The following is a 47095-nucleotide window of genomic DNA, read 5'->3' as shown; positions in this document are numbered from 1 at the left end:
ATAAAAGGCTCAATGTTGAGGTTAAAAGGCTCAACGTCGAGGATAAAAGGCTCAACGTTGAGGATAAAAGGCTCAACGTTGAGGATAAAAGGCTCAAAGGCTCAAGTTACGGGCGATACTTTCAGCCCACCTGCGATTCAAATCGCAGGCTAACAGCATAAGTCAGTTAAAACTGACTCAAATTAACTAAAATTTAGTCCGTTTGAACGGACTTAGGCTATTAGCCTCGGAATTGATTCCAAGGCGGGATAGCAACGAAGCGAAGAATTTCCCTTTGCCAGTACTCTTACTTTGTTTTTTCGCTTGTCGGGCGTACTAAAGTTTTAACTAAACCCGTAATCGCCACAATCACAGAGGCAATTCCCCCAATTGACAATGATGTTAAAATTGCCACCGCGAGGATGATTTCAGTAGGACTGTCCCCGTTTCGCATCCAGGTAGATGGATTTTCTACCGATGTTGGCGACGCGGGGATTAATTGCGAAGTTTGGGTGGTTTGATTGGAGTTGACTGGAGTTGTTAAGGCAGTTTTCATGGCTAAACCTCTTCTAAACGTTTCTATGCAAATGGTATTTCTGCCAGAAGAAGAGGAGATTCCCTAAAAATGGAGACAAAGTAGAGAGAAAGTAGAAATTAAGTAGAATTGAGAAGAAATCTCACAAGCTGTCTATGCAATGGGCTGATTTTCTAGCCAATGAAGCTGCTACTAATAGCTTATCCCCAGAGCAAACGGCAGCTTTTGTAGAGCGTTTGAAGGCTGAAAACTCAGGGAAGAGTGAGGCAAAACTAGCCAGTGAATTAAACATTGGTGCGGCTGCTTTCAAAAAGCGGATGGCTGAGGTGTATGACAAATTCGCCAAGAGTTATCCTGAATTAGCCACTTCTAATAGTCGGGGTAAGCTGGAAAAGTTACGGGCTTGTTTGACAAACAAATATAATGGCAGGCAAGATGCCCACCCCACAATTAAAGAAATTCATCAAAATATTCCCCCTGCTGTCCCATTTGAAAAATTTGTGGGACGTGAGGCGGAACTACAAAAACTGCACCAGCAATTACAAACATCTAGGCAAGTTGCCATTGTAGCTGTGGCGGGTATGGGTGGAGTCGGCAAAACAGAACTCGCTACCCAATACGCCAAACAGCATTTGCAGAAATATCAAGGTGGGGTTTGCTGGTTATCAGCACAGGGTATTGATGTGGGAATTCAGATTCTCAGATTTACTGAATTAGAATTTAAACTCATTGCACCAGATGATTGGGAATTACCAGATAGGCTGAGATACTGCTGGCAGAATTGGCAACAAGGTGAAATATTGCTAGTGTTTGATGATGTCACTGACTACAAAACACAGGTTCAGCCTTATCTACCCCCAGAATCACCCCGGTTTAAAGTATTGCTGACAACACGCCTGGGATTTGATAGAACTCTGCCGCAATTACCTTTGGGTGTTCTCAAACCATTGGCAGCGATGAAATTATTAAAGTCGCTGGTTGATAGAGAACGACTAAAAAGCGAACCTTGGGTTGCGAGAAAAATTTGTACATTCTTGGGATATTTACCTTTGGCGTTAGAGTTAGTGGGGCGATATCTGGATACAATGCCAGATTTGTCTTTGGATAAACTGCTGAAGCGGTTAGAGAAAAAGCGACTGGAACACGAAGCAATAGCCAAGGCTAACCCATTGATGCTTTATGAATACGGCGTTGCTGAAGCTTTTGTATTGAGTTGGGAACAATTGGATGAAAATGCACAACGCTTAGGCTGTTGGCTGAGTTTGTTTGCTTTGGCTGATATTCCTTTTTCTGTTGAAGGGATAGAAGATGACGAAGAACAAGAACTCTGGGAGAAAGCTATAGCTGAGTTGCGGAAACTGCATTTAATACAATGGCAAAGTAAAGGAATTTATCGTCTACATCCACTGATTCGGCAATTTTTTCAAATGAAGTTGGATGAGTCAAGTAATGCAGATGAGGTGAAAACTGCTTTTGTAGCGCAGATGGTAGAGGTGGCAAAGCGAATTCCTCAACAGCCTAACCGTGAAGATATTTTCAATTTCACTCCACATATCCCTCACCTTACAGAAGTTGCAACCCACCTATCCCGATATATAAGCGAGGAGGATTTAATCGAGCCTTTTACTAGATTAGGCTACTTCTTTCAAGGTCAAGGATTTTATGAACAGGCACAACCTTGGTTGCAGCAGTGTGAAGTAGTCATTAAAAATCGCCTTGGTTTAGAACATCCCTATGTCGCCGCTAACCTAAACAATCTTGCAAGACTCTACCGCTATCAAGGACGTTACAACGAAGCTAAACCGCTGATAAAGCAAGCTTTAGAACTGACACAAAGCTTGGTGGGAGACAACCATCCTGCTATCGCCATTAGTCTGAATAATCTCGCAGGACTCTACGAATCTACAGGATGCTATAACCAAGCTGAACCTCTGTATCAGCAAGCTTTGGAACTTACACAAAGCCTATTAGGAGATAACCATCCTCTTATAGCTGCTAGTCTAAATGATCTGGCTGGACTCTATTGTTTTACAGGACGCTATAACAAAGCTGAACCATTGTTTCAGCAAGCTTTAGAACTGAGAAAACGCCTGCTGGGAAATAACCATCCTGATGTCGCTACTAGCTTGAACAATCTTGCACAACTCTACTGTTATCAAGGACGCTACAGTGAAGCTGAACCCCTGATGCAGCAAGCTTTAGAATTGAGAAAGCGTCTGCTGGGAGACAACCATCCTGATGTTGCTACCAGTCTGAACAATCTTGCAGCGCTTTATGAATCTACAGGACGCTACAATAAAGCTGAACCCTTGATGCAGCAAGCTTTAGAACTGAGAAAACGCTTCTTGGGAGATAATCATCCCAATGTCGCTAATAGCTTGAACAATCTTGCAGGACTCTATGAATCTACAAGACGCTACAGGGAAGCGGAACCTCTGTATCAGCAAGCTTTAGAACTTAGAAAACGTCTTCTGGGAGACAACCATCCTGATGTAGCTACCAGCCTGAACGATTTAGCAGGACTCTATGAATCTACAGGATGCTACAGGGAAGCTGAACCTCTGTATCAGCAAGCTTTAGAACTGAGAAAACGCCTTCTGGGAGACAACCATCCTGATATCGCCACTAGCTTGAACAATTTAGCATTCCTCTATGAATCTACAGGACGCTACAGCCAAGCCGAACCTCTGTATCAGCAGGCTTTGGCGATTTTTGAGCAGACTTTAGGTGTAGGTCATTCTCATACAATGAGGGTTCGGGGAAATTATGCAAGGTTTTTGAGAGAAAGTTATCGCTAACGATTGCCTCCGGCACGCTACACGATCGCACCCTTTCCCAAAATCACACCAAATTGATGCCACACAACAGTTGTAGTTCAAATTTTAGCAGCGATCTTCCCCTCATAACCAAAGTACAGTAAAGAATAGAGCGTAGACGTAGCCCGTCGTAGACATCGCTTTGCGGTTTCAAATTCCAAACGCCAAATTTGAGGATAAAATTATGCGAACAGTACCAATCCAATTACCAGAAACAGTATTTTCAGCACTTCGTAAAAACCCTGAAGAATTTATCCAAGAAATGCGAATTGCAGCCGCAGTTAAATGGTATGAATTAGGTGACATCTCACAAGCCAAAGCAGCAGAGATTGCTGGGCTAACTCGTGCTGAATTTATTAATGCCTTATCACGCTACAAAGTAGATTTTATGCAATATACTGCCCAAGAGTTAGCCCAGGAACTGGCAAATGTCGATTAATCGTGTAATTATTAACTCTTCACCTTTGATTGTTCTATTAAAAAGTCAACAAGCAGAATTACTTCCACAATTATTCACAGAAGTTTTAGTTCCATTAGGTGTTTTTGAAGAAGTCACAACAAAAGATGATATCGCATCAACACAATTACCCAATATTTCTTGGATACAAACAGTAGAAGTTAATGCTATTGCTCCTGAAGTAGCAGCTTGGGATTTAGGAAAGGGAGAATCACAAGTATTGAGTTTGGCACTAAAAAATTCCAACTGTGCCGCTATTGTTGACGATAGGGCAGCACGGCGTTGTGGTCAAGCTTTAGGTATTATTACTATCGGAACCGGAGGCTTGCTGATATTAGCAAAAAGACGTGGACTAATCCCAAGCATATCTCCTGGAATTCAAGCTTTGCGTGACGCTGGTTTGTGGTTATCCGATAGTTTGGTCAGTTTACTCAAACAACAAGCAGGAGAATAGCGATCGCCATCAATTGTAACTTCAAACTAGCGATCGCTCCTTCTTCTCTCTTTATAGGCGGTTTGATTCTTATATTAATGCTTTTAAATGCTTTTATGCGAATAGGATTTCTATCCCAAAGAGAGGAGATTTCCCAATGGAGACAAAGCTAGAATAAAAGTAAATTTCACAAGCTGTTTATGCAATGGGCTAATTTTCTAGCGAAAGAAGCTGCTACTAACGGCTTATCTCTAGAGCAAACGGCAGCTTTTGCAAAGTATTTTAAGACAGAAAACTTAGGAAAAAGTGAAGCTAAACTTGCCAGCGAATTAAACGTTGACATTGCTGCTTTCAGAAAGTGGATTGGTGAGGTATATGACAAGTTTGCCCAGAATTATCCTGAGTTAGCGATTTCCAACAGTCGAAACAAACTACAAAAGTTACAAGCTTTCCTGAGCGCAAAATATAATAGCGAATTGGATATCCTCAAACCATTGGCGGCGATGAAATTATTAAAAACGCTGGTGGTTCGGGAACGACTGCAACAAAAAGCTTGGTTTGCGAGAAGAATTTGTAAATTTTTAGGATATTTACCTTTAGCGTTAGAGTTAGTGGGGCGATATTTGGATAAGATACCAGATTTGTCTCTGGAAACACTGCTGAAGCGGCTAGAGAAGAAACGAGTGGAACATGAACCAGTGGTCAATGCTAACTCATTGATGTCTTATGAATACGGTGTAGCTGAAGCTTTTGAATTAAATTGGGAACAATTGGATGAAAATGCACAAAGCTTTGGCTGTTTGCTAAGTTTGTGTGCCTTAGCTGACATTCCCTTATCTGTTGAGACGATAGAAGATGACCAAAAACAACAACTCAATAAGAAAGCCATAGACGATTTACTAGAATTACATTTACTACAACAGAAAAGTAAAGGAATTTATCGTCTAAATCCACTGATTCGGCAACTTTTTCAAATGAAGTTGGATCAATCAAGTGAGGCGGATGAAGCAAAAACTAAATTTGCAGCGATGATGTTAGAGGTAGCAAAGCTAATTCCGCAACAGCCTAACCCTGAAGATATTCTCAACCTCACTCCACATATCCCACATATTACAGAAGTTGCAGCCAATTTATCCCAATATCTGGGCGATGAAAATCTAATCACTCTGTTTACCAAACTAGCCTGGTTTTATCAAAGTCAAGGACTTTATCAGCAAGCAGAAACTTGGTTGCAACAGTGTCTAGAATTGACTCAAAATCGTCTCGGTTTAGAACATGCGGATGTCGCCACTAGCCTGAGCAATTTAGCATTACTCTACGAATCTACAGGACGCTACAGCGAAGCCGAACCCTTGCTTGAGCAAGCTTTAGAACTGAGAAAACGCCTGCTGGGAGAAGAAAATACCGATGTCGCTACTAACCTGAGCTATTTAGCATTAATCTACGAATCTACAGGACGCTATAGCGAAGCCGAACCGCTGTATCAGCAAGCTTTAGAACTGTGGAAACGCCTAGTGGGAGAAGAACATCCCAATGTTGCCACGAGTCTGAACAATTTAGCAGCATTGTACTGTTATACAAGACGCTACAGCGAAGCCGAACCTTTACTTAAGCAAGCTTTAAAACTGAGAAAACGCCTGCTGGGAGAAGAACATATCGATGTTGGCACTAGCTTGAACAATTTAGCACAACTCTACGAATCTACGGGACGCTACAGCGAAGCCGAACCACTGTATCAGCAAGCTTTAGAACTGAGTAAACGCTTACTGGGAGATAACCATCCTGATGTCGCTATCAGTCTGAACAATCTCGCAGCACTCTACCGTTATAGAGGACGCTATAGGAAAGCCAAACCCTTATTTGAGCAAGCTTTGAAAATTTGTGAACGGACTTTAGGTATAAGTCATCCTACTACTATGACGGTTCGGACAAACTATACAAGCTTTTTAAGAGAAGTATATAATTAGCGATCGCACCTCTGAAGGAACTTCCAAAGAATAAATATGCGTTTTTGGATGTTGGGGTTTTTGGTAGCCTCTGCGATCGCTTTTGCAATATGTTCGGCAGTTTGCGTCTTCATTTTGGTATTTTGAGCAAGCAAACAGGCATATTACTTTTTTAATTTGCCTGTTTGCTTGTTTATGTGATTAATTTATGCACTCTGTGTGATAACGCAACCTCGTTTATTGAAAAATTGAACCATCAGGCATAATTGCCCCTGCTAAGTTAGTACCAATTAGTTTAACGAGAAGACGCTCACCAGAGCGAATCCGCGCTCCCGTCAAGTCGGCTCCTCGCAAGTCGGCGCCACTGAGATCCGCACCAATCAAATTAGCAGCACGTAAATTTGCCTCCCTGAGATCCGCTAAAAGTAGGTTTGCCCGAAATAAATTTGCTTCAGATAAATTCGCACCTCTGAGGTTGACTTTGTGCATAAAAGTATCGCTGAGATTAGCACCACTCAAATTGGCATAACTCAGATTTCTGCCAGATAAGTCTTTATTGCTTAAATTTGCCCGACTGTAGTCTTTGCCACTCAAGTCTGAGTTTTGCTTTGGTGGTTGCTGGGTTGTTTGAAATGGTTTTTCTTGTTGAGGTGGCGGTGAATTAAATGTGGTTTGAGGTTTGGTTTTTAGAGAGCGCAATTTTTCACGAGCTTCATTTATGGCTTTCAGCTTATCTTGTGCTTTCTGCTGTAAACGGAGATTGTCTTTAGGAATGCGATCGGGATGCCAAACAAAGACTAAATCTTTGTAAGCCTGGTTCACTTCCTCAAGTGTTGCTCCAGGCTCTAATTCCAAAACTCTATAGTACCGCTCCAGATCGCTCATACGATATTTTGGTGGACAATCAACTTAATTATGAGTGATGGAGCCATCTATCCGCTGCATCATTTGTTATTGATTATGGGTATTGGGGATTGGGGACTGGGGATTGGGGACTGGGATAAGAGTTGTTTTCCAGTCCCTAGTGCCTCATTTCCCCATTTCTCCATCGAGCGATCGCTCTCCAATATGCTGCAACTGGAATCTGATAGACTTCAATAAAAATCCAAACAATAATTGATAAATGTGATAAAAAAGTTAATATCGTCCAAATATATGGCATCCAGGTAATGGGTTCCTTCAGATTAGCAGGAAAATAGTAAGCTACTATGCCAATTAGAGTAGTGGGAAGAATTACAAAAACTGCTGCTGCTAGTCCATAGCCCCAACCTAATTCCACACCTTCTAGCTGGCCTTCTGTCCAACTAAACCCATTCCAACGCCAAGTTAAGGGTGGTTGCCTAGAAGGCATCTTGATTTGCTGTAGTTCTAAGTTGACTGTAAAAATCTCTTGGCAAAAGTCACAAGCCATAGCTTCCATCAATGGCATGTGAGAAATCTTACCTATCCGACAGACTGGGCAGGGGTAAGCTCCATGATAGTCGAAAGATTGGGCTAAGATTTTGGAACTAGGCATAATGAAACTGATGATCCTAAAAATTTGATCTTGTCAATGAGGACTTGGGTAAGAATAATGTATGGCGATTGTCAATTGTCTGCAATAAGCTTTCGCAAGATGAGGTCATAAGTCAGGAGAATTATATATTCTAACTTCTCAATCCTGGCTCTTTGAACTTCTAAAGGATGGAAGCCACCGCTTATAATTCTCTCTGATTAACTTAAGTTGGCTGTATTCTATTCGTTAGAAAATCGCCATATTCTCAATTTTTAGATTTTCACCATTAATTTTTGATATTTACACTACCCATTAGTCATGACACAAAAATATTTGTAAACTTATATAACTACGGTGATATCTAAAATAACCAGCCGCTTTCTTAGTCTACGCAAACAAGCAACTAATGCAAGGAGGCAGGAGGCAGGAGGCAGAAGGCAGGAGGCAGGAGTCAGGCAAGTAAGCTTTATTAGCTTTTTAACCTTTTTTTACTGGATAGTTATTTTTGCCATGCTGCACTAGTACTTCACCAAACAATTTAGAACAGGGCGTGATTTTGAATTCCCCAAAGCTTTATAGTCTTGATTCCCACAGTTGTAATGAGTCTATCGCTTTTTTATAGTTTGTGGAGGTCTTGACACCGCTTACTCTTCCTGATAATGTTGCCTTACATAGGTATAGTTTTTAGTTTTCCAGCAAAAGCGCCGCAAATGCTTAACACAAATTCCTACTTTTATTTTTGGTTTAGGGTGGTTCACCGGGAGTGAATCGAGTTTCCTAATGGAAACCGCCCGGTGAACCGCAGAGGAAACTCTGCGGTTTTTGTTTTTTAAGGAGAATTTCATCGTCATGACTTATTTCACTAGCTGGTTTTATGGCTTTTACTTTTGGTCCAGACTAAGTTCCGGGTAAATAGCGTCATGCCGATAAATCAGAACGCGCCCGGAACTCTTAAAGGTTTCGGGCTTTTTTGTTGTTTGTTATTGGGGACTGAGGGAGTAGAAATTAGGACTGTAAAACAACTCTTACCCAATCCCCAATCCCCAATCCCCAGTCCCCAATCACTAATCACTAACTTTTCAGGAGAATGAAACCATGATTAATGCCAAACTTGCCGCACAATCCCATGTGAACCACCAGACAATCGTTAAAATCTCAGAAACAGTCGCTTTCGGCGGCAAAGAACTGGTAATTATTGGCGGTCCCTGCACTGTTGAAAGCTTAGAACAAATGGAGATAGTCGCCCAAAAACTAGCTACTGCATCGGTGCATGGGTTGCGTGGGGGTGTCTATAAACCCCGCACATCTCCCTACGCTTTCCAGGGTATGGGAGTGGAAGGATTAGAGATTTTGGCAAGGGTGCGATCGCATTACAATCTGCCAGTTGTCACTGAGGTGATGTCAATTTCCCAAATTGAAGTAGTCGCCGCCCACGCTGATATGCTTCAAGTTGGTAGCCGAAATATGCAAAACTTCGATTTGCTCAAAGCTTTGGGACAAGCTGGTAAACCAATACTACTCAAACGTGGTTTAGCAGCGACAATTGAAGAATTTGTCATGGCTGCTGAATATATCCTCAGCCACGGGAATCCTGATGTGGTGTTGTGCGAAAGAGGTATCCGCAGTTTCGATGATTACACTCGCAATGTCCTGGATTTAGGGGCAGTAGCAGCACTCAAACAAATAACTCACCTGCCTGTGATTGTAGATCCTTCCCATGCCGTCGGTAAACGGGAATTGGTAGCGCCTATGGCTAGGGCTGCGATCGCTTGCGGTGCAGATGGATTAATTATTGAGTGTCACCCAGAACCAGAAAAATCTGTTTCTGATGCCCGTCAAGCACTTTCTTTAGAAGATATGGTGCATTTAGTTAATAGTTTAAAGCCTGTAGCAACAGCCGTTGGGCGCAGTATATCAGAAGCCGGGGCGGGTTTGGAACCTGCCCCGATTTTTTTGGCTGCCTAAATTTCAATTGAGGCGAGGCGATCGCTTGAATGTCTGAGTCAAAATATTTATTTTGGTTTACAGATCAACAGCGATCGCTTTCGTAAAAGAAAGTTGTTACTTAGGCTATTCCATTTGCCCTCAAACAATTTTGTCAACCCAATCTTGTATATACAAATAAAGTCACAACAACTTAATACCAAAGTCACAACAGTTTCACAACAATTTCTTTCCAAAAGGGTAGGCTAAAACAGGAATCATTAATACACTAATATTTAGTTTAGCTAACTATTGTACTTGTCTAATTAGAGTTAATCGCAACCAACCATTTTGCGGAAAATTCGATGTCTAATGACAAGCTAATACGTGTCTGTGCTTCCCACTTTCCCCCAGATTGTTGATATGCGCTGTTTAGAGTCGGTGCAGATACACGTCGTCCCCTTGGTTTAGCTGTAGTTGGGGGGTTGGTGTTCTCGCAGTTTCTCACACTTTATTTGACGCCCGTTTTCTACACCTACATGGAGTCTTGGCAAACCAAGCTGCAAAAACGCAATTGGCGCAAACAGGCAATTTGACACTTCCCTGACTGAACAAATATTGGCTCATTTGTTCAGTCGTGTTTAAACGATTCATTGTGGGAAAAATAGGATTTTTTGTATTAAGCCTTTGTTAAATATTTGCTTAACTGTCTTATCTGTCTTATCTGTCCTTGCATTCCTATTATGAAAGTCAGAATATATCTTCAGGTATCAATAAAAACCCAAAAAAGAGTGTGGTCATGAAGAAAAAAATTATTAAGTTAGTAGCTGTAACTATTGTCGTATTCTCTTTTATTTTTTCATGGGCAGCAACCCCCGCTTTTGCTTTTAATTTCGGCAATTTGAATACAATGATGGCAATAAATAGCGATGAAGCTGTAGATAATACGATTTACAAAGTTGTAGTAAATCATGAGGAGCAGTATTCAATATGGCCAGCCGACAGAGAGAATCCCCTTGGTTGGAAGGATGCTGGAAAAACTGGTTTGAAAGAAGAATGTCTGAATTACATCAAAGAAGTTTGGACTGATATGAGATCACTTAGCCTTCGCAAGAAAATGGAAGAATATTCTCGCAACCAGTCTTAGGAAATTTTACACCCAGTTTTAACAAGACAGAATTCAGAATTGAACTTGAACTCTGTGTGACTGGCGGATAGCGTAGCGTTAGCGAGTATTCGTTCGCGTAGTGTCTCGTAGAGAGCGTCGTGTCTGAATAAATAGGTTTAAGTCCCCCACAAAACAAGACAGTTTGTTGGTTGTCAACAATAAGTGGGGGATTTATACTCACCACTTATTGCATTCTGAATTCTACTTGTTTATATTAAGCATAGGTTTATTATGCGATCGCGATTATCTCTTCTGGAAAACTAAAAGCGATCGCTCCTGTCTGAAATTTGAGGTTTGCCGAACTAAGTAATAATAACTACTCTGCCTGTATCTAAATCGTAACGACCCCCCACAATTTTCAATTTTCCCGCCTCCACCTGCTTAGTTAAAAGCTTTGATCGCTTCAACCGTTCAATTTGATATTGCACATTTGCCACAACAGCGTTTTCAACCGCATCACCAGGCTGACCTTTTACCTTTTTCAGGGCTGGCTTAATTGCTTGAACAAAAGTACTAATATCACCGGGTAACGATTCGTTTTGTACAGCGGCGGTTACAGCCCCACAACGCTCATGACCCATTACCATCAGCAGCGGACTACTTAATAAGACAACCGCATATTCAATACTGCCAAGCGCTTCATGTGTGGCAATATTTCCGGCAATCCGAACATCAAAAATATCCCCAATGCCTTGGTCAAAAACAATTTCTGCGGGCACTCGTGAATCCGCACAACTGAGGATGGTTGCAAATGGATGTTGAGCTTGAGCAACTTCCTGCAACCGTAGCGCAGATTGATCGGGGTATTGGGGATGATGATCAACAAATCGCTGATTTCCCTCTACCAGCTTTTGTAAGGCTGCATCGGGACTGAGGGATTGAGTGGGGGCTGGGTGCATTTCGTCAGCTTTAGCCTGTTCCACCCGCCAGAGTAAATCGCTGGCAGATAACATCATCCCAAACGCCCCGGTCATTCCTAACTTTAAAAAGTCACGACGTTCTATGAAATGCTTCATTGAATTTATAACTCTCTTACATTGACGCAACACATCTGACAGAGCGGATCTCCATCACATCAGAAACGTAGCAAGTACCCCCGAACTTGTTGAGAAGTGGTTTGATATTTTCTACAACAGGCTTGAGTTGTTCTGGCATACAAAACGCCAGGATGTAAACATTATCAAGCATAGTCATGTCTAAATCTTCTGTCGTTCCTTGTAATCCCTTACCAGCAACATTTCGGATTACGGCATGATTATGTACACCCGACTTGTCTAAATTATCTAAAATTTTGGCAAGCTCAAAGGAGTTAGCGATAATTTCTATCTTTTTAACTACGTGCATATTATTAGCTCCAAAATAGGTTAATTCCGTAGAGATATAGCGGAATTCCCACAATAATATTGAACGGAAATGTCACCGCTAGAGCGGTAGAAACATACAGGCTGGGATTTGCTTCTGGAACAGTCATCCGCATCGCCGCTGGAACAGCAATATAAGAAGCGCTGGCACACAATACAGCGAACAAAAGCGAATCTCCGCGAGGCATACCGATGAATTTGGCAATTACCAACCCAATGCCTGCATTGAGTATAGGAATTAGTATGGCAAATAAAATCAGGAAAACTCCGGTTTTTTGCAAGTCTTTAATTCTTCTAGCCGCGACCAATCCCATGTCCAGTAAAAAGAAGGTGAGAACGCCATAAAATAACCCTTGAGTAAAGGGTTCTAATACTTTCCAACCGTGTTCTCCTGTCAAGACACCTATAAAGAGACTACCAACTAGGAGAAAAACTGAACTATTAAGAAATGCTTCTTGTAAAACTTCCGGCCACGATAAGTCGCGCTTTCCATCAGCGGCGAATATATTCACCAAAATTAGACCAACTATAATCGCTGGAGATTCCATCAGGGCAAGGGCTGCCACCATGTAACCATCAAAAGTGATGCCAAGCTCAGTCAAAAAGGCGCTAGCTGTAATGAAGGTGACGGCACTGATCGAACCGTAGGTTGCTGCGATCGCAGCCGCATCGTAAGTATCCAATTTCCACTTCAGGATGAAAAAGGTATAAATTGGAACAACGCAAGCCATCATCATTGCTGCTGCCAGCGTTAGAATTACTTCCTGAGTTACACCGCTTTTGATTAGTTCTACCCCTCCTTTAAAACCAATGGCAAACAACAGATACAACGAAAATAGTTTGGGGATTGGTGCAGGAATTTCTAGATCGGACTTGACAAAAACAGCAATCATGCCTAAAAAGAAAAACAGGATTGGCGGATTCAAAATATTGGATACAATTAAGCTCAAATCCATATCCACCCCTCCTTGTATTGGTTAAACCTGAAATTAAAGAAATTTTTCATCTTTAAAAATTTAAAGGTTGAATCATGATGTATCGTGTATCGTTACCCAATGTCAATTGGGTACTCAAGGAGTGAATCGTCCTATTGGTGACAATACTTATTGGTTAGGTGTTAAACAGCGCTGAGAACGGAAAAAGTGAGAGCTTGCCCAACATTTTTTGATGTTGGATTCCCCGTCGCTGATCTTACGACAGAAAGTGTAAGAAGAACTCGCGATCAACCTATTTAGCGTAGAAAAAATTAACGTATTGTAGGGGCAATTCATGTAAACGCAAAGCGGTGAAGCAGCCCTGTCTTCCCCCATGAGCGACTGCTGAACCCGGAGAGCTTCCCGCAAAGTATTGCCCCTACACAAACTTTGCTTAAATCTCAGTATTTTTTGATTTACAACAGTTTTGTAAATCCCGCTTGCTCAAAATGACGGTCAGATGTAAAGGCTTGAGTAATCCCCTCCTGTGTCATCACCGCAAAGCTAATACAGTCAGTTAGTCCCCAATCTTTATCAGGACGCTGACTGTATAACATCCAACCTTCATCCAGCAATTTTTGGTCGAAAGGGATGATTTGCACACTTTTTAAAACTCTCAAACTGTTGATGAAAGCAACTGTCTGAATACGGCTAACTGGTGTACACAGAGCATCTGCAACTTCCAATAGTACAAACTCTGTTGTCACCAAAGGCGTTTCTAAGCGCAGAAGTCTATCCATTACCTCATTTGCCTGGCGATGAAGATTATCCCTAACATTAAGAAGAGCAATCCAGGCAGCGGTGTCTACAAAAACTTTCGTCAAGGCTATGATTCTCGCTTTGGCATTCCGTAGAGATAATGGTCATGCTGCTGTGCCAAATCGCTAATATCTGTATCAACTGCACAGTTTTTAATCAACTGCCTCAGCTTATCCCAATCTGAGCCTTCTGGCGTTGGTGGCTGAGGTGTGCGGTTTTCTTCGACAAACACAATTATAACTGACTGCCCCTCATGCCCTTCAATTGGTTCGTTAGGATGAACTACACCGTTTTGGAATGTGCCTTTGACTGACAGCATAGCTTTTTCTTACTTCTACATAAATCATGATACAGTACCATTCTGGTTAAGAAGATTGCCACACAATCTTTGTTGACCAAGTTTCGTTAAGATATTGTAACCTGGGCAATAGCAACTCTCTATTAATGTGACGCCAGGCGTAGGCCTAGCCCGTCGGAGACATCGCTTTTTCACATCCATGACAACAACCATCGACTTTCTCAGTCACCTTAACCCTAGCCAACGTCAAGCTGTCGAACATTACTGCGGGCCGTTGCTAGTTGTTGCTGGCGCGGGTTCCGGTAAAACACGAGCGCTGACTTATCGCATTGCGAATCTGATTCTGAAACACCGTGTTGATCCAGAAAATATCCTGGCGGTTACTTTTACCAACAAAGCCGCACGGGAGATGAAAGACCGGGTTCAACGCCTGTTTGCAGAACAACTGGCGATGAAACAACATGGTCAGCGATTGGATTTGTTGACAGAATATCAACAAACCCAACTGCGATCGCAAGTTTACAAAAGTACTATCAAAGATTTGTGGTGTGGCACTTTCCACAGTCTATTTTCTCGCATTCTCCGTTTTGATATTGAAAAATACGTAGACGAAAAAGGACGCAAGTGGAATCGTAATTTCTCTATTTTTGATGAATCAGATGTGATGACTCTGATTAAAGAAATTGTTAATAAACAGCTAAATTTAGACGATAAGAAGTTTGACGCCCGCTCTGTTCGCTACGCTATTAGTAACGCGAAAAATCAAGGCTTATCACCACAAGAATTTGAGCAAGATCAACCCAATTATCGCGGACGGGTAATTGCCCAAGTCTACAATTTATATCAAGATAAGTTAGCAGAAAATAACGCTCTCGACTTTGATGATCTGATTCTTGTTCCAACTAGATTATTTCAGCAAAATGAGCAAGTATTAGGTTATTGGCATCGGAAGTTTTGCCATATCCTCGTAGATGAGTATCAAGATACTAACCGCACCCAGTATCAACTCATTCACCTATTGGTGACTAATGGCGAAACTAGAAAGAGCGAATGGGAATGGCAAAATCGCTCAGTTTTCGTTGTTGGCGATGCAGACCAATCAATTTATAGCTTTCGGATGGCGGATTTCACCATCTTGCTGGGATTTCAGGAAGATTTTGGTGATGGTTTAGTAGATGATGACACCCAAACGATGGTTAAGCTGGAAGAAAACTATCGTTCTTGTGAAAACATTCTGCAAGCGGCTAATGAACTGATTGAAAATAACACCCAACGGATTGATAAAATCCTGAAAGCGACGCGGGGGCCGGGTGAGCAGATTACTTGTCACAAAGCCGATGAAGAACTTGCTGAAGCGGCATTTGTGATTAATCAAATTAGCACTTTAGAAAACCAAAATCCAGAGTTAGACTGGGGTAGTTTTGCCATACTTTATCGGACAAATGCTCAATCTCGGCCATTTGAAGAATTGTTGGTAAAATATCAAATTCCTTACACAGTTGTGGGGGGAATGAGGTTTTACGATCGCAAAGAAATTAAAGATGTCATCGCATATTTAAGAGCGATCGCTAACCCATCTGATACAGTCAGTTTATTACGAGTTATCAATACTCCCCGGCGAGGAGTTGGCAAAACCACTATTGATGCTTTGATGAACGCCTCCCAACAATTAGGGACAACCCTGTGGGAAATACTCAGTGATGAGACATCAGTTAATACATTAGCTGGACGAGCGACAAAAGCTGTAAATAACTTTGCCGCAATGATCAGCCGTTGGCAAGCACAAATTGGCACGCTTCCCGTGACTGAGGTTTTGCAAGGAATATTAGAAGATTCTGGTTACGTTCAAGACTTGATGAGTCAAGGCACAGATGAAGCCACAGATCGGGTACAAAACGTCCAGGAACTTTACAACGCCGCACTGCAATTTCAAGAAGAAAACGAAGAGGTTTCTTTACGAGACTTTCTGAGTAGCGCTGCCCTTAGTTCCGATTTGGATAACTTAAAAGAAGGGCAAACAGCCGTTTCTTTGATGACTTTGCACGCTTCCAAAGGTTTGGAATTTCCCGTAGTGTTTTTGGTGGGATTAGAACAGGGGCTATTTCCTGGCTACCGTTCGCTGGGCGATCCTGCATCTTTGGAAGAGGAACGCCGCTTGTGTTATGTGGGAATTACTCGTGCCCAAGAAAGGTTGTATTTATCACACGCGCGGGAACGTCGTTTGTATGGTTCTCGTGAACCTGCGATGCGATCGCAATTTCTCGACGAATTACCAGAAGAGTTATTATCTACCAAACGCGCAAGCCGTCAAAGTTATACCAAAAGTGCCTCTACTCCCAGTGGAAAACAAGACTCAACGCAGAATTGGCAAGTAGGCGATAGAGTATTACACAAAACCTTTGGCCTTGGTGAAATCACCCATGTTTTCGGAACAGGTAGTAAGATGTCTGTGGCAATTAAATTTGCCAGTTTGGGACAAAAAATTGTTGATCCAAGAGTAGCACAGTTGCAAAAAGTTTGAAAACAAAGCCATAGATTCCCAACTTTTCAAAAAAGTAGGGAATCTTGTTTTTCATATTTCAATTTCCTCAAAGTGTTCAACAGTGGGAAATGGTTCATAAAAATGATGCAGAAGTTTTTTCCACTCTTGATACTCAGCAGAACTTCTAAATCCGACAGTATGAGATTCTAAATTTTCCCATCTGACAAGTAATAAGTATTTACCTTTGACTTCTATACATTTATGCAATTCATGGGATAAATATCCATCCATTGAGGAAATAATTTTAGAAGCTTTTTTGAAAGCAGCTTCAAAATCCGGTTCTAGTCCAGATTTGACATTCAGAATAACTGCCTCAAGAATCATACAATTTTTCCTAAAAATTACAAATAATTATTAAGAATATACGCAATAACAGCACAAAACTCTTCATTTTGCCCATTGTCATCTGGTTGACAGAAAGCTTGGAGTAACTTTTGTCGCTCATCCTCTGTGAGTTCCTCAAAACCTTCCAAGATACCTTCTATGGCATCACTACGCATTTTCTTTAGCTTATCAATATTCAGGTCAAGCTTATCAATTGTTGTGTCGGCTGCAAATTTTTTCTCTGAAACTTCTGTTGAGAGAATTTGTCCATCTTCTGTATATCTAAAGAACTCAGCACAGTTTATATCTAGAGGCGAAACCATGAGATTTTCGTCATACCATTCATCTTTCTTGCTTCCACAGTGCAGAGGTTCTTTACGTTCTCTTTCTCTTTGGCATGAAGCTAGCAAATTTGTATACTCTAGTGCTAACTTATGATAATTTTTTCTAGGCTTTAGATGTTCAATATGGCTAATGTCCTTGGTAATACGCCTTCCACAATAGCAACATATAAAACCTTGCTCTTGCAACAAGGAATTATGTACATCGTTTTTTTGTGGTTTACTGAAGTTCTCCCAACGTGGTTGCCAATCCTCATTTGCTATATTTTTCCAAACGGTAAAACTTTCTGGTTCCTCATTTTTTTTGATATATTTCACCGCTTCAAAATCTCTTTGCGTCGAATAGATACACTTGCTTTTACTAATTCTGGTTCATCTTGTCCAATAATATCAGCAATTTCCTGAGATAATTGCCTAGCACCATCAAGATTACCCTGATCAATAAGTCTAAATAACTCATGTAAACGATCTTTAATTTCTTGTGGACGTGCTGGAACACCCATGAGGTCTTCTAAGATACGATTGCTATCTCTCCCAAAAGAACTTTCTGGTCTTTTAGCAACAACACCTTCGTCTGTTTTTTCTAGAATATAAATTCCTTCCGGCTTGACTTGGCTAATTACTTGAGGCGAATGGGTGGTGACAATAAATTGGCAATTGGGGAATGTTCTTGTCAAAGCTGGAATAATTTCTCGTTGCCATTTGGGGTGTAAGTGTAACTCAATTTCATCAATTAAAACAATACCACTACCTTGAAGTGGATCTGGTAAACTAGGGTTGGCGATCGCTAATCGTCTTGCTAAATCTCCCACCATTGCCAGCAAGCATTTTTCCCCATCAGATAGCTGATTAACGATGAGTTTCTCACTTCTTTTTCTGATAGTCATTCGCAGAGGTGAACGCTCAACCCGTAAGTTTGAGAATTCTGGTATCAATGAAGATATAGCTTGTCTGACTGCTTCTAATTGTTTGTCTCGATAATCAGGATTATCTCTTCGTCTCTCATTCTCTAAGTCTTCTCGATTTCTAAACCATTCAAAAAATGCTTTGAAGTCTATTCTTCCTCCTGTAAGTGCCTGATTATATGCATCCACTTGCTTAAATGAACTTACCTCTGAAATCTCTAAAGGCATGTCAATAACAGCACGATTAACAGGGTAGTAAATTACTAAAGGAATGTTGGTTTCAGAACTGTTTTCTAACTGATGACGCAGAGCATCAACTACAGCTTGTAAACCTTTCGTGTATTGAAGACTAGAAAGAGTAGCAGGGTTATCATTATCCAAACTAACAGGATCAGAGATTTCAGGATCAATAATTGTAAATATAGAGTTTAATATTGGTTGCAATTTCTGATATTCACTATTTGATATTTGTTGCATACGAAACTTTTCCTTAAGCAAAAGGCTAAACTGAAAAAGCTCTCTATGTTTTGTCAGAGATTCTTGAATATCACCTGAACTAATTTTAGTTATATTTAAAACTATCTCCTGCGAATCTATTAAAAATGTAATTTCATTATGTGTTTCCTCACAGCCATTACTAATATCTTTATTATTAAAGAAACGTATGTAATCCGAAGAATTTTGAATATATGCTGTGAACTGTGATAGAAAAATAGCCAGACAGTCAAGAATACTCGATTTGCCAACGCCGTTAATACCAATTAGCACCGTTGGCCCCGTTTCATCGAACTCCAGGGTCAAATCGCCGATTCCACGGAAGGATTGCATTTTCAAGCGCTTGACTTTCATAGTTTTAACAAAGCTGAAGTAATTTAATACAGCTAAAAAATCGGGAAATAAAATAGCTAATTGAAAGCAGACTTGACATAACCAACTGCAATAGGTGTGATTTTTTCGACAAGATTATTAATTACCCCTCGTTCATATTCAGTCCAAACTCTGGGATTACCAAAAATGCATGGTTGTAAAATTCCCCAGAGTTGGCCATCTTGGCGGATATGGGCATGAATCAAGGCGCGATGTCCAAAATACTTCTGTTCAAATTCTCGATTTAAAATCTGAGAATCAGCAGTTTCTACATCTTCGACAAAGATTGAAGGTTCCGCACGTAGCGCAGCCGCAAACATTGGATCATCATCTACTAAAGTTGGGGGTTGCGCTTCCCATTTTTCATTGTAGACAGTTGGGACATCTGGAGTGCGAATCCAACAAAAGGCAACTCTACCAAGGTTAGTCTGTGGATTGTGCAGGTATAGAAAACATCTGTCGGATTGTAAAAAAGCGCCTATAGCTGGCAATAATGCAGAAAATATAGCATCTGGTGTTTGAGATGATTCTATAATATTGGCGATCGCAGAAGGAAGTTCTGGCTGAGTCATCTAACTAAGCTGATTTTAATTGAATAATACCTTTATCAAAAACGCGCTTATCAGTAGCGATCGCACTTACTTCTATTCTATCTGGATACACCTCATACGCTGCAAAACTCAGCTTCTCAGCAGAATGCTCTGTCCATTCTGAACGCCTTACAGGACGAGTACCTGCACCACCACCGGTAACTAAATAAGTCGTTCCATTAATAGCACGAGTGCGTTCATAATGGTGTTCGTGACCATTGATATAAACTTGAACGCCGTATTTTTGAAACAGCGGAGTAAAAGTTTTAATAAACTCTGGATTAATCCCATAGACACCAGATGCATAAATAGGATGGTGGCCAAATACGACTTTCCAAGGAGCTTTACTAAGACTTAATTCTTTTTCTAACCAAGGTAGTTGATTTTTCCAATCAGCATTACCGTTAGTATCTAAAGCAAAAAATTGCACAGAGCCACGGCTAAATGTATAGTAGCGTCTTCCCTTCATATTAAAGCCGGCATACTTGACTTGCGGATCACCATTAGCAGTACGAATATCGTGATTACCTAAACAAGCCTGAAATTTCACACCTTGCTTGAGTAAAGCTTGATAGGGACGCTCAAAAACTGCATTAATTTTCTCGATTTCGCCGTTATTGTAAATGTTATCTCCAGCTAAAACGACTAAATCATAAGGATTTTGTTTGTGATATGCATTCATTGCTCCAGCCACAGCATACTGTCCTTTAGCTCCAGTCCCCGTATCTGCTACAGACACAAAACGTAATAACAAGTCTTTTTTGGCTGGGTTGGCGGCTATAGCTGTTGTTGAATCAGTAATATCAGCACTTTGATTATTTTGACGAACTAACATCCAGGAAAAAAATCCTGTACTAATAGCGCTGAAGCTACTTAAAAATAAAAATTGACGGCGTTTTAGTTTCATAGCTCACCAAATTTAATAAATAGTCAGATTAGCCGAAGCAATGTGCAATGAAATGATACATTAAGGCAAAAGAAGGCAGCATCAGTAATAATATACGTTGTTTGTCTTTGATTCGCTGCTTTTGGTGAAAGTTCCATGTCACAAGACAATCAGTCAAAACCGACGGATGAGCAAGTAACTCAACCTCCCCAAAAACCTTACCAGAGAGTTCAGCCCTTTTGGAAGGCTAAAATTATCCAACTCCTCCGAGGGACGATTGGGGTTTTAGAAACAACGGTGGACAAACTGGAGACAGCACCCCCACCTGGTACTGAGAAAACACCCAGTTTTTTCCAGCAGCTTCAGTTGCGATGGGGTGGATTGTTAAGGACAATCCGCTTGTTTTTACCATCCAATTTGTCAACAAAGTTATCAGATACAGCTTTGACGGGAATTGTTACTGGAATTGCTGTAATTCTCATTTGGACAACTACGACTGTCTTGACTGGTAAACCTACTGAAATAGCAACAGTTCCCCCAGTTGAGGAGGTTCCTGTACCGACACCAACGATAATCACGCCACCGGAGTCAGTTACACCTGAACCACAACCACCAGAGGAAATTACGCCGCCGCCAGAAGTAGAAACCACCCCACCAACGCCGGAACCGGAACCAGAAGTAACTCCCACGCCAACGCCGACACCAATCATAGAATTGACACCAGAACAAGCCTTGATTGCGGCTATTGAAAATCAGGTAGCCGAAATTAGCGATCGCATTGCCTCTGGTCTGATAAAGTCAATTGAAGCCAACTTTCGCACGAGTAATCTTACAGTCAAAATTAGTGATGATTGGTACACTCTCCAAGAATCTCAGCAAGACAAACTAGCTGCGGAGATATTACAACGCTCTCAAGAACTTGATTTTACCCATTTAGAAATTATCGACTCCCAAAAGAGGCTAATAGCTCGTAACCCAGTTGTTGGTACTGAGATAGTGATTTTTAAACGGCAAACAGCAAGTTAAATTAATTCGTAATTTAGAGGTTTAACTTTAAGTATTTATGTTAGACAACGTTTCGCTATTGCTGCAAGCTTGTAACAACTTAAACATCAGCTATGAAGTTATTCATCCTGCTGAAAACTTAATCAAAATAAAACTCAATAATAAACCCCATTATTTTTGTAACTATAGCACCCCGTTGATTAATCAAGCAGTATCACATCTTATGAAAGATAAGGAATACACTTACCATGTTTTAAATAAAAAAGTTAAACTTCCTCGGACAATAGGTTTTCTTTCTCCTTTTTGTGACATAGAGTATAAAATCTACTTAAAATTTCCCACTATTCAAAATATCGTATTAGAAATAAAAGAAAATTTTGAAACGCCAGTGATTATTAAAAGGAATTCTGGCTCTAGCGGACATAACGTCTTTTTATGTCAGAATCAAGATGAAATTGAAAATGCTTTAAAAGAAATTTTTAATGTCAATTTTAAAAAGTATGATTATGTCGCTCTTGCTCAAGAATTTATTGACATAAAATCTGAATATAGAGCAGTTTTCTTAAATAAAGAGTTAGTTTTGCTCTATGAAAAAGATATAAGTAATGCAGAGTTTGCAGGGAATCTTAGCCCTCTGCACTGGAATGGTGCAAAAGCAAAGTATATCAACGATCCACAAATATTGTCAGATATTGCTAATTTTGCTAAACCAGTTTTTGAAGAATTAGACCTTGATTATGGTGGCTTAGATATCGTATTAGACCGAGATAATCAATATTGGTTAATTGAAATCAATTCTCACCCAAATTTTAGCATTTTTACTAGGGACAATGGAGAGGAACATGTGCTGAAAATTTTTGAAAAAATGATAATTAGCCTAGCTTCAAAATAACCCCGTCTAATTGTTTCTCCAGCGCTGAAGCCTCCAGCAAGAACTGCCTTCTTCAACCAAGATTGAAACATTATTATGCTATCACCGCGTTTTACTTGAGAAAAATCACACATCGCGTTAGTCTTCATTGACGTAACCGCACGCTGTAACATCAGGTGATGACAAATCAACTCTCCCCGAAAATTCCCTCTTGTACTTGGAGCCGTCCTATCGGCTTAGGCTGGGACAAACCTTATACCGTCCGCTACGCAAGTAATATTGATGATGGCCCTTGGCATGGTACGCCTTTAGGTGGCTTTGGTGCAGGTTGCATTGGTCGTTCTTCACGGGGAGATTTCAACCTGTGGCACATCGACGGCGGTGAACATACCTTCAAAAACGTTCCCGCTTGTCAATTCAGTGTGTTTGAATCCAATGGTACATCTTCTCAAGCCTACGCTTTGTCTACGCAAGCACCCGATGATAGCACTCTCCAAGCTTGGCAGTGGTATCCGACACTTGCCGACACAAAAGGAACGGGCAATTATCACGCGCTATACCCACGTAGCTGGTTTGTGTATGAAAATGTATTTCAAGCACAGTTGACTTGTGAGCAGTTTTCACCAGTCTGGGCAGGCAATTATCAAGAAACTAGCTACCCTGTGGCGCTATTCCTCTGGAATGCCCACAACCCCACAGATGCACCTATTACTCTCAGCATTATGCTGACTTGGCAAAATATGGTGGGCTGGTTTACTAATGCCCTCAAATCTCCCCAAGTGCAAGTGCGCGATGATGGTAGTCCGGTTTACGAATACCAACCACGCTGGGGCGAAAGTCAAGGAAACTATAACCAAATAGTTGAAAATACACAACAGTTTGGTTGTGTATTAGGTCGGGTTGGTAGTGATGCTTTGCAAGAAGGTGACGGAACTTGGTGTATTGCGACGCTGAAACATCCCCAAGTTGAATTATTCCACCACACCCGCTGGAATCCAGAAGGAACTGGTGAGGAAATATGGGAAAGCTTTGCTAAAAATGGTTCTTTGCCTAATTATGTAAATCCGACTCCAGCAATAGATAATACACAATTAGGGGCTGCGATCGCACTACGTTTCACTCTCCAACCAGGTGAAACTCTCGAAATCCCCTTTGTCCTCGCTTGGGATTTGCCCATTACAGAATTTGCCGCCGGAGTCAACTATGATCGCAGATATACGGACTTTTTTGGTAAAAGTGGAAATAATGCTTGGGCGATCGCATCGACTGCGTTACAAGAATACCAAACCTGGCGATCGCAAATTCAGAGTTGGCAACAACCGATTCTCGACCGGGAAGATTTACCCGATTGGTTTAAAATGGCTCTATTTAATGAGCTTTATGACCTCACCAGCGGCGGTACTCTCTGGAGTGCAGCATCAGAACTTGACCCCATCGGTCAGTTTGCGGTGCTGGAGTGCTTAGATTACCGCTGGTATGAAAGTCTAGATGTGCGGTTGTATGGCTCTTTTGCCCTGCTGATGCTATTTCCAGAATTAGAAAAGTCGGTGATTCGGGCATTTGCACGGGCGATTCCTCAAGGTGATGATACTCCCCGAATCATTGGTTATTACATGACAATTAAGGCAGAAAGCCCGATTGCAGTTCGTAAAGTCGCAGGTGCAACACCCCACGATTTAGGCGCACCCAACGAACACGTTTGGGAGAAAACTAACTACACCAGCTATCAAGACTGCAATTTGTGGAAAGATTTGGGTAGTGATTTTGTCTTGCAAGTGTACCGTGATTTTCTGCTCACGGGTGCTGACGATGTAGAATTCTTGGCAGATTGTTGGAATGCGATCGTTCAAACCCTTGACTACCTGAAAACTTTTGACCTTGATGGCGATGGGATTCCCGAAAATTCTGGTGCGCCTGACCAAACCTTTGATGATTGGCGGTTACAGGGTGTCAGCGCCTATTGTGGTGGATTGTGGTTGGCGGCGCTGGAGGCTGCGATCGCAATTAGCGATATTTTATTAACTTACCAGACAGGTAACACAGCGGAGTTGGCAACCCAAAAATCTATTTATGAAACTTGGTTACAACAATCTCTGCCTATTTACCAAGAAAAACTCTGGAATGGGCAATATTACAAACTTGATAGTGAAAGTGGTTCCGATGTGGTGATGGCAGATCAATTGTGCGGACAGTTTTATGCTCGTCTGCTGGATTTACCTGATATTGTACCGAGCGATCGCGCCCTTTCTGCCCTAAAAACTGTTTATGATGCCTGCTTTTTGAAATTCTGCAATGGTGAGTTTGGTGCTGCTAATGGTGTTCGTCCTGATGGCTCACCAGAAAATCCCCAAGCTACTCACCCCCTAGAAGTTTGGACGGGGATAAACTTTGGGCTGGCGGCTTTTCTCGTGCAGATGGGAATGAAGGATGAAGCGTTGAGGTTGACGCAAGCTGTGGTGCAGCAAATTTATAACAATGGTCTGCAATTTCGCACACCTGAGGCTATCACCGCAGCGGGTACTTTCCGCGCTAGCACTTACCTGCGACCAATGGCGATTTGGGGAATTTACTTAGTTATTAATTGATTAACGGTCAAAGCGATTCTCGTTTTGATGCAACATACGTAGGGGTATACAGCTACCCCTACCAACAGTCATATTTCATGTATAATATGCGCGTTGCCAAATTTAGCCCATCTTCATCTGAGAAGGCAGAGTCTAGATTTGTGATTTTATTTTCCGAGTGTTTCCGGAAGTGAAGGAAAATTACAGTAATGGTAAGAGTTGAAGGATTGAGAATTCAAGACTACTGTTTCAAAAAATGCAAATATTACTAGCTTTAGCGATAAATATTGCTAATATTTCCCAGACTATGTTCACAATCAAAGGCTAGGTTATGGCATTCCTATTCCTTTACTCAACAACAAAGTTCACCAGATCGTCGTGCTACGTGCTTGGCAATGATTAGCCAATACTGGAGCTTATGTTTAAACTTCTACACTTTGCGTCAGTTAGCGCGGGTAGATTATAGACGTGTATCTCTCCAGGGTTTAGCAAAAGCAGCCCAAACTTTGGGATATGAAGCGCTATCAGTGAGGGCGAGTCTTAGTAAGCTGGACTCATATTATAACCCACGGATAGCTTATTGGCAAGAAATTCATTATATAGTTGTCTGGAGAGTTAAGAGCGATCGCATATTTATTTCCCAACCATAGCCAAGGCGTGGCTTTCGCATCCAGAGTTTGAAGTTAGCTCAACAGGATAAAGCTTCTTTTCCCTTAATGTCTTTGCCATCAGCTTCTTGATTTTGGATATTTGGCGCATACCTTAACAGCGCAGTGTTCTAGACCGAGATATTCTTGTTGAGCAAGGCATTCATGAATAACTCATGGTAATTGGTGTTTTTACTACTATTTAGTCCAACTACCACTACATTTTTAATCTCAATTTTATAAAAATTTTAAAGATTAATACATAAAAAATTTACTATTAAATCAGATTAATAATATTCTGTGTTAGCTGCTTTATCTCTATTACAAAATTATTTAATCTTGTATAGCCTTAGTCTGCGACATCTTTTTTGGTAAAAGTATCCAGCTATGGTCGCTTTACTTGACTTGTAATGATTATGATTAAAACTATGAGACTATTATTCACTTTTGAAATATAGGTAGGGTGCGTTACGATTTGCTAACACACCCTACAAGAGTATTGAGATTCTTTAAACAACTTGCAATTCCTATATCTATATATTTATTATCCATAGCCAGGAATTTTATTTTAAAACTAGGCTATCTATAATTGCTGACTGATAATCATGAAATATTCATGATCAGTTTACGGCGATTTCATGTAGACATGCTGAAGCTGTAGTTCTTGTAAATCAAGAAATACAAGGCTAATAGATATAATCCTCTAATTGAACTTATTGAAAAATAGGTTCAAAACTATAGCTGTTAAGACTTTTTATTATCTATCTTCTACTATTTTTGGAAGTTGTTTTACATCATACTTAGTGGTAATATCTTCTAGTGACTCGACAATACTAAAGGGTTTAAATTGATATTGTGTGAGGGGTAAGACCCCTCATGAATTAGCAAAGAGGGACAAAAGTAAAAGTTGCACAATACGCAAGTAAGTATCAGAATACATTCAGTAAATTTAGCTTATAAATCTGCTAACTTAGTAGATGACATTAACGACAAAAAATAGTATAAATACGAATGACGTTGTTAACGCTCAAAGATAAATAAATTTTCTCCACTATCCAAAAAAATATGCGATTTTCCCGGAAAATGCCTAATTCAACAGTAGTAAGAAATACAACCGTTTGAACAGAGAAAATTTATTGAATTAGGAGTTGAGAAAGTTTAAGAAGATAAAACTACATCTACCAATAATCACACTAAGATTTTGTCCTATCAGTCACACGACAAGACAAAAGATAAATTTTGAACTTTCACTTACTAACAAGTAAAAGCTACAGTTTTCTCCATTAATTGGAGGGAATCTGGATAATTAAGACTGAGCAGCCAACAAACTTGATTAAAAACAATCAAGTTTTTAATCAAAGGTCAGTTCATGGAAAGAATCATCAGCCTGAGTCTTCACCGCTCAAAGCTGCAAGAGTCAATCAGAGCTTGGGAAAGTTATGTATACGTCTGTTGATTGATGAATTTTTATCTCTTGTCAACATCCAACACAGTCCCATTGCTGATAATTTCCGAGAAGCGATTCAACAGCTGCAAAAGGCTAGTGCAGTCTGTACACCTCAATTGAAACAGCAACAATCGCAGAACCTGAACTAGTTTACTTCATCCCAGATAACTAAAAACTATGATGAATCAAGACATTGCTGGCATTAGTAGCAACTTAGATAAGACAGTCAAGGCTCAACAATTTGACAAAGTAGTTGAAGCAATTCTTGCTGGGAAGTATTCCTGGGCATGTGTTTTAATGCTGAGATTTGGTGGTTATAATCCTCTCCATTACATTCCATATCGCACCTACAATCGATTGCTCAAAGAAAACTCTCAAGCTAACAGAACAAAACAACAGCAAAGTGAAAATCTAAAAATGCTGAAAAACGCTAATGATTCAAGGTCTGATAGTAATGTATCATCAAGCTGCTTAAGCAAAATTAAAGACCTAGCTTATCTGGAAGTAGTTGGAAAGAAAAAAACAGAAATCCGTGGTGGTAGTTTAGACCAGAGATTGGCAAAGCACATTAACGAACATCAATCAAGCAAGTCACCATTAAAACCAGAAAATTCTCAAGACATTTCCTTGAAATCTTGTGGATTCAATTAAAAAGTATTTTGAATCAATAGATTCTGCCCTAGTGGTGATTAAGTCTCTGAGAACCTGCTGTGCTAATTTAAAATTTATGGCATGGCAGGTTTTCTATAGCACTCATGAATTTGATAATTCTTTGCAAAAATCTGCCAAAATGGCAAATATATACTGACAGTATTGGTAAACTAATAACAACTACAACTTAAACCAACATAGAGGTGATTGGCAAGCAAGTTAATTTTAAAAAATAAAATCAATGATTAGTTCTGACTATGAAATAAATCAAGCTGATTACAAAAGTAGTCAGCATTTCATGGAGTAAATAACTCCTAAACCAAGACTGATGATCTAACCGTTGCTACTGGTGGTTCTATTTTTGAGGAAGTCTGGGTAAAGAGAATTTGGGGAGGTGGATTCCCCCAATCCAAATTTTATACAGCTTTAACCGACTGCAGACGGTGCAAGTGATGCTTATAAAACTCCCTATCCTGTGCTTGGTGTTGCTTTAGTTAATAAAGCAAACGCTTAACATCAATACCAGGAACAGAAATAGAAAAGTTACGGTGAAATCGTTTCCTTGGCTGGTAGAACTAATAGCTCATACGCTTCTCTTTCAACTATTGTAATCCTAGTCCTCCCAACCTGGATTATCTCTGGTTTCTAAACTTTCAATTTATATAGTAACTACTGGAGGTTCAAAACTTGAATAGCTTCCAGTTTTTTTATTTACACATAAAAAAGGTGAGCAATTTGCCCACCTTTTTTTGTGGAGAATAGTTAATCCAAAAATGAATTAAACCTTAGCTAATTCTGGGCTAGGACGCTTGCTATTGCGAATTGCTGTAATGGCTTCAGCATAATCCTTAGCGTTAAATACAGCGGAACCTGCGACAACTGCATTGGCTCCCGCTTCCAAAACTTGCCAGGTATTGTTTGCCTTCAGTCCTCCATCCACTTCAATCCAAGGGTCAAGACCGCGTTCGTCACACATTTGGCGAAGCTTGCGGATTTTGGGTAACACACCAGGGATAAAGCTTTGACCACCAAAACCAGGGTTGACGCTCATAATCAGTACTAAATCGCACAATTCTAGAACGTATTCAATTAGCTCTAGAGGGGTACCAGGATTCAGTACAACTCCAGCTTTTTTACCAAGCTCTTTAATTTGCCCCAAGGTGCGGTGCAGGTGTGGGGAAGCGTTATGCTCTGCATGTACGGAGATAATATCCGCACCCGCCTTAGCAAATCCCTCTACATACTTTTCTGGTTCCACAATCATCAAGTGGACATCCAGTGGCTTGGTCGTAACCGGACGAATTGCCTCCACAACCAGAGGGCCTATCGTAATATTAGGTACAAAACGACCGTCCATTACATCAACATGAATCCAATCTGCTCCAGCCGCGTCTATGGCGCGAATTTCATCACCCAGACGACTAAAATCGGCTGATAGGATAGATGGAGCAATTACAATGGGCTTTTGAGATAGGTTTTGGGTCATGGCTAGTGGGTTTTTAAGCGTCCTCGTCTGTACGCATTGTAACAAAACATTGAGCAAGACTCATAATTTTAGATTTTAGATTTTTCCTTCAATCCCAAATCCAAAATTCAAAATCTAAAATTGAATGACTAATGACTAATAACTAATGACTAAAAAACTAACCTGGATAATTTTGGGATTAAGTGCTTCTTGTTTGAGTGTGCCGGTAATTGCTTCAGCTTTAGAATCTGCACTGGGAACTAACGGCATTGATGCTCTGAAGCTACACCAACCTCCTTATAATTTAATTGGTCGTAAGATTGCTATTGGTCAAGTAGAAATTGGCCGACCAGGAATGTTTGGGTGGGATAAGGCGGTGTCTAAGAATCGTGCTATATCATTAGCGGCGGTATTCTTACGCAATGGGCCAGCTAAGTCTAATAGCGGTGTTGACCCTCATGCCTACAATGTTGCTGGTGTCATGGTGAGTCAAGACAAAGCTTTGCCGGGAGTTGCTCCGGGAGCGCGGCTGTATTCATCGGCGGTGGGTTCCACTAAAAATATGGGTCAACCAGAAGAGTGCTTATCGGCCCAGCACATAGCGCTACAAAATAGTGGTGATGTCCGTGCCATTAACTTTAGCTTTGGTGAACCTCTAAGCCGCGATCCTAGACCAGAGGCTACTTTAGACGGCAATGCTTTACTAACTTTATGTGTTGACTGGTCTAGTCGCGTTCACGATGTTTTGTATGCGATCGCAGGCAACCAAGGTAAGGGCGGTATTCCCATCCCTACAGATAATTTTAACGGAATGAACGTGGCTTTTTCATCCCGCCGAGGGGGAGTTTTTAACAAAGTAGACGTAGCTAATCTGGCGGGTGCTAACCAAGGAGCGAGTGGAAGGCTAGCTGGAAGGGAATTTAATATTGATGGGCGTCGCGCTATCAGTTTAGTTGCTCCTGGAAATAACCTACCTTTGCTCAATCCAGATGGCAAATTGAACAAAGTTACAGGTACAAGTTTTGCCGCGCCTCAAGTCACGGCTACTGTTGCTGTGTTGCAAGAACTTGCTGACCGACAGATGCGGACAAAACAACGCAACTGGAGTATTGATGCTCGGCGTCATCAAGTCATGAAAGCTGTATTACTGAATTCAGCAGACAAAATTTTAGATAGCGGCGATGGCTTACGGTTAGGAATGACTCGGACACTAATTGATAAACAAAATCAAAGCTGGCTAGATTCTGATGCTTACAAAGATTCAAAGATTCCCTTAGATGCCCAAATGGGAGCAGGTCATTTAAATGTATCTCGCGCTTATCAGCAATTTAGTGCTGGTAAATGGCAAGCATCAGGTGCGGTGCCGGCTATTGGTTGGGATTATCGCACAGTCGATGTTGGAGCTTCTGTCGATTATATATTAGCAAAACCGTTAAAGCAGGGGAGCTTTGTTGCTGTTACCCTGAGTTGGGATCGATTGGTGGAACTCAACGATAAAAATAAAAACCAGCAGTATGACGTGGGCGAAAATTTTCGCGATCGCGGTTTGAACAATCTCGATCTTTATCTGGTAAAATCTGATGCTCCAAATTCAGATGCTGGTGCTGTTTGCTCCTCAATCAGCCAAATCGATAGTGTAGAACATATTTTCTGCCCAGTTACGGCTACTGGCAATTACAAAATCCGCGTCCAGTTTCGTCAAAAGCTCAATGAAGCGACTCAACCCTATAGTTTAGCTTGGTGGAGTGTACCTATCAATTGAAATAGGGACGCACAGCCGTGCGTCCCTACGAAAATTGTGTATTTCATATCATTGAGAAACGTTTATTTCAATACTTGTCGGTTAAGGGGAAAAGGGGAAGGGGAAAGGGGAAAGAAAAAACCTTTAACCTTTAACCTTTAACCTTTTCCCAAACCCTATTCCGAGTTAAAAATGCTTAACCGAGCAGTATTGACGTTTATTTTATCTATCAGAATCCAACACAAGTGGTTATTTTGTGATTAGGTAGCTTACAATACGTTTGTATCTAAAATAGAAAAACTCCTAGAAATCAAAGTTTTTCATAACTTGTCTGCATAGCCGCCTCAATTAGGAATTAGCAACTCTCAGAAGTTGTGTTTAATTGCTCTCAATCACTAACTTGTTGTTACAGAAACTGTAACAGCCGATTTTTCTATTAGAGCAAATGCAATAGTTAATCATTGACACAGTATCTGCGTCAACTCTGAGCACAGATCGGGAATCTTTGGCAAGTGAGGTAGCACAATGAATCGGCAGAAGTTTAGTGATGCAAAAGAAAATTTCCTGCAAAGACGTCACGGTGTTAGTCTGGGCAGACGTTATGCTTTGGCAGCTGCAAGTGTTGTTCTATTCAGTGTATTAGGGTGTTCTCAAGTCGAGAGTAATAAAAGTGCCCTTGCCCAATCTAGTTTACCTCAGTCCGAAAATCCATTGCAAAAAAAAACAGTCAAGACTGATACAAAAATCGTTGAGTCTAGCAATAAGTTTGGCTTCAAACTGTTTTCAGAAGTTCTGAAAAATGATCAAGGTGAGAATAATGTTTTTATCTCACCTTCGAGTGTCGCGATCGCTCTTGCTATGACTTACAACGGTGCTAGCGGCTCGACTCAACAAGCAATGGCAAAAACTCTGGAATTACAGGGGATGAATCTACCAGAAATAAACTCTTCTTACGCGGCGGCATTAAAGCAGCTTTTAGACAATTCGGATGCGAAAGTGCAACTGAATATTGCTAACTCACTTTGGGCAAATCAAGATGTTAGCTTTGCGCCAGACTTCCTTAAAAGAACCCAGGATTTCTATCAAGCTAAAGTCAGCAATTTAAACTTTAAAGATGCCGCCGCATCTAGTACTATCAATAATTGGGTAAAAGAAAATACTAATGGCAAAATTAACAAAATCGTTGAAACGATTGAACCCAACCAAGTTTTATTCCTGATTAATGCCATATATTTTAAAGGTAATTGGAGTAACGAGTTTGACAAACAAGAAACTGCTCAACACCCTTTTTACATCACATCTGGCAGGCAAAAACAACACCCAATGATGTCGCAAAAGGGTGACTATAGATACTATGAAAGCGAACAATTTCAGGCAGTTAGTTTACCTTATGGCAAAGATGGTAAGGTCAGTTTTTACATTTTCCTACCCAAAGAAAACTCTAACCTCAAAACTTTCTATCAAAACTTGAATATTGAGAACTGGGAAAAATGGATGACTCAGTTCAACAAACAAGAAGGATTTATTCGCTTACCCCGCTTCAAAACAGATTATGACGTTACACTCAATGATGCCTTGAAAACTTTAGGCATGGAAGAGGCTTTCAGTAACAAAGCCAATTTTTCTGGCATGGGTAAAAATTTTGCCATTAGCCAAGTTAAACATAAAACTTTTGTCGAAGTGAACGAAGAAGGAACCGAAGCGGCTGCGGCGACTTCAGTGGGAATAGTAACAACATCTTTGAGAGATGAGCCAGAACCATTCCGAATGATTGTTGATCGTCCCTTCTTCTGTGCGATTAGGGATAATCAGACGGGAAGTATTTTGTTTATGGGTTCCATCATCGAGCCGCAGTGAGAAAACCTCCTGCCTCCTTTAATTAGGGTAATGTCGCTTCAGAAATGCTTAGAGTGTTTTTACCTTCCGCTTTCGGGGATTCATTTGCTGTAACGGATGCAGGTGTGGCGCTATCGTCTGTGTCGCTGCTTAGGCTCCCAAGACGCAAGGCACTTAAAGCAGTCTTAATCACAACAGCGGTGGGTACTGCCACAATTACACCCAACAGTCCACCAATTCTTGCCCCTGTTAAGACCGAAATTAAAATCCAAACTGGATTTAAACCCGTAAAGCTGCCTAAAATTCGGGGCGCGATTAAGTTTTCAAGAATTTGCTGTATGATTACCGCTGCTATCAACACTCTTACACCCATTGAGAAATCTTGTAACGCTACCAATAGTGTAGTCAGAGCGATGCCCACAGAACCGCCAAAGGGTACGAGAGCCATGAGTCCAATGGTTAGTCCAAATAGCAGCCCAAATGGCACTTTCAGCCACAAAAAGGTAGGAATTAGGGCTGAGGCCATACAGGTAGATAAAATCAACTGGGTGATGAAGAAATTTTGGAAGCTGAGGCGGACTGTTTTAGAGAAAGGATCGCGAAATTTATTTGGTAGCCATTCGACTAAGCTTTGCCAGAGTTCACCCCCATGCTGTAAAAGATAGAAGGTCAGAACCATCGTTAAGAGAATATCTAGCAGACTAGTAACTGTGAGTACAGCCAGATTTAAAACTTGTCCAGCGATCGCTTGCAATTGTCCTTTGACGCGATCGTTGATTTGCACTACCAAAGCATCAAGGTTAATCGGTAAGCCAAAAGTCTCAGCTTTTTCGTTTAATATCATTAACTGAGAGCGTCCAGAGTCAATTAACTCTGGCAAACGAGCCACCAGTTGTTGAGCTTGGGTAAGGGCCAGCGGAAAAAGTGTCACACCCAATGCCAATAAAATCGATAAAGCCAAGAGAAATACTAGGATAGCGACTTGCTCTCGCCTAGCACCATGATGCTCCATCCAACTCACGGGGTAGTTGAGCAGAAATGCTAGCACTGAGGCTCCGACTAAAATGACTATGAGAGAATGAAAATAATTAAAAAATACCGAAAGTGCCCAACCATTGAGAACTAGCAGCGGAACGAATAGCGCGATCGCCCCGATTCGCACTATGGGAGTGAATGTTTGCCACCAGTCGAGTAGCTTGCGTGTCTGCATTTTGAGCTGATTGCGGAATAGAACTAAGTTAAATCTTTCTTTACAGCTTATTATCTCTAAATATATGAGTCTTATTCATCCTTCTAGTTTAGGAGTTAGACTAACCCCAATGAATAATTTTGAGCCGAAAGAGAATGGGGAGTGGGGAGCGGGGGAGCGGGGGAGCAGGGGAGCAGGGGAGCAGGGGGAGAATAATAATGCCCAATGCCCAATGCCCAATGCCCCATGCCCTATGCCCAAAACACAATTACTTTTATATTTGGTTCCGATTATTGGCTTTTTTCCATCCTTGTGGACACTCTATCGGGGCCAGGGTAGTCGGGAACAACTTGCTATTAGTCGTCTGTCTATTACTTTGGCACTTACTTGGCTGTTAGGTTATCTATTATTAACTACCGGAACAGCAACTTCAGATTTTTTTCCGCTACGTCTATTTATCCTGAATAGCTTTCTCACTTCGGGTTACTTTTTAGTAAGTGTCTGGTTGATTTTGCGCCTGATGCAGGGCAAATCTGGTCGTTTACCAGGGTTTAGTAATTTAGCAGAACGAGTGTTTGGCAAGTATTTATCTTAATTTTTTAGAGTGAGAATTTGTCAGTATTTTTACGTATTTCTAAAAATTTACGATTGATTTATCCATATATCTAGTCAAATCCAGTTTATTATTGCCATACTTCAGTAAAACATCTCTAGATTGGCCCAAAATAAATAAAAATGTTGCTATAAGTGTTGTGGTTGACACTACATTAAAAAAGTTAGCACTGATAATTAAGAGTTAGTTATTATGGGTTGATTTGTTTGGATGTTTTTAGTCTGCAAATTTACCGAATTTGATTAGTGAGTAAGTGTGAGGAAGTCTGTGACCATTCAAAGAAGTTCGGCAGAAGAAAACCAGTCGGGAAAAGCCTCAAAGTCCAATAAAAAAATTCCCCAGAACTCGAAATCAGGACGTTGGCTGTGGTTTTGGGTAGGTATGAGTGGTATTGCAATGGTGTCCGCAACTGCGGGGGCGCTTTTGGCGGTGTCTTTGACCAGTACGCCTTTGCAACAAGCCGAGCTAAGTCCACAGGATGAGGCTGTCTTTGATAGCGATCGCATTTCTGGTGGTGTGATGCGATTTTCAGAATTAACTCGCCCAGTCAATCTCTTAGTTATGGGGATGAGCGTACTTCCTCCAGATGTCCAAAACCCTCCTGAAGAAACCAAAAACCTGAGATATCTGCCCCAAGTAAACTCCTTTGATGGTCTTGCGGATGTGATGCTCATGGTCAAATTTGATCCAGAGACGAAAAAAATAGTTATGCTCTCCATTCCCAGAGATACCCGTACACGAATAGAAGGGTCTGGAGTAAAAAAAATTAATTATGCCAATGTTGAAGGTGGCCCAGCTTTAACTGCTAAAACCGTCAGTAATCTCTTAGGTGGGGCGGGAATTGATCGCTATGTCCGAATTAACGTTCTGGGAGTTGGTAAGCTGATTGATGCTTTGGGTGGTGTAACAGTTTACGTCCCCAAAGATATGAAATATCAAGATGATTCTCAGCATTTGTACATCAATTTGAAGGCGGGTAAGCAGCATCTCAACGGCGATCAGGTACTACAATTGCTGCGGTTTCGTCATGATGAACTTGGTGATATTGGTCGGATTCAGCGGCAACAAATGGTCATGCGTGCTTTGATGGATCAAACACTCAACCCAGCTACGGTTGCTCAATTACCTAAAGTTCTTGATGTAGTGAAAGACCACATTGATACAAACTTGACTGTTGAAGAGTTAGTGGCACTATTGGGGTTTGGAGTCCGGACAAATCGCTCTAATATGCAGATGTTAATGCTGCCAGGTCGCTTTAGCGAGAAGAATGAGTATGATGCTAGCTATTGGTTGCCCAACAAAGATGGAATTGCCAAACTCATGGTTCAGCACTTTGGTTTGGAATCAGACCAGGAGCAGCAGATGGTTAATCCACGCTATTTGCGTGTAGCAATTCAAGATAGTACAGGTGGCGATCGCTCTAACCTCCAACCGTTAATTAGCGCCTTGGAAAAATCTGGATATCGCAACATCTATATAGCCAAAGCATGGGGTGAACCTCTAGATGTAACTCACATTGTCGCCCAACAAGGAGATGGTGAAAGTGCTGAATCAATTCGCAACACTTTGGGATTTGGAGAAGTGCGCGTAGAAAGTACAGGCAACCTCGGCTCGGATATCAGTATCCAAGTCGGTCAAGATTGGTTGCAACAAAAATCTATTTTGGAGGATTTGCTGAGTAAGTAATTCGTAATTAATTACGCTGGTGCAAACACTGGTGACGGCTAATTTACTGACTGGCTGAGTTCTTGGAGTTTAGCTGCTACCACACCATTGGTTAATAATTCTTCTGCTTTAGCTAAACCCTCTGGCATATCTGGACAAATACCACTCCGCCATAGATAAAATCCGCTATTCCACAAGGCTGTTTGCATTAATTCACCTGGTTTACCTGCTAAAACTTCCTTAATATCTGCCACTAATTCTTCAGTAGTTCCAAGGGGTACGTTCTTGGTAGTAAAGCCGTAATCGCGCGGTACGAGGTGCAATCGTTCTACCTCTTGGGATGCTACAGATGAAGATAAGCTGATAATTGCAGTGCGATCGCGCGGTAAGTCGCAACTACCTTCCAATCCTTTCACTAATGTAAATTTTGTTACTCCTCGCAACCCCAGAGCGATCTTAAACATTCCTTCTGTTGGCGGATGGACAAACCCAGCAATTACGTGAGCATCCCCAGCATAAGGACACCAAATTAACTCCATTGTCGCCAAGGGTGGACGTTTGCCAAGTTGGTCGCGGTACTCCCAAATACTTGTAGTTAAGGGAAAATGCTGAGGTAGATAAATAAAGCCGATTCCCGTTTGCTCAAATACTTGCTGAGTTTTTGCCAGTGGTAGGGTAGTCCAATCGACTCCTAAACCCTGCCAAATATCTATTAGGGGTAAGCCGTACTTAGTTGGTAGGCGATCGCCACCATGCATTATCACTGGTTGTCCCACTGCGGCGAGTAATAAAGCTGTTACCGGACTAATTGGTGCTGTGCGTGTTCTGCCATCATAAGGGATGCCAAGTGCGATCGCTGGTCGCTCAGAGGCTATTGGTTGCAGTTTTGGCCCCAGTTCATCATAAGCATCCAACATTCCGGCTAACTCTTCCCCCGTGGGACGCTTGATTCGATGAGCAATCAAAAACGCGCCAATTTGGGCTGGTGTCGCTTCACCCAACAGCATCATTTTAGTAGCGGTGGCTGCTTCTATACGAGTTAAATTTTCGCTCGTGTGACTTCCACCGCCTACCTTTTGCAGGAATTCCCGAAATATATTGCTCATTTTTCCTTTGTGAATAACGGAATTTTAGAATTTAAACGCAAAGGGGCGCAGAGGGAAGCGCAGAGGTACGCAGAGAATACTCATTACAACATAACTAGATTTTTACTACACAATATATACGGTGAAGTTGACTAGGTTATCCTGACCAAATCGCAGTGAGTCACCGTTAAGGAGGCGATATTGCATACCAGGAGTTAGAGAGGTGTTGTTTAAATAAATACCATTTGTACTCATATCAACAATCATGTATGAATTTTGCGACCAGTCCCAATCGACTCGTGCATGACGACGAGAGACTATTCCTTCACTGGGAATCCCGGTTAAGTCAATTTCTGGCGGCGCTATTCCTGGACTCTGACTGCGGCGACCAATATAGCCTCCTTCCCCAACAAGGTTAAATTCTCTTCCAGTGCTATGAATCAGCTTTAAGACTGGCGCTCTTTGAGGCGGGGGAGTATAAACAGGCGGTGTTGGTGGATAAGAAACCCGTGGCTGATAAACTGTTGAATAATCAACGGGAGCTTGTTGGGGAGCCTGATAATTAGGTTGGTCTGTTGCTGGTCTTTGATACTGAACTGGCGGTTGTTGACTGGGTGGTTGTTGACTAGGCTGTGGTTGAATAGGTGGTTGTGGTGTAGGAGCAACTACATTACCCACGGGAGTTGAACACCAGGGACAAACCTTAGCATTGTTAGGCAGGGCACGGTTAAAATATTCGCAACTGGGATTAGGGCACCGATTTGCAGGCATAGGAGTTTATATCATCAGGCATAGGTTGTAAAGCTACAAGACCTACTTTACTAAGTAAACACTGACCCTGACGAGTAGTTAGCATCTGGGCAAATGTAGAACCACCAGGCAGGCGGTTGCTGTCTTTAGGGTACACTACAAAAATAGGGTATCCCAGAGGGTAGCTTTGGAAAGTTGTGACATCAACATAATAATCATCATGCTGACATAAGTCATCTGAGGGATTAATTGAGCGGCGATCGCGTTTTTGAAACAGAGGTTGAATAGCTGACTTTTTAGCATCTGCGATCGCTAGCGGATAACCAGTACACTGTTTCCAAGTTTTACTGATAATGCCAAAACTGATAATCCCAGTGGTTCGCCCCTCTAAAGTCTCGCTGCGGATCTGGTTTTGGGTTTTTGTTGTATCAAGTTTAGTAACCTTCGCTGCAAATAAAGCTTCGTCTTGAGGAGCGTTTTTGAGAACTATTTCTTGAAATTTACTGATTGCTTCTGGTTCATTTGGGGCAAAAGGTTTCACCGATAGATTTGGAAGTTTGGGATTAATTTGCTGCCAATTAGTAATTTTACCTGTGTAAATTTGACGCAATTGCTCAAGATTTATTTGTCCCCCCAAAGCATTAGCAAGATTTGAATCTCTTTTATTAAATGCTACAAAAACAATTAATCCATCATAAGCAACTTGTTTTTTAGCAAGTTTATCTGTGATATTGTCTACTAAACTAGTGATTGCAAAATCTTTTTTGTTTGTTTGGATTTCTTCAATACTTTTAATTGGATTACTTATATTTGCTGACAAAACAGATTCATACTTAAATGTTGCTGTTGCATCTGGCTTTGGTCTGGTCAATAAATCTCCTAAACGACTGTTATCTACTGGTTGCGTTAAAACATAACTCCACGTACTTTCTTTTTCTCCTGTGTAAGTAAATTGCCCTGAAGGAACGTTGGGAACTTCTGAGAAATTCCGCACAAGTCTAGACCATAGTATATATTGATTAGGACTATTTGTTTTCCTGCCCAAAAACCAATACCAAATTCCCCCGCCGAGTAGTAATAACGCCATAATTACTAGCAATATTAAGGGCATTGGGAAACGCTTTGCTGTTTCTTTAGAAGCTGGCGAACGTAGGGAACTTGAACCTTTGCCATGATCTTCTTTGGGAAGTTGCAGCAGTGCTTGACGAGCCGCTTCTGCACTCTCGAAAGGAGTTTCTAAACCAATTAGTCGATAAATAAACTGCTTTAAATGGCTATCGGTATCTGGCCATTGTTGATTATCTCTAGGATCGAGAGGCTGGGTTGATAAAAAATTAGTTGTCCGTCCTGTCCATAAATAAAAGGCTAGTAATCCTAATGATTCTAAATCTTGCTCAGGTCTAGCGGGAGCGGGTTGAGCAATAATGGGTGGAATAAATAAGTTTTCCCAGATAGCTAAATCACAAAAGTATATAGAAAACTTTTGATTATTTTCTACTTTAATTAAGGTACTATCTAAACTGATGTTGCCGTGAGTTATTCCGAGTTGTGTTTGATTCGAGGGAAAACGCAGCTTTTGAGTGTGGAGAAACTGGAGAGTTTGCAAACCTTGATTTAGTACCTCACGTACATCTTGAGATGTCATTGCTCCTTTTTCTATGAGATACTTAGCTAAAGTTTGGGATGACTCTATTCCTTGAGTAATTAGATAACAGCGTTCTCCTTTTTCATCTGCGATCGCTTCTTTAGTTTCCACAAGACGGAAGTTTTGAATTCGACTATCGGCTAAACTTATCCCACCCACTCGTTTGAAAGTCTCTTTGCGCTTTTGAGTCTCGTTTTCATTAAAACAACGATTGGGTAGCAGGTATTCTTTGATGATGACAGGCTGTTTGTCCTTGAGTTGAACACCTGAGTATAAGCGGCCCAAACCCCGCACACCAATAAAATTAGCTATTTGATAAGTCCCCTGATTTCCTTTAATCTCAGCCTCCTGTGGTAAAGTTGCTGGAAAACCACATTCCAAGCAAAACTTAGCGCCCTTGATTTGCTGCGCCGTTTGGAAAGGGCGATCGCAACTTAAGGGAGAATTGTACGAGCAGGGGTATTCTTGATATAAAGATTCAAATGAAGGCATATACAAAGAGTTTCGTGAATTGCGCCGATTACTTCCGTCGCGCTCAAGCGTGAACTAATCCTAGCTTGAGGGCTGTCACAATCGCTTGAGTCCGGCTAGTAACCTTCAATTTTTCAAAAATACTGGTGAGATGCGCTTTAACAGTAGCAACTGTTACATATAAATGTTTAGCGATTTCTTCATTAGAAGCACCTTGAGTTAACCAGTATAAAACCTCTTGCTCTCTTTCGGTTAAATGCACTTCATGACATGCTTTTACACAAGAATCTGAATAAGCCTGAAAAAACCTGAAAAATCGACTAGCAACTTCTGAAGGTAGGTAAATTTCTGACCTTGTAACAGTGTCAATCGCCTCACACAATTGGGTTGCTAAACGATTTTTAAACACATAACCTGCGGCTCCCCCTTGCATTGCTCTAAAAATCCAGTCGTCTTCTTGATGAGCCGATAATACTAAAACTTTGCCAGTATAAGCAGTTTCCTTAAGCCGTGCTAAAACTGTAATCCCATCACATCCTTTTAATTGCATATCCAGCAAAATTAAATCTGGACACTTCTGCGTTGTAAACTTTAAAACTTGCTCTACAGAATCCGCATCACCCATAACTTCTACAGGTAATGCAGAATTAATACTATAAAAATTCAGAAGAGTACGTAACCCCTGACGAAAGCGTTCTTCGTCATCTACCAGCAAAACCGAAAGTTTCTTACTGTCATTAGCCATCTTTCTAATTACAAATTACGAATTACGAATTACGAATTATTATCCACTTCTTGGTCGAGGTAAAATTATAGAAAATTGTGCTCCACTTTCTGGTAAAACTTGCGCCCAGATACTTCCTTGATGATCGAGAATAATTTTTTTAGCAATAGTTAAACCCAGTCCTGTGCCTCCTTTCCGCCGGGAATAAAATGGGGTAAATACTTTTTGTAAGTCTTCTTGAGATAGTCCTAGACCTTGGTCGGAAATTTTAATTAAAACTTCATCTTGAAAAATCTGCCAGCTACAAGTTATAGTTCCTGAATTAGGGCTGAAATGAACAGCATTACTGAGGATATTGTCAAATACTTGTTTTATTTGTAATCTGTCTATCTTCAGTATTGTCGATGTATCAGGAATTAATATTTTAAGTTTTTTCTGATTAATTAGAGGTTGTAAATTTGTGATACTTTCAACGACCAAGCTTCTTAAATCTTGAAGTGTTACTCTTAATTTTGCACTTTGACCGCAATCAATCAGTTCGTTTAAATTAATATCTAAATCTTGGATGCTTTCGCCGATGATTGTTGCTTGTTCTTGCCAAGGGCTATCCTTTAATCCTAAGCATAAATTATGTGCATACAATCCTACGAGTCCTAGAGAGTTACGCAATTGATGTCCTACTCGATGTAGGATATCTTCCAGGAGTTGAATTTCAGTTTTTTGTCTTCCATAGTCTAAGTAAATATTTACATAGTTACTCAGGAGCATCGCAGAACGTTTTACATATAATTGCAAATTCAATGAGAGAGGTTCACGAGTAATAATTTGAATGTATTCAGGTTTTTGATTTCTATAGGATATGGGACAAATGTAGGAAATGGATGAAAAGTCCTTAAGTCTAAATTCATGTAAAGTCAAAGCAGGTGGAAAATCTGTAAACCATACTTCTGAGCGCAAATAAGCTAAAGTTTTTTGGGAAAAAGGAGCTTGATCTTGACCATAATTTATAATTTCCTGATTAGCTCTCAATAAGGAATCATGATAGACAATCCGAGCGAAAAAAATTGGATATTGACTAGTTAACTGTTCAGACTCAAGCTGACAAAAGCTCTGAATTTCTGAGGAATTCAAATAATTAGAGCCATTTTCTAATTTTTGTACAGAAAAGCCTAGTGTCATAGCTTCACTCGCTTTTTGCAACCAAATATTTTACTTTTCTGCTGACCAGTATAAAATTATGCAGTCTCAGGAATGTTTATTTTTTTGTTAAGTTATCTTTGTAACCAAATAATACAAAGAATTATTAAGTTTACATTCAAAACCGCATGTGATTTTTCTAAGTATATGCAACTGCATAATAGTTATATCAATCACAGTTTAAAACTTTTGAGATATAAGTGTGTCGCTATTGGTGTCAACTTAAGGTAAAACCCTTTTTAAATCTCGTTTCCAGCCTCTGGCTGGAAATGCAACTCAAAAGCGGCTCTGCCGCAAGTCTAGAGGCGGCAGCCCCAACGATGGGCATTCCCAGTCGGAGACTGGGAACGAGACATATCTAAAAGCTTTTTCTAAGATGGCTTTCACATTTAACACCAATGGTAAAACTGCCCACCCCACAATAAAAATGTAGTGCGTCTGATTAAGAACTACTCCAGACTAAATCTACAAACTGAAGTTACCGCTTTTCGGATTTTTGAAAATCTAAATCTTCTCTAGTGGTCTGTCAAATTCATTTTGACGGTTAGAGAGACGCGATAAATCGCCGTCTCTACAAGGAATTTATCCATCAATTATTGACAGACTACTAGCGTTCTCAATCATTCTGAGGAGATGGTGAGTGGGCAAATAGGGAGACAATGACCAATGGCAAATGACCAATGACAAAAATATCGACAAAAGTCTAATTAACTTTAGAAGACTGATACATATACTGTATATGCATCTGGATTAGCTACCAGCAGAACACCTTCATGCTTATCTTCGTTCTTCAAACTTTAGCCGAAATTCTAGCTGGAGGAACCTCACTTACCAGTACAGAGCAAATTGACTTTAGCCATCCTGGTAATCGCAGGGAAGAGGGAGCAGGCCCGACTCTCAATTTATATATTTTTGATATACGTGAGAGTAAGCAGGTACAACATTCTGGCAGGCAAGTTGAACGCAAGCTAACACGCGCTCTACAACCTGCTACTGTAAATTGGGCACCTGCTTGGTTTGATGTTTCGCTGCTATTAACAGCCTGGGATAGAACAGCTTTAGGTGAGCATCACTTTATTAGTGAGGCGTTGACTGTGCTGTTGCGCCATCGCACCTTGGAAGAGGAGTTTTTGGTTCCGGAATTACGGGGCTATGGTAATTTGAACCTGACAGTTGCCCTAGAGCCGCCAATTGAGATTGGTTCTTTATGGAGCGCTCTCAGTGTGCCATTGCGTTCAGCCTTATATTTGACAGTTACAATTCCCTTCGAGCCACAACCGACTCCAGTACCTTTGGTTTGGGAGCGAATTTTCAATTTGCGAAATCAATTGTCTCGCGATAGTGACAGTTTAGTTCTAACTAGACGAGTTGCGATCGCAGGTATTGTCAAAAGTGCGGTGACAAATCTGCCACTGGTAGCGACAGAAGTAGCTGTGAGGGGAACTGAAAAATCCATATTAACCACTAAAGAAGGGCTGTTCTTCTTTGAAGACCTTCATTTAGGTAATTATGTTTTGACTCTGAATCATCCTGGCTATTTACCCCAAAACGTTAATGCATTGGTAGATAGCCAAAGTCATACTTTCAAAGAAATATTTCTAACTCCTGAATAATTTAGATTTTTACTGACTTGGAGAGACTTTCATGGCTAGACTTGATTACTTTGCTCCTGGTGTCTATATCGAAGAAATTGACCGGGGTAGCCGACCAATTGAAGGTGTTAGCACAGCAGTTGCCGGATTTGTAGGCTTTACTGAAGATGTTCGAGGTGGGGCTGAGTTATACAAGCCCATGCTAGTAACCACTTGGACGCAATTTTTAAACTACTTTGCGCGTCCCAATTCTGATGGCTTCACCGACTTCAACGCCTATTTACCCTTTTCAGTCTACGGCTACTTTATGAATGGTGGCGGTCGCTGCTGGATAACAAGCATTGGGACTCAGTTACCAGGCGCACCCAGACCCGCAACTCCAGAACCGGCTACCCTCAGAATCAACTCTAGAGGCAATCGTCCAGCCCTCCGCTTTACTTTGCGTCCTGAGCAAGCAGCAGGTGGATTAGTAAATATCGTCATTATTGATGGTTCGCCCCGCGCTCTACCCGAAGGTACTGAAGGAGAAGCACCTCCAAATACGGGTGAATATTTTACAGTTCAGATTCGTCGGGGAGATGAGCTTTTAGAGCAATACGAAAACTTGAGCATGAACCGCGACCCTAATGCTCAAGTCGCAACTTATGCGCTGACAGCATTGAGAAATTCGATGTATGTCACCGTAGAAGACATAACTCAAAGCGGACAACCTTTAGCTCGTCGTCCGGTTAATGGTCAATATGAGCTAGCACCGCCCATTGTTGCTGCCACACCTGATAGATTTTCGCAAAATTTAGAAGGGGTTCGAGACGATCGCACCGGGGTACGCGGTATCTTTGAAGTTGATGAAATCACAATGCTGGCTTGTCCTGATGTGATGCGGGCTTATCAAGAGCAAGTACTGAATTTAGATCAAGTCCACGGCATCATCGAGTTGATGATTAGTATGTGTGAGGGTTCTGCCAGTGGCGATATTCCCAATCCGCCCAACCGGATGGTTGTACTGGATGCGCCACCGGAAGCCGTCAAACCTCAACAAGTAGTGGAGTGGTTGAATAGATTTAACCGTCGTTCGATGTTTGCGGCCCTTTATTATCCTTGGATTAAAGTACCCAATCCACGCGATCGCGGTAATCCAATTTTAGTACCTCCTTGTGGTCATGTGATGGGCGTTTGGGCCCGCACCGACGAAACCAGAGGAGTTTACAAAGCCCCTGCAAATGAAGTTCCTAGAGGCGTAATTGGTTTGGGCTATGAAACAAACTTCCGCGAACAAGAACTATTAAACCCACTTGGGATAAATTGTATTCGCAGCTTCCCCAACCGAGGTATCCGCATTTGGGGCGCACGCACTTTAGTTGAGCCAGATAAAACAGAGTGGCGTTACATCAGTGTGCGTAGACTAATTAGCTATATCGAAAAATCCCTAGAATTAGGGACTCAGTGGGTAGTTTTTGAACCGAACGACCAAGATTTATGGGCACGTGTCACCCGCACCGTGAGTAACTTCTTAGAGCGTATCTGGCGTGAAGGTGCTTTATTTGGCGCATCTCCAGCCCAAGCATTTTATGTCAAGTGCGATGAAGAATTGAACCCACCAGAAACCAGAATTTTAGGACGTTTATATATTGAAGTCGGTGTTTGTCCCGTCAGACCGGCTGAATTTGTTGTTTTCCGCATCAGCCAATGGAATGGCATTGAAGATAGCGAATAGGGCAATTCAATTTTGGATTTTGGATTGCGGATAGCGCAGCGTTAGCGAGTCTGCGAGCGTCTTTTGGATTAAATTTCAATCTAAAATCCAAAATCTAAAATCTAAAATTCTTGTTCCCCATTCCCAAAATTAACCACACACAAAGGAGTCTAAAAGTATGGCAGGCGAATTTTTAACCTCTTGTAAGTTTTACTTTGAGGCTGACGGAATTACTGATAAATTCATCAAAGAAATTAGCGGACTAGGCGTTGAAAATACACCAGCGCAAGAAGTCCACGGTTCATCTAAGGGCGCAAAACTCATGCGTCAAGCTACACCAACTGTTGTTAAATTTACCAACATCACAGTCAAAGTCATCGCCACTGATGATATAGACCTTTATAAATGGTATCAAGACTGTAACGAAGACATGGGAGACCCTCGGAAGTGGGCACAGAATCGTAAAACTGGCTCGGTTGTTGCTTACGACCAACAAGGCTCTGAAAAAGCACGCTGGAACATTGTCAATTGTTATCCCTGTAAATACACCGGGCCTACCCTAACTGCTTCTGGTGGTGAAATGGCGAATGAAACTATTGAATTGGTTCACGAAGGAATTAAACGAATCAAATAATTAGCATTTGCAGTAATTAACAGTGGTACAATCCGCAAGCCAAATTCCAGAAGTTCTGACAGCCCATCGGTTCTATTTGGAACTGACACTAGAAGGTCAAAACGATGCCAATTGCTTTTTTTTGGAGTGTCAAGGCTTCAAAAGAACCCAAGAGGTAATTGAAATTTCTGAAGTTACTTCTCAAACCTGGGGTACAAAAGGGCAATCAAAAGGTCAGGTGGTGAGAACTAAGCTTCCTAGCAATCCCAAGAGTGGTAATCTGATTCTGCGTAGAGGTACCACCAACTCTATGGATTTTTGGAAGTGGTTTGAAAAAGTCGAAAAGGGTAATTGGTCACAGCAACGTAGACTTGTTGCTTTATCTATTTATAATCAGGCAAATCAAGAAGTAGCTAGATTCGAATTAGCCGGTGCTTGGCCCGCAAGTTACAAAATTGCCGATGTTAACGCCCGCAGCCATGACATCGAAATTGAGGAGGTGGAGGTTGCTTTTGAGGAATTTAAACGCGTGAAGTAATTAGGAGGATTATGTTTCCCACAGAGTTTGAATTTACACTGCCAAAGGGGTATCTAGACTCTGAAGGCAACCTCCACCGTAAAGGTGTAATGCGTTTATCAACGGCGATAGACGAAATTGCACCCTTGCGTGACCCCCGCGTTAAAGCTAATCCCGTTTATGCCACAATTATTATCTTGTCTCGAGTGATTACCCACTTGGGTGCTTTATCAGAAGTGACTCCTGCAATCGTGGAAAACTTTTTTTCCCAAGATTTAAATTACCTCCAAGATTTTTACCGTCGAATCAATGGCTTGGAAGGCGAAACTTCCATCCCAGAAGATAAAATCAATTCCCCCGAAGCACTTCTTCAAAATTGAATTGGGGAAAGGGGACTGGGGAATTGGGATGAGAGAGCCGGGAGCAGGAGATTAGAGAATAGAAATAAAAACTCATTAACGGAGTTCAAAGCCTCATTAATGGAGTTCAAAGCCTCATTAATGGAGTTCAAAGCC

At 41.1% G+C, this 47095-nt stretch carries 42 protein-coding genes and 1 pseudogene; 23 read left to right on the top strand and 20 right to left on the bottom strand.

The window, feature by feature from the left end; translation table 11 throughout:
* Window positions 1–286 precede the first annotated feature (286 nt).
* The gene (locus ABF638_RS15860; RefSeq protein WP_181931581.1) at window positions 287–535 is read right to left on the bottom strand and encodes a hypothetical protein; all 249 of its coding nucleotides are present in this window, start codon (window positions 533–535) and stop codon (window positions 287–289) included.
* A gap of 134 nt (window positions 536–669) precedes the next feature.
* On the opposite strand from ABF638_RS15860, the gene ABF638_RS15855 reads away from it, so the two are divergent.
* The 4 genes from ABF638_RS15855 to ABF638_RS15840 all read left to right on the top strand — a co-directional run bounded on the left by ABF638_RS15855 (window position 670) and on the right by ABF638_RS15840 (window position 6187).
* Window positions 670–3312, top strand: a complete 2643-nt coding sequence (locus ABF638_RS15855; RefSeq protein WP_435023728.1) for a tetratricopeptide repeat protein — start codon at window positions 670–672, stop codon at window positions 3310–3312.
* 202 nt (window positions 3313–3514) lie between these two features.
* The gene (locus ABF638_RS15850; protein ID WP_069068941.1) at window positions 3515–3769 is read left to right on the top strand and encodes a UPF0175 family protein; all 255 of its coding nucleotides are present in this window, start codon (window positions 3515–3517) and stop codon (window positions 3767–3769) included.
* Entirely contained in the window at window positions 3759–4241 is a 483-nt protein-coding gene (locus ABF638_RS15845; RefSeq protein ID WP_435023727.1) for a DUF3368 domain-containing protein, read from the top strand. The genes ABF638_RS15850 and ABF638_RS15845 overlap by 11 nt, the downstream gene beginning before the upstream one ends.
* A gap of 179 nt (window positions 4242–4420) precedes the next feature.
* The gene (locus ABF638_RS15840) at window positions 4421–6187 is read left to right on the top strand and encodes a tetratricopeptide repeat protein (RefSeq protein WP_435023725.1); all 1767 of its coding nucleotides are present in this window, start codon (window positions 4421–4423) and stop codon (window positions 6185–6187) included.
* Between the two features lie 216 nt (window positions 6188–6403).
* Here the strand turns inward: ABF638_RS15840 and ABF638_RS15835 are convergent, their stop codons facing one another.
* Complete coding sequence (locus tag ABF638_RS15835) at window positions 6404–7051, bottom strand: pentapeptide repeat-containing protein (RefSeq protein WP_069068944.1); 648 nt, start codon at window positions 7049–7051, stop codon at window positions 6404–6406.
* A gap of 136 nt (window positions 7052–7187) precedes the next feature.
* Complete coding sequence (locus tag ABF638_RS15830; protein ID WP_181931585.1) at window positions 7188–7682, bottom strand: hypothetical protein; 495 nt, start codon at window positions 7680–7682, stop codon at window positions 7188–7190.
* Between the two features lie 1062 nt (window positions 7683–8744).
* Here ABF638_RS15830 and aroF point away from each other — a divergent pair.
* The 3 genes and pseudogenes from aroF to ABF638_RS15815 form a co-directional block, all read left to right on the top strand.
* A pseudogene (gene aroF / locus ABF638_RS15825) lies at window positions 8745–9626 on the top strand (3-deoxy-7-phosphoheptulonate synthase); the annotation flags it as partial.
* 386 nt (window positions 9627–10012) lie between these two features.
* Window positions 10013–10180, top strand: a complete 168-nt coding sequence (locus ABF638_RS15820) for an efflux RND transporter permease subunit (protein ID WP_435023733.1) — start codon at window positions 10013–10015, stop codon at window positions 10178–10180.
* A 317-nt stretch (window positions 10181–10497) separates the two neighbouring features.
* Complete coding sequence (locus ABF638_RS15815; RefSeq protein WP_435023732.1) at window positions 10498–10731, top strand: MbtH family protein; 234 nt, start codon at window positions 10498–10500, stop codon at window positions 10729–10731.
* A 323-nt stretch (window positions 10732–11054) separates the two neighbouring features.
* Here ABF638_RS15815 and ABF638_RS15810 read toward each other — a convergent pair whose 3' ends face one another.
* From ABF638_RS15810 to ABF638_RS15790, 5 genes are all read right to left on the bottom strand, one after another.
* The gene (locus ABF638_RS15810; RefSeq protein WP_435023723.1) at window positions 11055–11768 is read right to left on the bottom strand and encodes a carbonic anhydrase; all 714 of its coding nucleotides are present in this window, start codon (window positions 11766–11768) and stop codon (window positions 11055–11057) included.
* A gap of 16 nt (window positions 11769–11784) precedes the next feature.
* On the bottom strand, window positions 11785–12096 hold the full coding sequence (locus ABF638_RS15805; protein ID WP_069068948.1) for a P-II family nitrogen regulator: 312 nt from the start codon (window positions 12094–12096) through the stop codon (window positions 11785–11787).
* Window positions 12097–12100: 4 nt separating this feature from the next.
* On the bottom strand, window positions 12101–13069 hold the full coding sequence (locus tag ABF638_RS15800; RefSeq protein ID WP_435023722.1) for a sodium-dependent bicarbonate transport family permease: 969 nt from the start codon (window positions 13067–13069) through the stop codon (window positions 12101–12103).
* A gap of 434 nt (window positions 13070–13503) precedes the next feature.
* A complete protein-coding gene (locus ABF638_RS15795; RefSeq protein ID WP_435023721.1) occupies window positions 13504–13911 on the bottom strand; it encodes a type II toxin-antitoxin system VapC family toxin in 408 nt (135 codons plus the stop codon).
* Window positions 13912–13913: 2 nt separating this feature from the next.
* Window positions 13914–14165, bottom strand: coding sequence for a hypothetical protein (locus ABF638_RS15790; RefSeq protein WP_435023719.1), 252 nt, complete (start codon window positions 14163–14165; stop codon window positions 13914–13916).
* Between the two features lie 178 nt (window positions 14166–14343).
* Here ABF638_RS15790 and pcrA point away from each other — a divergent pair, with 178 nt between their 5' ends.
* Complete coding sequence (gene pcrA / locus ABF638_RS15785) at window positions 14344–16665, top strand: DNA helicase PcrA (RefSeq protein ID WP_435023718.1); 2322 nt, start codon at window positions 14344–14346, stop codon at window positions 16663–16665.
* 51 nt (window positions 16666–16716) lie between these two features.
* Here pcrA and ABF638_RS15780 read toward each other — a convergent pair whose 3' ends face one another.
* The 5 genes from ABF638_RS15780 to ABF638_RS15760 are packed head-to-tail and all read right to left on the bottom strand — an operon-like array spanning window position 16717 to window position 20620.
* A complete protein-coding gene (locus ABF638_RS15780; protein WP_435023717.1) occupies window positions 16717–17010 on the bottom strand; it encodes an antibiotic biosynthesis monooxygenase family protein in 294 nt (97 codons plus the stop codon).
* Window positions 17011–17027: 17 nt separating this feature from the next.
* Entirely contained in the window at window positions 17028–17669 is a 642-nt protein-coding gene (locus tag ABF638_RS15775) for a retron system putative HNH endonuclease (RefSeq protein ID WP_435023715.1), read from the bottom strand.
* The gene (locus ABF638_RS15770) at window positions 17666–19105 is read right to left on the bottom strand and encodes an AAA family ATPase (RefSeq protein WP_435023713.1); all 1440 of its coding nucleotides are present in this window, start codon (window positions 19103–19105) and stop codon (window positions 17666–17668) included. The genes ABF638_RS15775 and ABF638_RS15770 overlap by 4 nt, the downstream gene beginning before the upstream one ends.
* A gap of 56 nt (window positions 19106–19161) precedes the next feature.
* Window positions 19162–19695: a GAF domain-containing protein gene (locus ABF638_RS15765; protein WP_435023711.1), complete on the bottom strand. Its 534-nt coding sequence runs from the start codon at window positions 19693–19695 to the stop codon at window positions 19162–19164.
* A gap of 4 nt (window positions 19696–19699) precedes the next feature.
* A complete protein-coding gene (locus ABF638_RS15760) occupies window positions 19700–20620 on the bottom strand; it encodes a metallophosphoesterase family protein (RefSeq protein ID WP_435023710.1) in 921 nt (306 codons plus the stop codon).
* Window positions 20621–20755: 135 nt separating this feature from the next.
* Here ABF638_RS15760 and ABF638_RS15755 point away from each other — a divergent pair, with 135 nt between their 5' ends.
* From ABF638_RS15755 to ABF638_RS15730, 6 genes are all read left to right on the top strand, one after another.
* Window positions 20756–21625, top strand: coding sequence for a hypothetical protein (locus tag ABF638_RS15755; RefSeq protein WP_435023708.1), 870 nt, complete (start codon window positions 20756–20758; stop codon window positions 21623–21625).
* A 37-nt stretch (window positions 21626–21662) separates the two neighbouring features.
* Complete coding sequence (locus ABF638_RS15750; protein WP_435023707.1) at window positions 21663–22496, top strand: ATP-grasp domain-containing protein; 834 nt, start codon at window positions 21663–21665, stop codon at window positions 22494–22496.
* 158 nt (window positions 22497–22654) lie between these two features.
* Window positions 22655–25060, top strand: a complete 2406-nt coding sequence (locus tag ABF638_RS15745; RefSeq protein WP_435023706.1) for a GH116 family glycosyl hydrolase — start codon at window positions 22655–22657, stop codon at window positions 25058–25060.
* Between the two features lie 374 nt (window positions 25061–25434).
* Complete coding sequence (locus ABF638_RS15740; protein WP_435023704.1) at window positions 25435–25689, top strand: cysteine peptidase family C39 domain-containing protein; 255 nt, start codon at window positions 25435–25437, stop codon at window positions 25687–25689.
* A gap of 1326 nt (window positions 25690–27015) precedes the next feature.
* Window positions 27016–27282, top strand: a complete 267-nt coding sequence (locus ABF638_RS15735; RefSeq protein WP_435023703.1) for a hypothetical protein — start codon at window positions 27016–27018, stop codon at window positions 27280–27282.
* A gap of 31 nt (window positions 27283–27313) precedes the next feature.
* Window positions 27314–27784 carry a HetP family heterocyst commitment protein gene (locus ABF638_RS15730; RefSeq protein WP_435023731.1) on the top strand — a complete coding sequence of 157 codons (471 nt, stop codon included), beginning with the start codon at window positions 27314–27316 and terminating at the stop codon, window positions 27782–27784.
* A 778-nt stretch (window positions 27785–28562) separates the two neighbouring features.
* Here ABF638_RS15730 and rpe read toward each other — a convergent pair.
* Complete coding sequence (gene rpe, locus ABF638_RS15725) at window positions 28563–29270, bottom strand: ribulose-phosphate 3-epimerase (RefSeq protein WP_069069288.1); 708 nt, start codon at window positions 29268–29270, stop codon at window positions 28563–28565.
* Window positions 29271–29415: 145 nt separating this feature from the next.
* Between rpe and ABF638_RS15720 the strand changes: the two genes are divergently transcribed.
* Window positions 29416–31011, top strand: coding sequence for a S8 family serine peptidase (locus ABF638_RS15720; RefSeq protein ID WP_435023701.1), 1596 nt, complete (start codon window positions 29416–29418; stop codon window positions 31009–31011).
* 504 nt (window positions 31012–31515) lie between these two features.
* Entirely contained in the window at window positions 31516–32847 is a 1332-nt protein-coding gene (locus tag ABF638_RS15715; protein ID WP_435023699.1) for a serpin family protein, read from the top strand.
* A 22-nt stretch (window positions 32848–32869) separates the two neighbouring features.
* On the opposite strand, the gene ABF638_RS15710 is transcribed toward ABF638_RS15715, so the two are convergent.
* Window positions 32870–34036, bottom strand: a complete 1167-nt coding sequence (locus ABF638_RS15710) for an AI-2E family transporter (RefSeq protein ID WP_435023697.1) — start codon at window positions 34034–34036, stop codon at window positions 32870–32872.
* Window positions 34037–34247: 211 nt separating this feature from the next.
* Here ABF638_RS15710 and ABF638_RS15705 point away from each other — a divergent pair, with 211 nt between their 5' ends.
* Window positions 34248–34610 (top strand): hypothetical protein, encoded by a 363-nt coding sequence (locus ABF638_RS15705; protein WP_435023729.1) that lies wholly within the window; start codon window positions 34248–34250, stop codon window positions 34608–34610.
* 285 nt (window positions 34611–34895) lie between these two features.
* Window positions 34896–36314, top strand: coding sequence for an LCP family protein (locus ABF638_RS15700; RefSeq protein WP_435023695.1), 1419 nt, complete (start codon window positions 34896–34898; stop codon window positions 36312–36314).
* A 38-nt stretch (window positions 36315–36352) separates the two neighbouring features.
* Here the strand turns inward: ABF638_RS15700 and ABF638_RS15695 are convergent, their stop codons facing one another.
* From ABF638_RS15695 to ABF638_RS15675, 5 genes are all read right to left on the bottom strand, one after another.
* Window positions 36353–37399, bottom strand: coding sequence for an anthranilate phosphoribosyltransferase family protein (locus tag ABF638_RS15695; protein ID WP_435023694.1), 1047 nt, complete (start codon window positions 37397–37399; stop codon window positions 36353–36355).
* A gap of 105 nt (window positions 37400–37504) precedes the next feature.
* On the bottom strand, window positions 37505–38149 hold the full coding sequence (locus ABF638_RS15690; RefSeq protein WP_435023692.1) for an FHA domain-containing protein: 645 nt from the start codon (window positions 38147–38149) through the stop codon (window positions 37505–37507).
* Entirely contained in the window at window positions 38127–40265 is a 2139-nt protein-coding gene (locus ABF638_RS15685) for a substrate-binding domain-containing protein (RefSeq protein WP_435023690.1), read from the bottom strand. Before ABF638_RS15685 ends, ABF638_RS15690 begins: the two co-directional genes overlap by 23 nt.
* Window positions 40266–40308: 43 nt before the next feature.
* Window positions 40309–40989, bottom strand: coding sequence for a response regulator transcription factor (locus tag ABF638_RS15680; RefSeq protein ID WP_181931608.1), 681 nt, complete (start codon window positions 40987–40989; stop codon window positions 40309–40311).
* A 39-nt stretch (window positions 40990–41028) separates the two neighbouring features.
* Window positions 41029–42147 (bottom strand): sensor histidine kinase, encoded by a 1119-nt coding sequence (locus tag ABF638_RS15675; RefSeq protein ID WP_435023688.1) that lies wholly within the window; start codon window positions 42145–42147, stop codon window positions 41029–41031.
* 791 nt (window positions 42148–42938) lie between these two features.
* Between ABF638_RS15675 and ABF638_RS15670 the strand changes: the two genes are divergently transcribed.
* From ABF638_RS15670 to ABF638_RS15650, 5 genes are all read left to right on the top strand, one after another.
* Window positions 42939–43778 carry a Pvc16 family protein gene (locus ABF638_RS15670; RefSeq protein ID WP_435023687.1) on the top strand — a complete coding sequence of 280 codons (840 nt, stop codon included), beginning with the start codon at window positions 42939–42941 and terminating at the stop codon, window positions 43776–43778.
* 31 nt (window positions 43779–43809) lie between these two features.
* The gene (locus ABF638_RS15665) at window positions 43810–45471 is read left to right on the top strand and encodes a phage tail sheath family protein (RefSeq protein ID WP_435023686.1); all 1662 of its coding nucleotides are present in this window, start codon (window positions 43810–43812) and stop codon (window positions 45469–45471) included.
* Window positions 45472–45628: 157 nt separating this feature from the next.
* Window positions 45629–46084, top strand: a complete 456-nt coding sequence (locus tag ABF638_RS15660; protein WP_069069276.1) for a phage tail protein — start codon at window positions 45629–45631, stop codon at window positions 46082–46084.
* 22 nt (window positions 46085–46106) lie between these two features.
* Window positions 46107–46601: a phage tail protein gene (locus tag ABF638_RS15655; protein WP_435023684.1), complete on the top strand. Its 495-nt coding sequence runs from the start codon at window positions 46107–46109 to the stop codon at window positions 46599–46601.
* Between the two features lie 11 nt (window positions 46602–46612).
* Entirely contained in the window at window positions 46613–46960 is a 348-nt protein-coding gene (locus tag ABF638_RS15650; protein ID WP_435023683.1) for a hypothetical protein, read from the top strand.
* Window positions 46961–47095: the final 135 nt, after the last annotated feature.

It is taken from the genome of Nostoc sp. CALU 1950 (assembly GCF_051172895.1).
GTDB lineage: Bacteria > Cyanobacteriota > Cyanobacteriia > Cyanobacteriales > Nostocaceae > Nostoc > Nostoc edaphicum_A.
This window is presented reverse-complemented; position numbering and strand designations above follow the sequence as displayed.

What these genes read in the sequence shown, in the direction of transcription:
- ABF638_RS15860 (WP_181931581.1), bottom strand. Translation starts at nt 535, where the DNA reads ATGAAAACTGCCTTAACAACTCCAGTCAACTCCAATCAAACCACCCAA.
- ABF638_RS15855 (WP_435023728.1), top strand. Translation starts at nt 670, where the DNA reads ATGCAATGGGCTGATTTTCTAGCCAATGAAGCTGCTACTAATAGCTTA.
- ABF638_RS15850 (WP_069068941.1), top strand. Translation starts at nt 3,515, where the DNA reads ATGCGAACAGTACCAATCCAATTACCAGAAACAGTATTTTCAGCACTT.
- ABF638_RS15845 (WP_435023727.1), top strand. Translation starts at nt 3,759, where the DNA reads ATGTCGATTAATCGTGTAATTATTAACTCTTCACCTTTGATTGTTCTA.
- ABF638_RS15840 (WP_435023725.1), top strand. Translation starts at nt 4,421, where the DNA reads ATGCAATGGGCTAATTTTCTAGCGAAAGAAGCTGCTACTAACGGCTTA.
- ABF638_RS15835 (WP_069068944.1), bottom strand. Translation starts at nt 7,051, where the DNA reads ATGAGCGATCTGGAGCGGTACTATAGAGTTTTGGAATTAGAGCCTGGA.
- ABF638_RS15830 (WP_181931585.1), bottom strand. Translation starts at nt 7,682, where the DNA reads ATGCCTAGTTCCAAAATCTTAGCCCAATCTTTCGACTATCATGGAGCT.
- ABF638_RS15815 (WP_435023732.1), top strand. Translation starts at nt 10,498, where the DNA reads ATGGCAATAAATAGCGATGAAGCTGTAGATAATACGATTTACAAAGTT.
- ABF638_RS15810 (WP_435023723.1), bottom strand. Translation starts at nt 11,768, where the DNA reads ATGAAGCATTTCATAGAACGTCGTGACTTTTTAAAGTTAGGAATGACC.
- ABF638_RS15805 (WP_069068948.1), bottom strand. Translation starts at nt 12,096, where the DNA reads ATGCACGTAGTTAAAAAGATAGAAATTATCGCTAACTCCTTTGAGCTT.
- ABF638_RS15800 (WP_435023722.1), bottom strand. Translation starts at nt 13,069, where the DNA reads ATGGATTTGAGCTTAATTGTATCCAATATTTTGAATCCGCCAATCCTG.
- ABF638_RS15790 (WP_435023719.1), bottom strand. Translation starts at nt 14,165, where the DNA reads ATGCTGTCAGTCAAAGGCACATTCCAAAACGGTGTAGTTCATCCTAAC.
- pcrA (WP_435023718.1), top strand. Translation starts at nt 14,344, where the DNA reads ATGACAACAACCATCGACTTTCTCAGTCACCTTAACCCTAGCCAACGT.
- ABF638_RS15780 (WP_435023717.1), bottom strand. Translation starts at nt 17,010, where the DNA reads ATGATTCTTGAGGCAGTTATTCTGAATGTCAAATCTGGACTAGAACCG.
- ABF638_RS15770 (WP_435023713.1), bottom strand. Translation starts at nt 19,105, where the DNA reads ATGAAAGTCAAGCGCTTGAAAATGCAATCCTTCCGTGGAATCGGCGAT.
- ABF638_RS15765 (WP_435023711.1), bottom strand. Translation starts at nt 19,695, where the DNA reads ATGACTCAGCCAGAACTTCCTTCTGCGATCGCCAATATTATAGAATCA.
- ABF638_RS15760 (WP_435023710.1), bottom strand. Translation starts at nt 20,620, where the DNA reads ATGAAACTAAAACGCCGTCAATTTTTATTTTTAAGTAGCTTCAGCGCT.
- ABF638_RS15755 (WP_435023708.1), top strand. Translation starts at nt 20,756, where the DNA reads ATGTCACAAGACAATCAGTCAAAACCGACGGATGAGCAAGTAACTCAA.
- ABF638_RS15750 (WP_435023707.1), top strand. Translation starts at nt 21,663, where the DNA reads ATGTTAGACAACGTTTCGCTATTGCTGCAAGCTTGTAACAACTTAAAC.
- ABF638_RS15745 (WP_435023706.1), top strand. Translation starts at nt 22,655, where the DNA reads ATGACAAATCAACTCTCCCCGAAAATTCCCTCTTGTACTTGGAGCCGT.
- ABF638_RS15740 (WP_435023704.1), top strand. Translation starts at nt 25,435, where the DNA reads ATGATTAGCCAATACTGGAGCTTATGTTTAAACTTCTACACTTTGCGT.
- ABF638_RS15730 (WP_435023731.1), top strand. Translation starts at nt 27,314, where the DNA reads ATGAATCAAGACATTGCTGGCATTAGTAGCAACTTAGATAAGACAGTC.
- rpe (WP_069069288.1), bottom strand. Translation starts at nt 29,270, where the DNA reads ATGACCCAAAACCTATCTCAAAAGCCCATTGTAATTGCTCCATCTATC.
- ABF638_RS15720 (WP_435023701.1), top strand. Translation starts at nt 29,416, where the DNA reads ATGACTAAAAAACTAACCTGGATAATTTTGGGATTAAGTGCTTCTTGT.
- ABF638_RS15715 (WP_435023699.1), top strand. Translation starts at nt 31,516, where the DNA reads ATGAATCGGCAGAAGTTTAGTGATGCAAAAGAAAATTTCCTGCAAAGA.
- ABF638_RS15710 (WP_435023697.1), bottom strand. Translation starts at nt 34,036, where the DNA reads ATGCAGACACGCAAGCTACTCGACTGGTGGCAAACATTCACTCCCATA.
- ABF638_RS15705 (WP_435023729.1), top strand. Translation starts at nt 34,248, where the DNA reads ATGCCCAATGCCCCATGCCCTATGCCCAAAACACAATTACTTTTATAT.
- ABF638_RS15695 (WP_435023694.1), bottom strand. Translation starts at nt 37,399, where the DNA reads ATGAGCAATATATTTCGGGAATTCCTGCAAAAGGTAGGCGGTGGAAGT.
- ABF638_RS15690 (WP_435023692.1), bottom strand. Translation starts at nt 38,149, where the DNA reads ATGCCTGCAAATCGGTGCCCTAATCCCAGTTGCGAATATTTTAACCGT.
- ABF638_RS15685 (WP_435023690.1), bottom strand. Translation starts at nt 40,265, where the DNA reads ATGCCTTCATTTGAATCTTTATATCAAGAATACCCCTGCTCGTACAAT.
- ABF638_RS15680 (WP_181931608.1), bottom strand. Translation starts at nt 40,989, where the DNA reads ATGGCTAATGACAGTAAGAAACTTTCGGTTTTGCTGGTAGATGACGAA.
- ABF638_RS15675 (WP_435023688.1), bottom strand. Translation starts at nt 42,147, where the DNA reads ATGACACTAGGCTTTTCTGTACAAAAATTAGAAAATGGCTCTAATTAT.
- ABF638_RS15670 (WP_435023687.1), top strand. Translation starts at nt 42,939, where the DNA reads ATGCTTATCTTCGTTCTTCAAACTTTAGCCGAAATTCTAGCTGGAGGA.
- ABF638_RS15665 (WP_435023686.1), top strand. Translation starts at nt 43,810, where the DNA reads ATGGCTAGACTTGATTACTTTGCTCCTGGTGTCTATATCGAAGAAATT.
- ABF638_RS15660 (WP_069069276.1), top strand. Translation starts at nt 45,629, where the DNA reads ATGGCAGGCGAATTTTTAACCTCTTGTAAGTTTTACTTTGAGGCTGAC.
- ABF638_RS15650 (WP_435023683.1), top strand. Translation starts at nt 46,613, where the DNA reads ATGTTTCCCACAGAGTTTGAATTTACACTGCCAAAGGGGTATCTAGAC.